This is a genomic window from Stenotrophomonas sp. KH_052 (genome assembly GCF_057838755.1).
Map to the genome: position 1 here is coordinate 1,153,972 of NZ_CM174475.1, position 55,331 is coordinate 1,209,302.

Annotated in this window: 53 protein-coding genes (2 of these 53 only partly in view); 26 read left to right on the top strand and 27 right to left on the bottom strand. The window is 66.4% G+C overall.

The window, feature by feature from the left end:
* Nucleotides 1-489, bottom strand: the 5' end (the start) of a protein-coding gene (locus tag AC3ITW_RS05240) for an ABC transporter permease/M1 family aminopeptidase (protein ID WP_489390122.1). The gene continues 3,096 nt to the left of window position 1, outside the view; the window shows 489 of its 3,585 coding nt (coding positions 1-489); the start codon lies at nt 487-489; the stop codon falls past the left edge of the window.
* Between the two features lie 12 nt (nt 490-501).
* The gene (locus tag AC3ITW_RS05245) at nt 502-1,404 is read right to left on the bottom strand and encodes an ABC transporter ATP-binding protein (protein ID WP_100434194.1); all 903 of its coding nucleotides are present in this window, start codon (nt 1,402-1,404) and stop codon (nt 502-504) included.
* Between the two features lie 273 nt (nt 1,405-1,677).
* On the opposite strand from AC3ITW_RS05245, the gene AC3ITW_RS05250 reads away from it, so the two are divergent.
* Complete coding sequence (locus AC3ITW_RS05250; protein WP_004147724.1) at nt 1,678-3,174, top strand: ATPase domain-containing protein; 1,497 nt, start codon at nt 1,678-1,680, stop codon at nt 3,172-3,174.
* Nucleotides 3,164-5,233 carry a PAS domain-containing protein gene (locus AC3ITW_RS05255; protein ID WP_489390123.1) on the top strand — a complete coding sequence of 690 codons (2,070 nt, stop codon included), beginning with the start codon at nt 3,164-3,166 and terminating at the stop codon, nt 5,231-5,233. Before AC3ITW_RS05250 ends, AC3ITW_RS05255 begins: the two co-directional genes overlap by 11 nt.
* 96 nt (nt 5,234-5,329) lie before the next feature.
* Here the strand turns inward: AC3ITW_RS05255 and AC3ITW_RS05260 are convergent, their stop codons facing one another.
* On the bottom strand, nt 5,330-6,361 hold the full coding sequence (locus AC3ITW_RS05260) for a LacI family DNA-binding transcriptional regulator (RefSeq protein ID WP_100434195.1): 1,032 nt from the start codon (nt 6,359-6,361) through the stop codon (nt 5,330-5,332).
* Between the two features lie 294 nt (nt 6,362-6,655).
* Here AC3ITW_RS05260 and ssb point away from each other — a divergent pair, with 294 nt between their 5' ends.
* The 5 genes from ssb to AC3ITW_RS05285 all read left to right on the top strand — a co-directional run bounded on the left by ssb (nt 6,656) and on the right by AC3ITW_RS05285 (nt 11,392).
* Entirely contained in the window at nt 6,656-7,252 is a 597-nt protein-coding gene (ssb, locus tag AC3ITW_RS05265) for a single-stranded DNA-binding protein (RefSeq protein ID WP_489390124.1), read from the top strand.
* 197 nt (nt 7,253-7,449) lie between these two features.
* Nucleotides 7,450-8,346, top strand: a complete 897-nt coding sequence (locus AC3ITW_RS05270) for a hydroxypyruvate isomerase family protein (RefSeq protein ID WP_202908173.1) — start codon at nt 7,450-7,452, stop codon at nt 8,344-8,346.
* A 27-nt stretch (nt 8,347-8,373) separates the two neighbouring features.
* Entirely contained in the window at nt 8,374-10,059 is a 1,686-nt protein-coding gene (locus AC3ITW_RS05275; protein ID WP_100434197.1) for a GMC oxidoreductase, read from the top strand.
* Nucleotides 10,059-10,634: a gluconate 2-dehydrogenase subunit 3 family protein gene (locus AC3ITW_RS05280; RefSeq protein WP_065722523.1), complete on the top strand. Its 576-nt coding sequence runs from the start codon at nt 10,059-10,061 to the stop codon at nt 10,632-10,634. Before AC3ITW_RS05275 ends, AC3ITW_RS05280 begins: the two co-directional genes overlap by 1 nt.
* 14 nt (nt 10,635-10,648) lie before the next feature.
* Complete coding sequence (locus AC3ITW_RS05285; RefSeq protein ID WP_238378219.1) at nt 10,649-11,392, top strand: 3-keto-disaccharide hydrolase; 744 nt, start codon at nt 10,649-10,651, stop codon at nt 11,390-11,392.
* Nucleotides 11,393-11,422: 30 nt separating this feature from the next.
* On the opposite strand, the gene AC3ITW_RS05290 is transcribed toward AC3ITW_RS05285, so the two are convergent.
* The 5 genes from AC3ITW_RS05290 to AC3ITW_RS05310 are packed head-to-tail and all read right to left on the bottom strand — an operon-like array spanning nt 11,423 to nt 16,056.
* The gene (locus AC3ITW_RS05290; protein ID WP_012510362.1) at nt 11,423-11,719 is read right to left on the bottom strand and encodes a c-type cytochrome; all 297 of its coding nucleotides are present in this window, start codon (nt 11,717-11,719) and stop codon (nt 11,423-11,425) included.
* An 18-nt stretch (nt 11,720-11,737) separates the two neighbouring features.
* Complete coding sequence (locus AC3ITW_RS05295; RefSeq protein ID WP_100467955.1) at nt 11,738-12,601, bottom strand: sugar phosphate isomerase/epimerase family protein; 864 nt, start codon at nt 12,599-12,601, stop codon at nt 11,738-11,740.
* A gap of 20 nt (nt 12,602-12,621) precedes the next feature.
* Nucleotides 12,622-13,746 carry a Gfo/Idh/MocA family protein gene (locus AC3ITW_RS05300; RefSeq protein WP_100467956.1) on the bottom strand — a complete coding sequence of 375 codons (1,125 nt, stop codon included), beginning with the start codon at nt 13,744-13,746 and terminating at the stop codon, nt 12,622-12,624.
* 12 nt (nt 13,747-13,758) lie between these two features.
* Complete coding sequence (locus AC3ITW_RS05305; RefSeq protein WP_100467957.1) at nt 13,759-14,976, bottom strand: nucleoside permease; 1,218 nt, start codon at nt 14,974-14,976, stop codon at nt 13,759-13,761.
* A gap of 27 nt (nt 14,977-15,003) precedes the next feature.
* The gene (locus AC3ITW_RS05310; protein ID WP_100434201.1) at nt 15,004-16,056 is read right to left on the bottom strand and encodes a sugar phosphate isomerase/epimerase family protein; all 1,053 of its coding nucleotides are present in this window, start codon (nt 16,054-16,056) and stop codon (nt 15,004-15,006) included.
* 94 nt (nt 16,057-16,150) lie between these two features.
* Here AC3ITW_RS05310 and AC3ITW_RS05315 point away from each other — a divergent pair, with 94 nt between their 5' ends.
* Together AC3ITW_RS05315 and AC3ITW_RS05320 are read left to right on the top strand one after the other, a co-directional pair.
* Nucleotides 16,151-17,158 carry a LacI family DNA-binding transcriptional regulator gene (locus AC3ITW_RS05315; protein ID WP_100467958.1) on the top strand — a complete coding sequence of 336 codons (1,008 nt, stop codon included), beginning with the start codon at nt 16,151-16,153 and terminating at the stop codon, nt 17,156-17,158.
* A gap of 153 nt (nt 17,159-17,311) precedes the next feature.
* Entirely contained in the window at nt 17,312-18,364 is a 1,053-nt protein-coding gene (locus AC3ITW_RS05320; RefSeq protein ID WP_004147793.1) for a sensor domain-containing diguanylate cyclase, read from the top strand.
* A gap of 36 nt (nt 18,365-18,400) precedes the next feature.
* On the opposite strand, the gene AC3ITW_RS05325 is transcribed toward AC3ITW_RS05320, so the two are convergent.
* Together AC3ITW_RS05325 and AC3ITW_RS05330 are read right to left on the bottom strand one after the other, a co-directional pair.
* Nucleotides 18,401-19,315, bottom strand: coding sequence for a bifunctional helix-turn-helix transcriptional regulator/GNAT family N-acetyltransferase (locus tag AC3ITW_RS05325; RefSeq protein WP_012510368.1), 915 nt, complete (start codon nt 19,313-19,315; stop codon nt 18,401-18,403).
* Between the two features lie 59 nt (nt 19,316-19,374).
* Complete coding sequence (locus AC3ITW_RS05330) at nt 19,375-20,307, bottom strand: LysR family transcriptional regulator (RefSeq protein ID WP_012510369.1); 933 nt, start codon at nt 20,305-20,307, stop codon at nt 19,375-19,377.
* 108 nt (nt 20,308-20,415) lie between these two features.
* On the opposite strand from AC3ITW_RS05330, the gene AC3ITW_RS05335 reads away from it, so the two are divergent.
* From AC3ITW_RS05335 to AC3ITW_RS05355, 5 genes are all read left to right on the top strand, one after another.
* Nucleotides 20,416-21,264 carry an isocitrate lyase/PEP mutase family protein gene (locus tag AC3ITW_RS05335; RefSeq protein ID WP_012510370.1) on the top strand — a complete coding sequence of 283 codons (849 nt, stop codon included), beginning with the start codon at nt 20,416-20,418 and terminating at the stop codon, nt 21,262-21,264.
* Between the two features lie 125 nt (nt 21,265-21,389).
* The gene (locus tag AC3ITW_RS05340; RefSeq protein ID WP_012510371.1) at nt 21,390-22,415 is read left to right on the top strand and encodes an AI-2E family transporter; all 1,026 of its coding nucleotides are present in this window, start codon (nt 21,390-21,392) and stop codon (nt 22,413-22,415) included.
* Between the two features lie 162 nt (nt 22,416-22,577).
* Nucleotides 22,578-24,320: a GGDEF domain-containing protein gene (locus AC3ITW_RS05345; protein ID WP_012510372.1), complete on the top strand. Its 1,743-nt coding sequence runs from the start codon at nt 22,578-22,580 to the stop codon at nt 24,318-24,320.
* A gap of 71 nt (nt 24,321-24,391) precedes the next feature.
* Nucleotides 24,392-24,829, top strand: coding sequence for a hypothetical protein (locus AC3ITW_RS05350; RefSeq protein ID WP_012510373.1), 438 nt, complete (start codon nt 24,392-24,394; stop codon nt 24,827-24,829).
* A gap of 14 nt (nt 24,830-24,843) precedes the next feature.
* The gene (locus AC3ITW_RS05355; protein WP_012510374.1) at nt 24,844-25,344 is read left to right on the top strand and encodes a GNAT family N-acetyltransferase; all 501 of its coding nucleotides are present in this window, start codon (nt 24,844-24,846) and stop codon (nt 25,342-25,344) included.
* Between the two features lie 3 nt (nt 25,345-25,347).
* Here the strand turns inward: AC3ITW_RS05355 and AC3ITW_RS05360 are convergent, their stop codons facing one another.
* Nucleotides 25,348-26,322 carry a LysR family transcriptional regulator gene (locus AC3ITW_RS05360; protein ID WP_100467959.1) on the bottom strand — a complete coding sequence of 325 codons (975 nt, stop codon included), beginning with the start codon at nt 26,320-26,322 and terminating at the stop codon, nt 25,348-25,350.
* Between the two features lie 138 nt (nt 26,323-26,460).
* Between AC3ITW_RS05360 and AC3ITW_RS05365 the strand changes: the two genes are divergently transcribed.
* On the top strand, nt 26,461-27,387 hold the full coding sequence (locus tag AC3ITW_RS05365) for an alpha/beta hydrolase (protein ID WP_012510376.1): 927 nt from the start codon (nt 26,461-26,463) through the stop codon (nt 27,385-27,387).
* Between the two features lie 42 nt (nt 27,388-27,429).
* On the opposite strand, the gene AC3ITW_RS05370 is transcribed toward AC3ITW_RS05365, so the two are convergent.
* Both AC3ITW_RS05370 and AC3ITW_RS05375 read right to left on the bottom strand, forming a co-directional pair.
* Nucleotides 27,430-28,824 (bottom strand): DUF2867 domain-containing protein, encoded by a 1,395-nt coding sequence (locus tag AC3ITW_RS05370; protein WP_100467960.1) that lies wholly within the window; start codon nt 28,822-28,824, stop codon nt 27,430-27,432.
* 24 nt (nt 28,825-28,848) lie between these two features.
* The gene (locus AC3ITW_RS05375; RefSeq protein ID WP_004147836.1) at nt 28,849-29,160 is read right to left on the bottom strand and encodes a metalloregulator ArsR/SmtB family transcription factor; all 312 of its coding nucleotides are present in this window, start codon (nt 29,158-29,160) and stop codon (nt 28,849-28,851) included.
* 128 nt (nt 29,161-29,288) lie between these two features.
* Between AC3ITW_RS05375 and AC3ITW_RS05380 the strand changes: the two genes are divergently transcribed.
* The 8 genes from AC3ITW_RS05380 (at nt 29,289) to AC3ITW_RS05415 (ending at nt 36,545) form a co-directional block, all read left to right on the top strand.
* Nucleotides 29,289-29,870 carry an NMCC_0638 family (lipo)protein gene (locus AC3ITW_RS05380; protein WP_012510378.1) on the top strand — a complete coding sequence of 194 codons (582 nt, stop codon included), beginning with the start codon at nt 29,289-29,291 and terminating at the stop codon, nt 29,868-29,870.
* Nucleotides 29,871-30,080: 210 nt separating this feature from the next.
* Nucleotides 30,081-30,548 carry a DUF2975 domain-containing protein gene (locus AC3ITW_RS05385; RefSeq protein ID WP_012510379.1) on the top strand — a complete coding sequence of 156 codons (468 nt, stop codon included), beginning with the start codon at nt 30,081-30,083 and terminating at the stop codon, nt 30,546-30,548.
* Nucleotides 30,548-30,772, top strand: a complete 225-nt coding sequence (locus AC3ITW_RS05390; RefSeq protein ID WP_012510380.1) for a helix-turn-helix domain-containing protein — start codon at nt 30,548-30,550, stop codon at nt 30,770-30,772. The genes AC3ITW_RS05385 and AC3ITW_RS05390 overlap by 1 nt, the downstream gene beginning before the upstream one ends.
* A gap of 43 nt (nt 30,773-30,815) precedes the next feature.
* Nucleotides 30,816-32,357, top strand: coding sequence for a TerC family protein (locus AC3ITW_RS05395; protein WP_012510381.1), 1,542 nt, complete (start codon nt 30,816-30,818; stop codon nt 32,355-32,357).
* Between the two features lie 120 nt (nt 32,358-32,477).
* On the top strand, nt 32,478-33,614 hold the full coding sequence (locus AC3ITW_RS05400; protein ID WP_489390125.1) for a metallophosphoesterase: 1,137 nt from the start codon (nt 32,478-32,480) through the stop codon (nt 33,612-33,614).
* A gap of 72 nt (nt 33,615-33,686) precedes the next feature.
* Nucleotides 33,687-34,097 carry a hypothetical protein gene (locus AC3ITW_RS05405; RefSeq protein WP_012510383.1) on the top strand — a complete coding sequence of 137 codons (411 nt, stop codon included), beginning with the start codon at nt 33,687-33,689 and terminating at the stop codon, nt 34,095-34,097.
* A gap of 97 nt (nt 34,098-34,194) precedes the next feature.
* Nucleotides 34,195-35,208 (top strand): hypothetical protein, encoded by a 1,014-nt coding sequence (locus AC3ITW_RS05410; RefSeq protein ID WP_012510384.1) that lies wholly within the window; start codon nt 34,195-34,197, stop codon nt 35,206-35,208.
* A gap of 77 nt (nt 35,209-35,285) precedes the next feature.
* Nucleotides 35,286-36,545 (top strand): MFS transporter, encoded by a 1,260-nt coding sequence (locus AC3ITW_RS05415; protein ID WP_489390126.1) that lies wholly within the window; start codon nt 35,286-35,288, stop codon nt 36,543-36,545.
* A gap of 4 nt (nt 36,546-36,549) precedes the next feature.
* Here AC3ITW_RS05415 and AC3ITW_RS05420 read toward each other — a convergent pair whose 3' ends face one another.
* On the bottom strand, nt 36,550-37,497 hold the full coding sequence (locus tag AC3ITW_RS05420) for a nucleoside hydrolase (protein ID WP_012510386.1): 948 nt from the start codon (nt 37,495-37,497) through the stop codon (nt 36,550-36,552).
* Nucleotides 37,498-37,648: 151 nt separating this feature from the next.
* On the opposite strand from AC3ITW_RS05420, the gene AC3ITW_RS05425 reads away from it, so the two are divergent.
* Entirely contained in the window at nt 37,649-37,975 is a 327-nt protein-coding gene (locus tag AC3ITW_RS05425; protein WP_041864487.1) for a hypothetical protein, read from the top strand.
* A gap of 71 nt (nt 37,976-38,046) precedes the next feature.
* Here the strand turns inward: AC3ITW_RS05425 and AC3ITW_RS05430 are convergent, their stop codons facing one another.
* The 13 genes from AC3ITW_RS05430 to AC3ITW_RS05490 form a co-directional block, all read right to left on the bottom strand.
* The gene (locus tag AC3ITW_RS05430; protein WP_012510388.1) at nt 38,047-38,766 is read right to left on the bottom strand and encodes a GntR family transcriptional regulator; all 720 of its coding nucleotides are present in this window, start codon (nt 38,764-38,766) and stop codon (nt 38,047-38,049) included.
* A gap of 106 nt (nt 38,767-38,872) precedes the next feature.
* Complete coding sequence (locus AC3ITW_RS05435) at nt 38,873-40,240, bottom strand: SLC13 family permease (protein ID WP_004147906.1); 1,368 nt, start codon at nt 40,238-40,240, stop codon at nt 38,873-38,875.
* A gap of 104 nt (nt 40,241-40,344) precedes the next feature.
* The gene (mdcH, locus tag AC3ITW_RS05440) at nt 40,345-41,265 is read right to left on the bottom strand and encodes a malonate decarboxylase subunit epsilon (RefSeq protein ID WP_180889624.1); all 921 of its coding nucleotides are present in this window, start codon (nt 41,263-41,265) and stop codon (nt 40,345-40,347) included.
* Entirely contained in the window at nt 41,262-42,119 is an 858-nt protein-coding gene (gene mdcB, locus AC3ITW_RS05445) for a triphosphoribosyl-dephospho-CoA synthase MdcB (protein ID WP_004147910.1), read from the bottom strand. Before mdcB ends, mdcH begins: the two co-directional genes overlap by 4 nt.
* On the bottom strand, nt 42,116-42,757 hold the full coding sequence (mdcG, locus tag AC3ITW_RS05450) for a malonate decarboxylase holo-[acyl-carrier-protein] synthase (protein WP_489390127.1): 642 nt from the start codon (nt 42,755-42,757) through the stop codon (nt 42,116-42,118). Before mdcG ends, mdcB begins: the two co-directional genes overlap by 4 nt.
* Nucleotides 42,750-43,454: a biotin-independent malonate decarboxylase subunit gamma gene (mdcE, locus tag AC3ITW_RS05455; protein WP_153676220.1), complete on the bottom strand. Its 705-nt coding sequence runs from the start codon at nt 43,452-43,454 to the stop codon at nt 42,750-42,752. Before mdcE ends, mdcG begins: the two co-directional genes overlap by 8 nt.
* 2 nt (nt 43,455-43,456) lie before the next feature.
* Entirely contained in the window at nt 43,457-44,365 is a 909-nt protein-coding gene (locus AC3ITW_RS05460) for a biotin-independent malonate decarboxylase subunit beta (protein WP_065722505.1), read from the bottom strand.
* Entirely contained in the window at nt 44,362-44,682 is a 321-nt protein-coding gene (gene mdcC / locus AC3ITW_RS05465) for a malonate decarboxylase acyl carrier protein (RefSeq protein ID WP_065722504.1), read from the bottom strand. Before mdcC ends, AC3ITW_RS05460 begins: the two co-directional genes overlap by 4 nt.
* Before the next feature lie 10 nt (nt 44,683-44,692).
* Entirely contained in the window at nt 44,693-46,336 is a 1,644-nt protein-coding gene (mdcA, locus tag AC3ITW_RS05470) for a malonate decarboxylase subunit alpha (protein ID WP_125893753.1), read from the bottom strand.
* 221 nt (nt 46,337-46,557) lie between these two features.
* A complete protein-coding gene (locus AC3ITW_RS05475) occupies nt 46,558-48,750 on the bottom strand; it encodes a TonB-dependent siderophore receptor (RefSeq protein ID WP_489390128.1) in 2,193 nt (730 codons plus the stop codon).
* A 324-nt stretch (nt 48,751-49,074) separates the two neighbouring features.
* Nucleotides 49,075-50,775, bottom strand: a complete 1,701-nt coding sequence (mqo, locus tag AC3ITW_RS05480) for a malate dehydrogenase (quinone) (RefSeq protein WP_100467963.1) — start codon at nt 50,773-50,775, stop codon at nt 49,075-49,077.
* Nucleotides 50,776-50,970: 195 nt separating this feature from the next.
* Nucleotides 50,971-51,411: a GNAT family N-acetyltransferase gene (locus tag AC3ITW_RS05485; RefSeq protein WP_489390129.1), complete on the bottom strand. Its 441-nt coding sequence runs from the start codon at nt 51,409-51,411 to the stop codon at nt 50,971-50,973.
* Between the two features lie 183 nt (nt 51,412-51,594).
* Nucleotides 51,595-52,500, bottom strand: a complete 906-nt coding sequence (locus AC3ITW_RS05490; RefSeq protein WP_012510394.1) for a LysR family transcriptional regulator ArgP — start codon at nt 52,498-52,500, stop codon at nt 51,595-51,597.
* A 137-nt stretch (nt 52,501-52,637) separates the two neighbouring features.
* On the opposite strand from AC3ITW_RS05490, the gene AC3ITW_RS05495 reads away from it, so the two are divergent.
* Nucleotides 52,638-53,273 (top strand): LysE/ArgO family amino acid transporter, encoded by a 636-nt coding sequence (locus tag AC3ITW_RS05495; protein WP_005408523.1) that lies wholly within the window; start codon nt 52,638-52,640, stop codon nt 53,271-53,273.
* A 165-nt stretch (nt 53,274-53,438) separates the two neighbouring features.
* A protein-coding gene (locus tag AC3ITW_RS05500) for an alpha/beta hydrolase family protein (protein ID WP_489390130.1) crosses the window boundary here: on the top strand, nt 53,439-55,331 show its 5' portion. The gene runs 60 nt beyond the window's last position; only the first 1,893 of its 1,953 coding nucleotides appear in the window; it begins with the start codon at nt 53,439-53,441; its stop codon lies beyond the right edge, outside the window.

Consider the following 55,331-nt stretch of genomic DNA (forward strand, 5'->3'; position numbering starts at 1 on the left):
CGCAGTGGTGAACAACAGGTTCGGAATGACGATGACCGCGAACGTCCAGGCATAGCCCTGCCAGCTGATCGGGCCCATGCGTTCGGGATCGACCCACGGCATGAACGGCGCCAGCCACAGGCCCAATGCAATCACCATGTAGACCAGCAAGCCGGCGGCCAGGGCGGCAGCGATGCGCCCTGCCAGGTAGTCGCGGCGCTTCACCGGGCTGGCGAAGATCAGCTCGGCGGTGCCCAGTTCGAAGTCACGCAGCAGCGCGTTGCTGACGAACAGGGCGCTGACCAGCATGCCGAGCAGGGTGAAGATGCCCAGCATCTGCGCGATCACGGTGGGCGCGTTGCTGTGCACGTTGCCGCTGCCACCACCGATCTGTACCGCATCGCTGGAGGCGGCCGCGAAGGCAAGCAGGGCGAACAGCGCGGCCAGCAGCCACAGCAGTGGAGAACGCAGCTGCTCGCGCAGCTCGAAGCGGAAGAAGTTGAGAATCATGGCGTGCTCCGCTCAGGCTGCCGCGCGGGCACGGGCCTGCAGGCGCAGGCGCTGGAAGTAGACGTCCTCGAGGTCGGGAGCCACCGCTGCGAAGCCGTCGCCGGGATCGTTGGCACTGTGCACGTGGATCACCGGGCGGCCTCCGACCAGACGGGTCGACAGCACCACGTAGCGCGCCTCGTGGTCGGCCAGTTCCGAAGGGTCGACCTGCTTGCGCCAGACCTGCTGCTGCAGGGCATCGATGGCTTCGGCGGGGCGGCCGGTCAGCAGCACCTGGCCCTTGTTCATGATCGCCATGGTGGGGCACAGGTCGGTCACGTCTTCGACGATGTGGGTGGACAGGATCACCGCCACGTTCTCGCCGATGGCCGCCAGCAGGTTGAGGAAGCGGTTGCGTTCCTCGGGGTCGAGGCCGGCGGTGGGCTCGTCGACGATCACCAGCCGCGGGTCACCGAGCAGTGCCTGGGCAATGCCGAAGCGCTGGCGCATGCCGCCCGAGTACGTGCCGAGCTTGCGCTTGCGTGCGTCCCACAGGTTCACCTGCTGCAGCAGGCCATCGACCACCTCGCGGCGCTGCGCGCGCTGGGTCAGGCCCTTGAGCACCGCGAAATGCTCCAGCAGGTCCAGTGCGCTGACCTTCGGGTACACGCCGAAATCCTGCGGCAGGTAACCCAGCCGGCGGCGCACCGCGTCCTTGTCGCGCAGCACGTCGATCGGTGCTTCGCCGGGAATGGTGAGGGTCGCCGAACCGCTGTCGGCCTCCTGCAGGGTGGACAGCGTGCGCATCAGCGACGACTTGCCAGCGCCGTTCGGGCCGAGCAGGCCGAACATGCCGCGCGGGATGTCCAGGCTGACATTGTTGAGCGCGTGCACGCCGTTGGCGTACGTCTTGGACAGTGAATCGATCTTCAGCATGCGACGTACACCTTTCCGTGTGTGATCGCGCTGTTTATCACCCGCAACTGGGCTGGCGTCATGCGCCGTTGGTCATGGTGCCGTGCGGGTAGCAGGTGAGGGCGCCCCACCGTTGAAGGCGCGACAGGGGCGGCTTCCAGTGCGTGGGGCTTCGCCAAGGCGGCAGGGGGCCAGCCTGTGAAGTCTTCCTGAATGCGTTGGGAAAGGTCGGCCGGATCACACAGGACGTCGACAGGGGCACCGATAGTCTTTGCGCCTCTCAGGGCCATTGCCATGCAGGCGTACATGCGGACTGTTACCGGAGTAGAGGGACTGGACAGCATTCTTGGTGGCGGACTTCCGCAGGCGCGGCTGTATCTGCTGGAAGGACCACCGGGTTCCGGCAAGACCACGTTGTCGCTTCAGTTCCTGCTGGAAGGCCTGCGGCGGGGCGAACGCTGCCTGTACATCACCTTGTCCGAGACCGCCGAGGAACTGCGCGAAGTCGCCGCTGCCCATGGCTGGTCGCTGGATGGCCTACACCTGTTCGAACTGGGATCGGCTGAAGGCGCAATGGGCAACGGTCGCCTGCAGTCGGTGCTGCATTCGTGGGAAATGGAGCTGGACGAGACGGTCAATCTGATCATGTCCAAGGTGGACAGCATTGGGCCCACCCGCGTGGTGTTCGATTCGTTGTCCGAACTGCGCCTGCTGGCCCAGGACTCTCTGCGCTACCGGCGCCAGATCCTTGCGTTGAAGCAGTTCTTCGCACCCAAGAGCGCTACGGTGATCCTGGTCGATGACCTGACCTCTACCGGCGAAGAGCGCGATGGGCAGTTGCACAGCCTGTGCCACGGCGTGCTGTCGCTGGAACGCCTGACCCTGGATTTTGGTCCGGCCCGGCGCCGCATGCAGGTGCAGAAGCTGCGCGGTGTGGATTTCATTGCGGGCTACCACGATATGGTGATCCGTCGTGGTGGGCTCGAGATTTTTCCCCGCTTGATCGCCTCCGAGCACCACGACCGGTTCGTGGGTTCGCCGGTGAGCAGTGGCGTCGACGAGATCGATCGCCTGCTGGGCGGGGGCCCCCTGCGCGGGACCTCGACCCTGTTGACCGGTCCCGCTGGCAGCGGCAAGACCAACGTCGCCCTGCAATACGTGTGGGCGGCCTGCGAACGTGGCGAACGCTGCTGCATCTTCGAGTTCGACGAGCGCATCGGCACCTTGCTGGCGCGTGCATCTGCGCTGGACATCGACCTTGACAAGCATCTGCACTCGGGCCTGCTGGAGATCCTGCAGATGGATCCGGCCGAGGTGTCGCCGGGTGAGTTCTCCTGGAACCTGCGCAAGGCGGTAGAGCAGCGCAACTGCAGTGTGCTGGTGATCGACAGCCTGAACGGCTATGTCACGGCAATGCCACAGGAAAAGCAGCTGATGCTGCAGCTGCACGAGATGTTGTCCTACCTCAACCAGAAGGGTGTAGCGACGTTCCTGATCAATCCGCAGCATGGCCTGGTGGGCACCATGTCCACTGGCAGTCTCAATGTGTCCTATATCGCCGATGCGGTGGTGCTGTTCCGGTTCTTCGAGGCCAAGGGGCGCATCCGCAAAGCCATTTCGGTGATCAAGAACCGCGGCGGTGCGCACGAGGACACCATCCGTGAGTTGAAGATCGACGGGCGTGGCATCACCGTCAGTGCGCCGTTGGCAGACTTCCAGGGCATCCTGACCGGAACACCCGAATTCGTGGGTGACAGCGCGGCGCTGCTGGGCCAGTCCGATGTCCGATAGCGGTGAGAGCCGCAAGGTTGTCCGCATCGTGGCGCCGTTTGGACGCGATGCCGACAGCATTGCGGCGGTACTGGAGGGGGCAGGGCTGGCAACGCGCATCGCGGGTAACCTGGAGGAACTGGCCGAGCATCTGGATGATCGCACCGGCCTGGTGGTGGTGACCCAGGAAGCGTTGGTGCGCGGCACCGATGGCATGCTGCCTGCCTTGCAGCAGCAACCGGCCTGGTCGGATATCCCGTTCATCCTGCTGCGCTCGGCGCGGTCGTACCGCCGTTCCACCCGTGAGGAACTGTTGCCAGTTGCGATCAACGTGGTGGAGATGGACCGGCCGCTTGGCAGCATGTCCCTGATCAGTGCTGTCCAGGGCGCACTGCGGGCCCGTGACAAGCAGTTCCTCGTGCGCGATCAGATGGCGGCATTGGCGGACGGGCGGGCCGCACTGGCCCGCAGTGAAACCGAGTTGCGCCTGATCGCCGATGCGATGCCGGTGCTGATCGCCTTCGTCGATCGTTCGATGTGCTTCCGTTTCGCCAACCGGGCCTATGAGTCCTGGTTCGATCTCGCCACCGGTGAGGTGATCGGCAGGCACGTTCGCGAAGTGATCGGCGAATCCGTATGGCAGCAGCGCAGGGCGGCGATGGAGCGCGCGCTGGATGGCCAAGCGGTGCTCTTCGAGATCACCTGGCCGCATCCACTACGCGGCCGGCGCGACTGCGAAGTGCGTTACTCGCCGCGCACCGACACCGACGGCCGGGTCGACGGATTCCACGTCTTCGTTACCGATATCACCGCCGCCAAGCTGGCCCTGAGCAACAGCCAGCAGCACGCACATGCACTGGAGGCCATGGTGGCCGAGCGCACGCGTGAGCTGGAAGCGCAGATGGCTGCACGCGAGGCCAGCGAGGCCGCCCTGCGGCAGTCGCAGAAGATGGAAGCGATCGGCCAGTTGACCGGTGGCATCGCGCACGATTTCAACAACATGCTGACTGGCATCCTGTCCGCGCTGGACATCGTGCGCCTGCGCCTGGAGATGGGCCGGGTGGATGATCTGGAGCGTTTCCTGGATACGGCCACCACCTCGGCGCAGCGTGCCGCCGCATTGACCCAGCGCCTGCTCGCGTTCTCGCGCAGGCAGTCGCTGGACGCGCGGCCGGTGGAGATCAACACGTTGCTGGTATCGGTGCAGCACCTGTTGCACAGCACGATCGGGGAGACGGTGCGGCTGCGTACCGAGACCTGTCCGGTGCCGCTGCACGCCACGCTGGATGCCAACCAGTTCGAAAGTGCGGTGCTGAACCTGGCCATCAATGCTCGCGACGCGATGCCTGATGGCGGCGAGCTGATCCTGCGCACTGCGGAAGCAGATGTGCATGCAGGCCAGTATCCGGCAGTGCCGGCAGGGCACTATGCGGTGGTGGCAGTCGCCGACACGGGCGCCGGCATGGCGCCGGAAGTCGTCGAGCGCGCATTCGAGCCTTTCTTCACCACCAAGCCCATCGGCAAGGGAACCGGGCTGGGCATGTCGATGGTGTATGGCTTCATGCAGCAGTCCGGTGGTCACATCGCGATCGAATCGCGCCTGGGTGAGGGCACCACCATTTCCCTGTTCATTCCACTGGTGGAGGCCGCGGCCAGCGAAACGGCGGCCGCTCCGGCCAAAGCCATCCGGCTCGGCGCTGGCCAGTCGATCCTGGTGGTCGAGGATGATGAGCAGGTACGCATGCTGGTCACGGTGGTGCTCGAGGACCTGGGGTACCAGGCCCAGGTGGTGGGCGATGCGGACGCCGCGCTTCCGATCCTGACTTCGGACCAGTGCATCGATCTGTTGATTACCGACGTCGGCCTGCCTGGGCTCAATGGCCGCCAGCTCGCCGAGATAGCCCGTCACTCGCGGCCGACTTTGCCAGTACTGTTCATGACCGGCTACGCGGAGAAGGCGCAGGAGCGCTCGTCCTTCCTCGATGCGGGCATGGCGATGATCGCCAAGCCGTTCCTGCTTGACGAGTTCAGTGCAGCGGTTCGCACCGCGATGCCTGAAACGGCAGGTGGCAATCCGTAGAGTCGGGCCTGCTCGACTGTTTTTGTGCAGAGCCGATCCATACTCGGCTGATCTTTCCCGATTGGAGTTGCATCCGCTGGTCGAGCAAGCTCGACACTACCCGCGCAGCGACGATTCCCGCACCACCAGCTTTACCGGGATGCTCTGGCTGTCCACAGCCTGCCGGCCGATCAGCGCCAGCAGGCGCTCCACCAGCAGCTGGCCGGCCTGCTTGGTGTCCTGCTGCACGGTGGTCAGCGCCGGGGATACCGACGCTGCCAGGGGGATGTCGTCGAAGCCGGTCACCGCCACGTCCTGCGGCACCCGCAGACCCGCTTCGCGCAGGGCCCGCATTGCGCCGATGGCGATCAAGTCGCTGGCCGCGCAGATCGCATCGACCGGCGCGTTGCGAGCCAGCAGCGCCTGGCAGGCTTCCTGGCCGGAGGCTTCGGTGGTGATCGCATCGTGCTGCAGCGCCGCCTCGGCAGCCAGGCCGTGTTCCCGCAGAGCCGCGACATGGCCACGGTAGCGTTCCTGGAATTCCGGGTAATGGCTGGAGGCATGGCCGAGGAAGGCGATGCGGCGGCAGCCCTGTTGCAGCAGGTGGGTGGTGATGTCATGCCCGCCCTGGAAGTTGTCGCTGCCGATCGACACGCCGGGCTGGCCGGGCAGGGCGGCGCCCCAGCGCACGAAGTGCGTGCCCTGTTCGACCAGCCGCTGCAGGCGGTCGCGCGATTCGTGGTAGTCGCCGTAGCCGAGCAGGATGATGCCGTCGGCCTTGTTGCTGTCCTCGTAATCGGCCTGCCAGTCGGTGGACAGCTGCTGGAACGAGACCAGCAGGTCCTGCCCATGCAGGGCGCAGGCGCGGGTGATCGAGCCCAGCATCGAATGGAAGAACGGGTTGATCAGCGAGTCGTCGTTGGTCGGGTCTTCGAAGAACAGCAGGGCCAGGGTTCCGGCGTTGCGCAGGCGCAGGCTGGAGGCGTTCTTGTCGACCTTGTAGTTCAGCTCGCGGGCGATGCGCAGGATGCGCTCCCGGGTCTCGGCGTTGACCATCGGGCTGCCTCGCAGGGCCCGCGACACGGTGGGCTGGGAGACCCCGGCCAGGTGGGCGATGTCCAGGGAGGTGGCTTTGCCTTTGATCGTCATGGGCACGCGGAAGGGGGCTGGGGAGAAGGTGCCCGGGCATGATGCCATGGGCAGGCGCGAATGCCTCTCCGGGCGACCGTCGGGGCTAAGGTAAGTCATTGCCGGACAAAGAAATCAGCTCAATCCTCCGGCGCGGCCGGGGTCTTCTGACCGGGCGGATGGCGGCGGCAATGCTAAGATGCATCGTTCTCGCATTCCCCCAAATTTCAACAGGGGCGGCCCAGCCTACTGCACCCCTGCCCGGGGCTGTGCTATCACTGGCGGTCTGCCCTTGGACAACGGACGAAGGTACCTATGGCGCGCGGCATCAACAAAGTCATCCTGGTCGGCAATCTCGGCAACGACCCGGACGTGAAGTACACCCAGGGTGGCATGGCGATCACCCGCATCAGCCTGGCCACCACCAGCGTCCGCAAGGACAAGGATGGCAACCAGCAGGAACGTACCGAATGGCACCGCGTGGTGTTCTTCGGCAAGCTCGGCGAAATCGCCGGCGAGTACCTGCGCAAGGGCAGCTCGGTGTATGTCGAAGGCAGCCTGCGCTACGACAAGTACACCGGTCAGGATGGCGTGGAGAAGTACTCCACCGACATCGTTGCCGATGAAATGCAGATGCTGGGCGGCCGTGGTGAAGGCGGCGGTGGTGGTGGTGGTGGTGGTGGCAATTACGGCGGCGGTGAGCGCCCGCAGCGCCAGCAGGCGCCGCGTCAGGAGTACGGCGGTGGCGGCGGTGGCGGTGGCGGTGGCCAGCGCGGCGGCCAGGGTGGTGGCTATGGCAACCAGGGCGGCAACCAGGGTGGCGGCTACGGCAACCAGGGCGGCAACCAGCGTCCGCAGCCGCAGCAGGCGCCGCCGATGGACGACTTCGCTGACGACGATATTCCGTTCTAGACCGGTCGCCTGCAGCAGAAAAGAAAGCCCCGCGATGCGGGGCTTTTCTTTTTTTGGAATCCCTTCGGAGTTGTGCTCCGCAGCATTGATTTTCGTGCACCGCGACTTGCAAACAGACAATTTCCTCCCCTATGGTGCAATCGATTGCATTGCTGTGAATCGTTGCGTTTGATACCGGTTGGGAGGCCGGCAGGTGGATGTCCATCCATTCGATCAGACCGGCCCCGGCGACGGGCCTCACGCGGCGCGATGCGCTGCGTCTCGCGATTGCCGGTGGCATTGGCCTGGGGGCTGCGGGCGTGCTTCCTGCATTCGCCGCCACTGCACCGCTCAAGGGCAACATGAAGCACTCTGTCGCCCGCTGGACCTTCCCGCAGCTGTCGGTCGCCCAGCTCTGCACGACGGCGAAGGACATCGGTTTTGCCGCGATCGACCTGGTCGGTCCGGAAGACTGGCCCACGCTGAAGGCGAATGGCGTATACAGCTCGATGTGCAACGGCGCGGAGCTCGGCCTCACCAAGGGCTTTGCCGGCCGTGAGTTCCACGATCAGCTGGTGGAGCGCTACACGCGGCACATCGATCTGGTCGCCGATGCCGGCTATCGCAACCTGATCTGCTTCTCCGGCAACCGCAACGGGATGGACCCGAAGGAAGGCCTGGCCAATGCCGAGGCCGGCCTCAAGCGCATCCTCGGGCACGCCGAGAAGCGCGGTGTGGTGCTGGTGATGGAGCTGTTGAACTCCAAGGTCGATCATCGTGACTACCTGTGCGATCACTCCGCATGGGGCGTGGAGCTGTGCCAGCGGCTCGGCTCGGACAACTTCGGCCTGCTCTACGACATCTACCACATGCAGATCATGGAGGGCGACATCATCGCCACCATCGGCAAGCATCACGCCTGCTTCAAGCATTACCACACCGCAGGCGTGCCCGGCCGGAACGAGATCGGAGACCAGCAGGAGCTCCACTATCCGGCCATCTGCCGCGCGATCCGCGACACCGGTTTCAAGGGATATCTGGCGCAGGAATTCATGCCTGCAGCGCCCGATCCCGTTGGCTCATTGCGCGAGGCAATCCGCCTCTGCGACGTCTGAAACGATATCCACCCAGGTGAGAAACCCATGGCAGATAATCACTACGACGCCATTGTTGTTGGCTCGGGAATCAGTGGCGGTTGGGCAGCGAAGGAGCTGACCGAAAAGGGCCTGAAGGTCCTGATGCTGGAACGCGGACGCAACATCGAGCACGTCAAGGACTACGTCAACGCGATGAAGGAGGCGTGGGACTTCCCGCATCGCAACCGCCCCACCCAGGCAATGAAGGCCGACTTCCCGGTGCTGATGCGCGACTATGGCCTGGCCGAGAACCTGGAAGGGATGTGGGTCAACGAACAGGACTCGCCCTACGTCGAGACCAAGCGCTTCGATTGGTTCCGCGGCTATCACGTCGGCGGCCGCTCATTGTTGTGGGGCCGGCAGAGCTATCGCTTCTCCGACCTGGACTTCGAGGCGAATCTCAAGGACGGCATCGCAGCCGATTGGCCCATCCGCTACGCCGATATCGCGCCGTGGTACGACCATGTGGAGAAATTCGCAGGTATCGCTGGTACGCGCGAAGGGCTGGACGTGTTGCCGGATGGTGAGTTCCTGCCGCCTATCCCATTGAACATCGTCGAGAAGGACGTGGCCGCACGGATCAAAAAGGCGTTCGGCGGCACCCGGCACATGATCCACTCGCGCACCGCCAACATCACAAAGCCCATGCCCGAACAGGGCCGCGTCAACTGCCAGTACCGCAACAAGTGCATCCTGGGTTGCCCCTTCGGCGCTTATTTTTCCACCCAGGCAGCGACACTGCCGGCGGCGATGAAGACAGGCAACCTGACCTTGCGGCCGTTCTCGATCGTCAAGGAAGTGCTCTACGACAAGGACCGCAAGCGTGCCCGCGGCGTGGAGGTGATCGACGCCGAGACCGGCCAGACCTACCAGTACACGGCCAAGGTCATCTTCCTCAACGCATCGTCGTTCAACTCGACGTGGCTGTTGATGAACTCGGCCACCGATGTCTGGGACGGCGGGCTGGGCTCCTCGTCGGGCGAGTTGGGGCACAACGTGATGGACCATCATTTCGGTGCGGGTGCCTCCGGCCGCGTCGAGGGCTACGAAGACAAGTATTACTTCGGGCGTCGCCCCTGCGGCTTCTACATTCCGCGGTTCCGCAACGTCGCGGCTGACAAACGCGGTTACCTGCGCGGGTTCGGCTACCAGGGCGGCGCAAGCCGCACCGGCTGGTCGCGCGAGATCGCCGAGCTCAACATCGGTGCCGACCTGAAGGAGGCGCTGACCGTGCCGGGCGACTGGCGTATCGGCATGACCGGCTTCGGTGAAATGCTGCCGCACCACGACAATACGATCCGCCTGGACCACGACCGCAAGGACAAGTGGGGGTTGCCGGTGCTGGCGATGGACGTTGCCATGCGCGCCAACGAACTGGCGATGCGCAAGGACATGGCCGCCGATGCCGCAGAGATGCTGGAGGCGGCCGGCGTCAAGGACGTGAAGATGCACGACAACGACTATGCCCCGGGCAAGGGCATCCACGAGATGGGGACCGCGCGCATGGGACGTGATCGGAAAAGTTCGGTGCTGAACCAGCACAACCAGGTATGGGATGCGCCCAACGTGTATGTCACCGACGGTGCCTGCATGACCTCCAGCGCCTGCGTGAATCCTTCGCTGACCTACATGGCGCTGACGGCCCGGGCCGCCGACCATGCGGTGCGCGAACTGAAAGCGGGGAACCTCTGATGGATCGCCGCGAACTGCTGAAAATGATCGTCGCCGCCACGGGGGCGGCCATGGTCGGCCTGCCTGCGCTCGTGCAAGGGCAGGCGCCGGCCGCCGCTGCAAAGCTCCATTTCTCCGACGCCGATGTCGGAACGCTGGACGAGATCGCCGAGACCATCCTGCCGCGGACCCGGACACCAGGCGCAAAGGATGCCGGCGCCGGCCTGTTCATGGCGACGTTCGTCAGCGACTGCTATACCGCTCGGCAGCAGGCGACGTTCCGCGCCGGCCTGGCCGACATCGACAAACGCGCCGGTGGCCGCTTCGTGTCGCTCACACCGGAAGCCCGCACCGAATTGCTGCGCACGCTCGATGCAGAGGCCAAGGCACGTCATGCCGATGTGACCGAAACCGGTACGCCTGAAGAGGGCGAGGCAATGCCACACTACTTCACGATGCTCAAGCAGCTGGCCATCTTCGGCTTCTTCACCTCCAAAGTCGGCGCGACCGGGGTGCTGCAGTACGTTGCCGTGCCGGGGCGCTACGACGGCGATCTCGCCTATGTTCCCGGCACGCCCGCGTGGGGGACCAGCTGATGGAGCGCAACAGGATGATCAAGCCTCTGCTGATCGCGGCTGCCGTGCTGGTTGCCGCACCTGCGTTCGCGCAGGCCGCTGCCGACCCTGCACGCGATCCGAAGAAGACCGAGGTGTGGACGCCGGTGCCCGCGACCGTGGCCACGCCGCCAGGCAAGGCACCGTCCGATGCAATCGTGCTGTTCGATGGCAAGGATGTCTCCGCGTGGGAGTCGGAGCAGGGCGGACGCGTGCCCTGGAAGATTGCCGATGGCGCCATGACCGTCGTGCCGGGCAGCAAAGGCATCCGCACCAGGCAACGCTTCTGCGACGTCCAGCTGCATGTCGAGTGGCGCACACCCACCGACACCAAGGGCTTCGAGGGCCAGAACCGGGGCAACAGCGGCATCTTCCTGCAGGAACTGTATGAGCTGCAGGTGCTCGACAGTTACAACAACCCGACCTATGCCAATGGCCAGGCGGGTTCCATCTACAAACAGGCGATGCCGTTGGTGAACGCCGCGCGCGCACCGGGCGAGTGGCAGGCCTACGACATCCTCTGGAAGGCACCGCGCTTCTCGCAGGGCGGTGGGCTTGTGTCGCCCGCGCGCATCACGGTGCTGCACAACGGCGTGCTGGTGCAGGACGACACTGTGCTGGCCGGCAAGACCGAATACATCGGTGCGCCTTCCTACGCGCCCCATGGGTGTGCGCCGCTCTACCTGCAGGAGCACGACTCCAAGGTCAGCTACCGCAACATCTGGGTGCGCGAGCTGTAGTGGCACACGGCCGGCGTGGTCGCCGGCCGCTTACTTCGCCAGATAACTGGCGATGTCATCGATTTCCTGCTGCGACAGCTGGGAGAAGGGTGGCATCAAGCCTCCGCCCTTCCTGATCTTGTCCTTGATCTGCGCAGGTTGCAGTCGCTTGCTGAGATCGGTGAGCGCCGGAAACGCGCCCGGCATGCCCGCACGATCCGCACCATGGCAGGCCACGCAGTTCGCGGTGTAGAGCTTTGCACCGGCGGCCGGGTCGTCCTTGCACCATGCTGCTGTCGCAACGCTCATGCCGCCCAGGGCCACGGCCATTGCCAGGATCATTTTCATGTGGGGCTCCTTGATGCGTCAGCGCTGCGCACGGACGGGCACGTTGGCGGGCAGGTGTTCACGCAGGTAATCCGCGCCGGTCTGGATGACCTTGGCCGGATCGCGTGGCTGGTCGTGCTCGATGATGTACCAGTGCACGCCAGCGGCCGCAGCAGCAGGCAGGATCGCGTTCCAGTCCTGCACGCCCTGGCCCACCGCAGCGAATCCACCTTCGTCTTCGGCCTGGCCCTTTGGCGCATTGTCCTTGGCATGCACGGCGAACATGTGGCCGCGGAATTTCCCCAGCATCAGTGCCGGGTCCAGGCCCGCACGCACGACCCAGGCCAGGTCCAGCTCGGTCTGCAGGTCGGGGCCGGCGGCGGCGAACAGCAGTTCCAGGCCCGTCCTGCCGTTGAAGTCGACCAGCTCGAAGTCGTGGTTGTGGTAGGCCAGGCGCATGCCCTTGGCCCGCACCTGCCTGGCGATGCTGCCCAGTTCCTGGCCCAGCGCGGTCCAGCCTGCGGCGTCGGTCGGGCGATCCTTCTTGTCCAGGTACGGCACCACCAGCGTCGTGTTGTCGATTGATCGGTTGAAGGCGACCACACCGTCCAGGTTGCTGCGCAAGTCGGCCAATGGCACGTGCGATGAGATCGCCTTGATCGAATATCGGTCCAGCAGCTGCTTGAGTTCCGTCGCGCTGGTGTTCTGGGTGCCGACCGTTTCCACCGCGTGCACGCCCGCGTCGTGGACGATCTTCAACTGCTGGTCGAGTGAGCCGGCGTTGCGCAGGGTGTACATCTGCACCGCGATCGGTTTCTGCGTGCTGGCGGCGTCGCCTGCGAAGGCGGGCAGGGCAGTGAGCAGCAGGACGAGACTTGCAGTTCTACGGACAAGGGTTTTCATCTACAGATCCTCCCGGGTTTTCAACCGATGGCAGTCCAGGCGCGCGACCTGGCCGATGCAATGACACGATCGACGATCTGCGCCGAGCGCAGCCCATCTTCGAAGGTCGGCAGTCCCTGCGGGCGCTCGCCGTTGATGGCGCGATAGGTGTCGGCAACAAATGCTTCGAAACACTGCGCGTAGCCCTGCGCGTGACCGGCGGGCAACACCGACAGCCGGCGTTGCTCGGCACTGCCGGCACCGGGGCCACGCACGAAGATTTCCTCGCGCTGGTCGGGCAGGCCGATCCACAGCCGCTCGGCGTCTTCCTGGTTGAAGGCCACGCTGGCGTTGGCGCCATCGATCTCGAACCAGAGGCGATTGCGGCGTCCCGCCGAGACCTGGCTGACCGTCAGCGACGCCAACGTACCGGCGCCGGTTCTGAACATTGCCAGCGCCACGTCCTCGCTCGTCACCGCCTGCATCGCGCTGCCTGCCGTCGGCGTGCTGAAGCTTTGACCGGTGTCGGTGCCGCGTTCGGCGATCACGGTATCGAACGCCGCGCTGACTTCGGTGAAGCGCTCGCCGCTGACCCATTCCGCCAGGTCGCACCAGTGCGAGCCGATGTCGGCGAACACGCGCGAAGCGCCTCCCAGCGCGGGGTCCACGCGCCAGTTGTTGCTGGCCGGATCCAGCAGCCAGTCCTGCAGATAGCTGCCGTGAATCAGGTGCAGCGGTCCCAGTTCGCCCTGCGCGATGCGTGCGCGCGCCTCGCGCACCACCGGGTGGTAGCGGTAGACGAAGGGCACCGTAGCAACCAGTCCGGTCGACGCGGCCAAACCTGCCAGCGCCTGCGCATCTTCCAACGTGGTGGCCAGCGGCTTCTCGCAGATCACGTGCTTGCCGGCATCCAGCGCAGCCTGCGCCATCGAGCGGTGCAGATGGTTGGGTGTGCAGACATGCACGACCTGTACCTGCGGATCGGCGATGAGCTCCTCGATGTCCCGGTAGGCGCGCGGGACATTCCACGACTGCGCTGCCTCACGCGCGCGCTGCGGTGACGAGGCCGCCACGCCGCGTACCTCGGCACCCGCCAGCAATGCCGCACGGCGATGCACGGTACCGATCATGCCGGCGCCGATGATGGCGATTCCAAGCTTTGGCATCGGCTGTGGTCCTCAGAGCGTGGAAGGCGCGGCCGCGGCTACCGGCCGCTCGCGGAACAGCAACAGGAAGGCGATCAGCACGAGCAGTGCGACGCCGGCCGGGAACAACCAGATCTTCTGCCAGTCCGGGCCCGCTGTCGTGGTGTAGTGCTCCACCACCGCGCCGGACAGGAAGGTGCCGATCAGCATGCCCACGCCGTAGGTGGCCAGGGTGATGAACCCCTGCGCGCTGCTGCGCGCGGCGGGGCCGGCATGCGCATCGGTGTAGATCTGCCCGGTGACGAAGAAGAAGTCGTAGCAGATGCCGTGCAGCACGATACCGATCACCAGCAGCGAGAAGCCGCCGCCCGCATCGCCGAAGGCGAACATGGCATAGCGCACCACCCAGGCCGCCATGCCCACCGCCAGCATCGTCTTGACGCCAAGGCGAACGAACAGGAACGGCATGGCCAGCATCAGCAGGACTTCGGAAACCTGGCCCAGCGATTGCAGGCCGGCCGCGCCGCGCACGCCGAGATCGTTGAGATATGGGTTGGTGAAGTTGTAGTAGAACGACAGCGGGATGCAGATGGCGATGGAGGCCAGGAAGAACACCAGGTAGGAGCGCGACTTCAGCAGCCGCAGCGAGTCCAGCCCCAGGATCTGCCCCAGCCCAGCGTCGCGCTGCTGTGCCAGTGGCGGCGTGTGCGGCAGGGTGAAGGCATACAGGCCCAGCGCCAGCGAGGCCACCGCCGCCATCTGGAAGGTCAGCTCCAGACGATGCGCCTGTTCCCAGCCCAGCCAGCCGATCAGCACGCCCGCTACGATCCAGCCGATGCTGCCCGCCACGCGCACCAGCGGGAACTGCTTCTCGGGCGATTGCATGTGCCGCATCGCCACACTGTTGGCCAGCGCCAGCGTGGGCATGAACAGCAGCATGTAGCCCATCACGTAGGCCGAGAACATGCTGAAGCTGGTCGCCGTGGACGCCAGCCACATCAGCACCGCGCCGGCCAGGTGCAGCACCGCGAGGATGCGCTGCGCGGCGAAGTAGCGATCGGCGATCAGGCCGACCAGGAAGGGCGCGACGATGGCGCCGATGGACTGGCTGAGGAAGGCCGTTGCCACCTGGCTGGCGCTGGCCTGCAGCGGGCCCTGCACCAGGTAGGTTCCGAGGGTGACGAACCATGCCCCCCAGATGAAGAACTGCAGAAACATCATCGCGCCCAAGCGCGACATGGCGTGCGTCATGGCTTGCCCTCCCGGGGCGGTAATGGCTCAGATTCCCAGCATGCGGCGCAGTGATTGCGGGTCCGTGCCGCTGTCGGCGAAATCATCGAAGGCACGCTCGGTCACCCGGATGATGTGGTCGCGGATGAACGCGGCACCTTCGCGTGCGCCGTCCTCGGGGTGCTTCAGGCAGCACTCCCACTCCAGCACCGCCCAGCCCGGGAAGTCGTACTGCGCGAATTTCGAGAAGATCGCCTTGAAGTCGACCTGGCCGTCGCCGAGCGAACGGAACCGCCCCGGACGATCGATCCAGTCCTGGTAGCCGCCATAGACACCACTGCGCGCGCTTGCGTGATACTCCGCGTCCTTGACGTGGAAGATGCCGATGCGATCGTGATAGCGGTCAATGAAACCCAGGTAGTCCATCTGCTGCAGCAGCAGGTGGCTGGGGTCGTACAGGATCTTCGCGCGGGGGTGCTGATCCACCACATCGAGGAAGCGCTCGAAGGTCGCGCCGTCGTGCAGGTCCTCGCCCGGATGGATCTCGAAGCACAGGTCCACGCCGCAGGCGTCGAAGGCATCCAGGATCGGGCGCCAGCGGCGGCCGAGTTCGGCGAAGGCTTCTTCCACCAGACCCGGTGGACGCTGCGGCCAGGGATAGAAGTAAGGCCAGGCCAATGCGCCGGAGAACGTGGCATGCGCGGTCAGCCCCAGGCGCTGGCTGGCCTTGGCGGCCAGCAGCAGCTGCTGCACCGCCCAGGCCTGGCGTGCAGCCGGATCACCGCGCTTGTCGGCCGGCGCGAAACCGTCGAACAGGCTGTCGTAGGCGGGGTGGACGGCAACCAGCTGCCCTTGCAGATGGGTGGACAGCTCGGTGATCTGCAGGCCATGTCCGCCCAGCATGCCAGCGAGGTCGTCGCAGTACGCCTGGCTGCGCGCGGCCTCGGCCAGATCGAACAGGTGGGGCGCGCTGGACGGTACTTGTAGGCCAGAATAGCCCAGACCTGCGGCCCATCCGGCCAAGGTGTCCAGTCGATCAAAAGGAGGTGTGTCACCGATGAACTGCGCCAGGAACAGCGCTGGACCCTTGAGCGTTTTCAAGCGGATTCGCCTCGATGCAATCGATTGCATTACCCTAGCATGGGCCTCCCGCAGAGCCGTTGTGCACTGCACAGCGGCAGGAACGACGTAACCCATGGCCACCATCTACGACATCGCGAAGCACGTCGGCGTCTCCGCAGGCACGGTGTCGCGGGCGCTTTCGCGGCCGGACAAGGTGCTGCCGGCCACCCGCACGCGCATCGAACAGGCGGCCGCTGCCCTGGGCTATGTGCCCAACACGGTCGCCCGGACGCTGAAGACCCAGCGCAGCGGCAAGATCCTGGTCACCGTCCCGGACATCGCCAATCCATTCTTCGCGCAGATCCTGCAGGGCGCGGAGGACGCGGCGCAGGCGGTCGGCTACGCCGTGCTGCTGGGCGATACCCAGAATCTGCCCGAGCGCGAGGAGCGCTACGCGCAGATGCTCCGGCGCAACGAGGCCGACGGGCTGATCGTGCTGGGGCACCGCCTGCCGCCGACGGCGCGCGAGATCGTCCAGCAGCGGGGCACCGCTGCACCGGTGGTCAATGGCTGCGAATTCGATCCCGCGCTGGGCATCCCCAGCGTCCACATCGACAACGCGGCCGCCGCGCGCGCGGTGATGGACCATCTGTATGGGCTGGGACACGAGCGCATCGCCGTGGTCGGCGGGCCGCCCGACAATCCGCTGCACCAGCAACGGATGGAAGGGGTCCGGGCCGCCGCCAAGGCGCGCGGCCGCCTGCGCCAGCTGGGCATCGTGCCGGGCGACTTTTCCCTGCAGTCCGGCCATGCGGCCGCGCAGGCGCTGCTGGCCTCGGCCGCCGCGCCGACGGCGATCTTCTGCTTCAGCGACCAGATGGCGCTGGGTGCCCTGGCGACCTGCCGGGATCTGGGCATCCGCGTGCCGGAGGACCTGTCCATCGTCGGCTTTGACGATCTGGCATCGTCGCGTTACCTGACGCCGCCGTTGACCACCATCCGGCAGCCCATGCGCGAGATCGGTGAGCGCGCGGTCAACCTGCTGCTCGCCATCATCGAGCAGGTCGATGTGCCGCTGCAGCAGACGCTGGATTTCAGCCTGATGCTGCGCGGCTCGACGGCTGCGCCCAGCAGCGGCTGAGGGCCGTGCGGAGCAGTTGGCCTGCAGCCGCCGGCCGGCACGGTTGCAGCCAGCAACCCTTGATCCGGAATTGACGCGAAGCTGTCAGACTCGGCACAGGCAGCCCGCCAGGCTGCCAGGGGGGGAACGTGCGATCGCTCAAGGGGGTCGGCCATGCCGTTCTTGATTGACGCGACGGAAGTCGCAGTCGAGGGCATCGGCGCGGCGCGGCGCATCGGCTGGATGCGCTTCGTCGGCAATGGGCTGGGGGCGATCCCGATCGCTTCGATCATTCTCGAACGCCAGGATGGCGCCTGGGCGTGGGTACTGTTGCTGCTCAACGCGTTGGCGTGGCCGGCGCTTGCACTGCTGCTGACCCACCGATCCCGCCAGCCCGCGGTGGTGCAGTTCCGCTGCATGGTGGCCGACTCCTTCTTCGGCGGTGGCTGGATCGCCTTCATGGCGCTGAGCGCGGTCCCCAGTGCGTTGTTCGCCGCGCTGCTGGTCGCCGACAAGATCGCTGCCGGTGGCGTGCGGTTGGCGATGCGGGCGACGCTGGCACTGGTGCTGGGCTTTCTGCTCAGCTGGTGGGCGCTTGGATTTCCCTACCAGCCCATCTCCTCGCAGCGCACGATCGTGCTGAGCGTGCCGTTCCTGTTCGTGTATGGCATCGGGCTGAGCATCCTGAGCTGGCAACTGGCACGCCGGGTCAAATCACAGAACCGCCAGCTGCAGCGGCTGAGCCGGATGGATCCATTGGTGGAGCTGGCCAATCGTGGCTTCCTGATCCTCCGCGCGCAGCAGGTGCTGGACAAGGCGCAGGGACAGGGGGGCTTCGCCTGCCTGCTGATGCTCGACGTCGACGACTTCAAGCGCATCAACGATTCACATGGGCATCGGGCCGGGGACGAGGTGTTGCGGCAGATCGCCGCCACCTTGCGCGAGTTCGCACGCCCGGGCGACATACCGGCACGGTTGGGTGGCGACGAATTCGTGGTGCTGCTGCGTGACTGCACGACGCGTGATGCGATGCATGTGGCCGAGCGGATCCGGCTGCATCTGCTCGAAGCGGCAAGGCAGGTGGCACCGGGCGTGGAGTTCAGTGTCAGCATCGGTATCGCGGCGACGCCGGGCCAGGGCACCGTGGAAGACTGGCTGGCCACGGCCGACAAGGCCCTCTATCACGCCAAGCGCCAGGGCAAGAATACGGCCAGCTGGGCGGACTGATTTACGGCACCGCACGCCGTGCGCATGCGGTGGGTATCAGAGCGTCCGTTCCCAGACCTGGCCGAGCAGATCGTGGCCAAAGCTGTGGTGGGGCTCTTCCTGTACCAGCTGGAAGCCCGCGCGTTCGTACAGGCGCCGGGCATCGGCCAGTACGCTGTTGGTCCAGAGCGTCATCCGCGTATAGCCGGCGGACGCCGCAAACGCGATGCACTCTTCCACCAGCCGGGCGCCGATGCCCATGCCGCGCGCGGTGGCATCCACATAGAGCAGGCGCAGCTTGGCTGTGCTGTCGTTCTGCCTGACCACGAACACCGAGCCCACCATGTCGCCGTCCTTCTCGGCGATCCAGCAGCGTTCACGCGCCGGGTCCAGCTCGCGCAGGTACTTGGCAACGATCTCCGACACCAGCGCTTCGTACTCCGCATTCCAGCCGAATTCGCGGGCATACAGCGCGGACTGCCGCGAGACCACCAGCCCCATGTCGCCCGGCCGCGGATCCCGCAGCAGGTACGAGGGAGACCTGTCGCCCAGCACGCTTTCGATCTGGCCCATGGCCGAAAGCAGCGTCAGCTGTGCCGTCTCGGGCAGCGTCGCCAGCAGCTCGGTCATTTCCCGCCGCGAGGTTTCTTCCAGTGGCGCGAACACGCTGTGCCCAAGTGCCGTCAGGGTCAGAACGACCACGCGCGCATCCTCGGCCGAGCGGTCCTTGATGAGATAGCCCTGCCGTTCGAACCTGGCGGTGACCCGGCTCACATAGCCGGCATCCAGGCCCAGCTCACGGCACAGGTCCGAGGGCGACAACGGTGCGTGGTGGGCCAGTTCGTACAGGATGCGGACTTCGGTGAGCGACAGGCCACTGCGCAGCAGCGATTCCTGTAGTACCCCGATCTGCCGGGTATAGAAGCGGTTGAAGCGCCGCACTGCATCGGCGCGTTCGGAAAGCGTGCCCATTGCCTTGGCCGATCCATGTATTTGACTTGGTCAAATAATTACTTGCCTAAGTCAAATAATCAAGGGGTACGCAGCTCTGTACTGCGGGCATCGTCCGGCGCCGTCGGCGGGTGTGCGCTGCTGCATGCACAGCGCAGCAGCGCGGCGGCCAGTGCAGGATGCTGGCCGCGCATGGCCAGCTGCAGGGCGGTGATCGGCATGCCCAGTTCCAGCGCGACGAAGGCCAGGCCCGGCCGATGCAGGGTCTGCATCGAGGCCGGCACGATAGCGATGCCCAGGCCCGCTGCAGCCAGGTTGATGGCCGAGGCCACCTGTGGCGCTTCCTGCTGGATGGTGGGGGTGAAGCCCTGGCTGCGGCAGGCAGCGACGACATCGGCGCTCAGGCCATAGCCGGATTTCCGCGAGAACAGGATGAAGCGCTCATCGCGCAGCTCGGTCAGTGCGATGCCCGCCCGGCCGGCCAGCGGGTGTTCGGCCGGCAGTACCGCCACCAGTGGTTCGGCGCTGAGCTGCTGGATCACCAGCTCGCCAGGATGCGAATACGGTGGGCGCACGATCACCGCGTCCAGTTCGCCGTCGTCCAGGCGCCGGATCAGGGATTCACTGCCGTCTTCGACCAGTTGCAGCTGCACCGCCGGATGCGCCTGCCGGAACCTGCGCAGCAGTGCGGTCACCGCGTCGTTGTATGAGGCCGATTCGGTCAGCCCCAGCGTGAGCGTGCCGACCTCGCCGCGTGCAGCGCTCAGCGCCTGCTCCTTGGCGTGGTCGACGCGCGCGAGGATGTCCACGGCTGCTGCCCAGAACACGCGGCCCGCGTCACTGAGCACGATGCCGCGTCCCTGGCGATGGAACAGCGGCGTGCCGATCTCTTCCTCCAGCGCGCGGATCTGCTGCCCGAGCGGTGGCTGGGCGATATGCAGGGCCTCGGCGGCCTTGGTGAAGCTCTGCAGTTGGGCGGTCATGACGAAGTAGCGCAGGTGGCGCAGTTCCATTGGAACCTCAGGCGTTCTGGTGCTGTACGAACACGGTATTGGACGGTCGCCGGTGGCGGCAACATCATCGGTATCCCACGGCAGATGTCCAACTACAAGGGAGACCACATGAAGAAGACACGTCGGCTGCGCGATCTGCTTCGGCAGGGCAGCGTGATAGCACCGGGCGTATTCGATGGCTTGTCGGCACGCCTGGTGGAGCTGGCCGGCTTCGATGCGGTATATGCCAGCGGCGGGGCCATCGCACGTTCGGCCGGCGTACCGGACATCGGCCTGCTCGGTCTCAGCGAAGTGCTTGTGCAGGTTGAACGGATCGTCGATGCCTGCGATCTGCCGGTGATCGCCGACGCTGACACCGGCTTCGGCGGCACCGCGAATGTTGAACGCACGGTGCGCGCGTTGGAAAGGGCAGGGGTTGCCGCCCTGCATATCGAGGACCAGGCCTTCCCCAAGCGCTGTGGTCACCTGGATGACAAGACGCTGGTTGACGCGGGCGAGATGTGCACGAAGATCCGCGTCGCCTGCCAGTCGCGGATCGATCCGGAGCTGATGATCATCGCGCGTACCGACGCCATCGCCTGCGAGGGCCTGGATGCGGCGATCGAACGCGCGCGTGCGTATGTGGAGGCGGGCGCGGACATGATCTTCGTCGAGGCCCCGGAAACGCTGGAGCAGATCGAGGTGATTTCGCAGCGTGTTCCCGGGCCGAAGCTGATCAACATGTTCCACAGCGGCAAGACGCCGCTGGTGCCGGTGCAGCGGCTTGCCGAACTCGATTACCGGCTGGTGATCATTCCCTCGGACCTGCAACGGGCTGCGATCCGGGCCATGCAGCGCACCCTGCAGGAGATTGCAGCGACCGGTGACAGCGGGCGTGTCGCCAATGCGCTGGCCAGCTTCAGCGAGCGCGAGGAGATCGTGCGTACCGGTCGTTATCTGGCGCTGGATCGCGCCTGAGTCGAGGAAGCCTGCCGGGAGCGGGGCGGCGGCCTGTGCAATCGTGGCGTAACGGCCATTCATCCTGCACGCGGCATCGCCACGGCAATCCTCTACCATGGGCCACCCCGCCCGGACCTGCCCTGATGCAAGACGCCCTTGTTGCCCAGCCCAAGCCCCCCGTCCCGAGGATCGCGGCCTGGCTGATGATGCTGCTGGGCATGTGGCTGGCGTTGAAGCTGGGCCTGGTGGTGACCCTGCTGTCGGGTCTGCTGGTGTTCCAGCTGACCCACCTGCTGGCCTCCACCGTGGAGGGCAAGCTGCCGCCAGGTCGGGCGCGGGCCATCGCGGTGATCGTGCTGTCAGCGGTGATCATCAGCGCGCTGGTGCTGGCCGGAATCGGCGTGGCGTCATTTTTCCGCAACGAGACCGGTGGGCCGGACGCGCTGCTGGCACGGCTGATGGAGATCCTCAATTCGTCGCGGCACCAGGTGCCGGCGCTGCTGCAGCCGTACATCCCCGAGGACATGCCGGCACTGCGCACGGCGCTGAACGACTGGGCCGCCGAACATCAGCGCCAGCTGGGCGTGGCCGGTACCTCGGTGGTGCAGGTGGGTGTACGCGTACTGATCGGTATGGTGCTGGGCGCGATGATTGCGTTGTACGACGAACTGCCGCTGCCGAAGATGGGCCCGCTGGCGCAGGAGCTGATCGGCCGCACCAGCCGCCTGGCCACCGCGTTCCGCCAGGTGGTGTTCGCGCAGGTGAAGATCTCGCTGCTCAATACCGTGTTCACCGCCATCTTCCTGCTGGGCGTACTGCCGTTGTTCGGCGTGCACCTGCCACTGTCCAAGACCCTGGTGCTGATCACCTTCATCGCCGGCCTGCTGCCGGTGGTGGGCAACATCATCTCCAACACCATCATCACCATCGTCGCGCTGTCGGTTTCGTTCTACGTGGCCGTGGCCGCGCTGCTGTACCTGATCGTGATCCACAAGCTGGAGTACTTCCTCAATGCGCGCATCGTTGGCGGCGAAATCCAGGCCCGTGCCTGGGAGCTGCTGCTGGCGATGCTGGTGATGGAAGCGGCGTTCGGCCTGCCGGGCCTGGTCGCCGCGCCGGTGTTCTACGCCTATGTGAAGCGCGAACTGGTCGACCAGCGCTGGATCTAGTACGGCAGGGTGTGACGCATTCGGCCCGCCCAGGCGCTTGGTAAGACCTTGCCGGCGCGTTCGCGGTAGCTGCGGTATACCCGTGGTCACGGTTCGCGCGGCACTGGCTTGGCGCTGCCGGGACCGGCGGCTACAGTGATCCGCACTTCAGGGGAAATTTGCATGGCCGGCAAGGCATCGCCCATCGGGTTGCGGACCTGGGTCTGGATCCTGGCGGGGTTGTTCGTGGTCTGTACGCTGCCGTTGATGGCCATCGCGCTGGTCCAGGGCACGCTGCGCTACAGCGCCGCCGAAGACAACCTGGTCAGCCTGCGCCAGCTGCGGCAGACCTTCGACCTGGCCAACCTGGTCTCCGCCGAACGCGGCCCGGCCAACAGCCTGCTCGGCGCCGACCCGGCCGATGCCGCCGAACACGCGCGGCTGGCTGCGCAGCTGGCGATGGCGCGCAGGCGGGTGGATATCTCGATGCAGCAGCTGGACAGCGTGTTCAGGGCCGCTCCCGGTGTGGTGGACGAGCAGGGCCTGCTGGCCGATGCGCAGCGTCGGCTGAAATCGGCGCGTGCGGCGGTCGACCGCGTCACCGCGCAGCCGCAGGAGGCGCGCCGGGTGGAGGAAGTGGAGCGGGCGATCAACAGCATGTTCGCAGTCGTCGACCGGCTGCATCTGCTGACCTCGGCGCAGATCAATCTGCTGGTCAGCGTCGACCGTGAGGCAGCCATTCCGGCGATGCAGGGCCAGGTGCTGATCGATCTGCGCGAGCATGGCGGCCGCCTGGCGTCCAACGTGATGGCGCCGGTCGCGGTGCCGGGCGCCTGGCGCGACGAGCAGGTACGCGCTGCACTGCAGACCGAGGGCCGCCTGCTGGAACTGTGGCGGCTGGCCGGCAGCCACCAGTCGGTGTTCCGCAGTGACCCGGAGCTGTCCTGGCACTGGGACATGGCCCGTCGGCAGTTCTTTGGCGAGTCGCTGCCGATGATCGAGCAGCTGATCGAGGACGGTCGCCGCGGCGTGCCGCCACCATGGACCGCGGCCGAGTTCACCGCGCGCTACGTGCCGACGCTGCAGTCACTGGAAGCGCTGCGTGATGGCTACCTGAGCGTGTCCATCGCCCGTTTCGAGCGCACCCGCAACCGTGAGGCGACACGGCTGGCAGTGTTGGTGGCGACTGCGCTGGGCACGCTGGTGGTGCTTGGCGTGGCCCTGCGCATTGCCCATCTGCAGATCCTGCGGCCGTTGCTGCTGGCGCAGCGGCAGGTGATCCAGATCGCCTCCGATGCACCCGGCCCGGAGCAGCACGTCACCCATCCGCTGGCGGAAATGCAGCGCCTGTTCGATGCCATCGAAGTGCTGCGCGAGAAGTCGCGGGAACGCTTGGCGTTGACCAGCGAGCTGCGCCAGCTGGCCGGTACCGACGAACTGACCGGCCTGCTGAACCGACGCGCGCTGGAGGAAGTGGTGCAGCAGCGGCATGCCGAGGGCGAGGCCAGTGCGGTGGTGATCCTGCTGGACGTCGACCGCTTCAAGGCGATCAACGATGGCCATGGCCACGATGCCGGTGACCAGGTGCTGGAGCAGGTGGCACAGCTGCTGCAGCGCCACCTGCGCCGCAGTGACAGCATTGCCCGCTACGGTGGCGAGGAATTCCTGGTGCTGTTGGCCGACGGTGATCTCGCGGGTGGCCGCCGCCTGGCGGAGTCGCTGCGCCTGGCGCTGCAGCAGTTGGACATCGTAATCGCGGGTGGCATCGAACTGCGGGTGACCGCCAGTTTCGGCGTGGCCCAGGGAGGTACCGATGCACTGGGCTGGCGCACGCTGCTGCGTGCCGCCGATGCCGCCATGTACCAGGCCAAGGCGCAGGGCCGTGATCGCGTGCGGGTGGCCGGTGGCGGGCGCGTTCCGCGCTGAAACGCCACGTTCATCGCTGGCGCACGCAGTGCCGCCTAGACTGGCCCTCCGATCGCTTGGAAGGAGCCATCATGACCGCTCGCCCCGTTGTCGCCGCAGTGCTGCTGGCCGGGTTGTTGGCCGGCTGTACCTCCACCGCTTCGCAGACCGCTGCGGATGCGCCGCGCCATCCCTCCATCGCCGCCGACCTGAGCCCGGTGCCGGCCTTCACCGGCGGCGGCGCGGGTTGGAGCATCGAGATCGCCTCCACCGGCAAGGGCAACCACGATGCCAGCCTCAGCGTTGACGGCCGCATCCACAAGGGCACGCTGCGCTATCTGGGGCAGCCGGCGGATGCGCCCAGCTCGCTGATCGTGCTCAACGGTGAACTTGGCAGGCAGCCGGCTGTCGTCGAGATCAAGCGCGAGTCGTGCCGCACTGCCGAAGGCGTCGACACCCTGGCCAGCGTACAGGTGACGATGGAAGGGCAGCCACAGCGCCGCGGTTGTGGCCATCTGGCGGTGTATTGAGGTCGCGCGACGGCATGCTCGAGATTCCCACGCTTTACACCGAACGCTTGCGGCTGCGCCCGCAACGGCTCGATGACTTCGAGGTCTACGCCGCATTCCTGGCGTCGCCGCGTGCGTGCGGCATGGGCGGTCCGTTTGGTGAGGTCGCCGCGTGGGGGCAGTTCTGCCACGACCTGGCCAGCTGGCAGCTGTTCGGCCACGGTGCGCTGATGATCGAGCGCGGCGACAGTGGTGCCTGCATCGGCCAGGTCGGTATCAACCACGGTCCGTTGTTCCCGGAAAAGGAACTGGGCTGGCTGCTGTACGACGGCCATGAGGGGCAGGGGTTCGCCACCGAGGCGGCCGGCGCGCTGCGCGACTGGGCCTTCGTGGTGGCGCAGCTGCCGACCCTGGTCAGCTACATGGCGCCGGACAATATGGCATCACAGGCCGTTGCGCAGCGGCTGGGCGGCGTGCTCGATGCGCAGGCCGTGCGCAGCGATGCGGATGATCTGGTGTACCGCTACCCGCGTTGAGGCCTAGCCGCGGGTGGCGGGGGCCTGCACCGTGCGGCCGAGCGCCTTGGCGACGCCTTCGCGCTTCTCGATCAGGAACTCCATCAGTGCACGCACGCGAGGTGGCATCTGCTCGCGCGAAGGCACATACAGGTAGAAGCCGGGGAACGGCGTGGACCACTCCGGCATCAAGCGGACCAGGCGTCCATCGGCCAGCATCGGCTGCAAGGAGAGGTCGATGTGCTGCATCACGCCCAGTCCCTGCAGCGCCGCCCGGATCATCCCTTCGTCGTCGTTGCTGACATAGCGACCGCGTGGTTCCACCTCAAAGTCATGGCCGGGTTGGCCGGGCGTGCTGAACTCCCAGGCATAGATGTTGCCGCTGCCGGTCTGTCGGTAGCCCAGGCATTCGTGCGAGGCCAGTTCGGCCGGCGTTGTTGGCGTGCCATGCCGGGCCAGGTAGTGGGGCGAGGCGGCGACCACCATTTCCAGCATCGGCGTGACCGGAACCGCGATCATGCCCTCGGCCAGGCGTTCACCGAGGCGGATGCCGGCGTCGCAGCCGTCGGCGACGATGCTGGACAGGCCATCATCCATCACCAGTTCGATGCGCAGCTCGGGAAAGCGCGCGAAGAATTCCGGCAGGTGCGGTTCGATCAGGGTCTTGGCGGTCAGGCGCGCGGTGTTGATGCGCAGCAGGCCCGACGGTGCATCGTGGTTGGCGCGCAGGCCGCGTACCGCGGCTTCGATGGTGCCCAGCGACGGCCGTAGTGCGTCGAACAGGCGCTGTCCTTCCTCGGTCAGCGACATCTCACGGGTGGTCCGGTGCAGCAGACGCACGCCCAGCTGCCTCTCCAGCGTCTTCAGGTTCTGCGACAGCGCCGGACGCGAGATGCCCATCTCGTCGGCTGCCTTGGTGAAGCTGCGGTGGTGGGCAATGTGGGCGAAGCCGGCCAGATGCGGCAGCAGGGCGGGGCTGAATGGGGTAGATGGATTCATCGGCGGGCCGTCGCGGACTGGTAACTCCAGCTTACTACTGTGGTCAGCATTGTCGGCTTTTTCGAGTCCAATACCAGGCCTATCGTGTTGGCAACGGCGACACCCCGGTCGCCCCTTCGCCCCACAGAGGAAACGCCCATGGAAACCGTCAGCATCCAGAATCCGGACATGGCCTGGCAGATTGCCGCCGACCTGTATTTCCCGCCGGGTTTTGACCGCCAGCGCAGTTACCCGGCCATCATCAGCATGCACCCGATCGGCAGCTGCAAGGAGCAGACCTCGGGCAATGTCTATGGCGAGGCCCTGGCCCGCGAGGGCTTCGTGGTCATTGCCTTCGACGCCAGCTTCCAGGGCGCCAGTGGTGGCGAACCGCGCTGGATCGAAGACCCGACACAGCGGGTGGAGGATGTTCGCCACGTGGTCGACTACCTGGTCACCTTGCCGTATGTGGATGCCGGACGCATCGGCGTGCTTGGCATCTGTGGCGGAGGCGGTTACGCGATCAACGCCAGCATGACCGAACGCCGCATCAAGGCCATCACCAGCATCACCGGGGTCAACTTCGGCCGCCTCAGCCGTGAAGCCTTCGGTGGCTTCGATCCCATTGGCACGCTGGAGGCGATTGCCACCCAGCGCACTGCGGAAATGCGTGGCGGCGAGGCACGCGTGGACATGTTCCTGCCGATGTCGGTGGAGGAGGGGCGTGCGGCCGGCATCACCGATATCGATGTGCTGGAAGCCACCGAGTACTACCGCACTGCGCGTGGCCAGAAGCCCAACGGTGCCTCGCGTGCGCTGTTCTCGCACCGCGCTGCGGCGATCGGTTGGGATGCGTTCCACCTGGCCGAGGTACTGCTGACCCAGCCGCTGCTGGTGGTGATCGGCGACAAGCCGGGCGGCTTCGGTGCCTACCGTGATGGCCTGGAGATCCATGGCCGCGCAGCGTCCAGGCACAAGCAGGTTGCGATGATCGAAGGCTGGTCGCACTACGATCTGTACGACAAGCCGGAGCCGGTGGCGCAGGCGCTGGCGGCGGTGATCCCGTTCTTCAGGCAGCATCTGTGAGGTGATGCTGCCAAGAGGGTACCGGCTGCTGGTTGTCTGGCATTACCTGGGCGCGGGGTGTCCCGCCCAGTCACCGATGCCGTCCAGTTCCGGTGCAAGTGCGTGTTCGGCCGCACGCCGCAGCAGTGCCGGTGCGACGTAGTGGCGATGCGTGCTGTCGATCAGCGCCATGTAGATGCGACCGAACGCATTGTGGGTCTGCACGCGCGAACCGAGACTGATCTCGACGCCACCATCCGCACGCAGCTGCACCCGCACGCTGCTGCGGAAACGCAGATGGCGGTCGTCGGCACCGAGCAGGACTTCCGCGCAGTGGTCATCTGCATCGACCCGCGAATCCAGCACTGGATAACGGTCAGCAAACAACCGGCTGCGGTCATTGGACAGCAGCGACGATACCGGGCAGCCCAGCGGTGAGGTGCGCAGCCGCAGCGGCGCAACCAGGCGGTTGCGCAGCGCCATCAACCGGTCCACGCCGCTGGGAGGATTGCGCAGGAAGCCTTCCAGTACCTCGGCCAGCAGTGCCGACGCGGAACGCTGCCGCAGCTGTGTGCTGTCCAGCTGCAGCGTGGTCAGGTCCTGGTAGTGGCTGAGCGGCAGCGCAGCGGCCAGCAGGCCGTCGCTGTGTGGCGCCTGCGACTGGATGGGATAGGCCGGCGTAGCGCGTTCGACAAACCCACGCAGCGGTTGCAATGTGATCCGCCGCAGCGGGCCGAACCATGCACGGGTGCGCGCACACAGCCGGGCACGCAGGCTGGGGGGCGCAGCCTGCAGTGACAGCTGCATCAGCGGCGTGGCCGCCAGAGCGGCTGCCGTCGGCCAGCAGGCTTCCGGCAGTACGTCAGTGAGGCTGGGAATGTCGGCGGCATTGCGCTGTACCTGCGCACGGGTGTGCTCGCTCATCGCACCGGCCAGTTCATTGCTGTGGCACGACAGCGCGAACAGCGCCGGATGGTTGCGGTGGTTCGATGCGAACTGGTGCCAGGTGCCGCCACCGAAGCGCACGGTGAACAGGCAGTCCGGCGGGATGCGGACGCGCCGCAGCGTGCGCGCGAAGACGCCGGGATCGCTCGCCAGCTCCGCGTCGGAAACGCTGGCGAAGCGCAGCTCGGCGCCGGCGCTGCCGGCGACGGCCGTGAACATGCGTGGACCGGCATGGCGATGGAACGGATGGCCACCGGCACCAACAGAGAAACTGTACAGCGAGGACGGATCACCCTGCTGCAGATGCATGCCGCCCAGCCGTGCCGAGGGCTCATCCAGCGCATCGATGAAGGCCGGATGGTGGCGCTGGCGCTGGTTGGCGTCGATGATCAGTGCATCACCGGCACCGATGCCCAATTGCGCGATCAGCGTGACTTCGGTCGGGCTGGCTCCTTCCCGGGCGGGAAGCTGGACGGCTGGAAACGAACGGCGGTCGCGGGTCGGTCCAGGCATGGTCGCGCTCCTTGGCAGGGATGCTCAGCGGGCAGGGGACTTGCGGCGGGCGCGGGCTTCGCGCTTGAGCGGGCCACCGACCGGACAGACTTCAGCGGCCCAGGAGAACAGCGTATTGGCCAGGCGGTCCGGCACCTGCCGGAAGTACACGAACTGGCCACGCTTCTCGCGTTCGATCAGCCCGGCTTCCTCAAGGATGCGCAGATGGCTGGACAGCGCGGGCTTGCTGAAATCGAAGCGCTCGGCCAGTTCACCCGCGCTGAGCTCACCGGCGCTGAGGTAGGCCAGGATCTGCCGGCGCGCGGTGGAGGCAAGGGCTTCGAAGATGCGGTCCATGGCGAGCTAATTAACTAATTCGTTAATTGATAGTCCTCCCGCTGCAGCCGGCTGTCAAGCGTCGGCCAGTTGCACGGCCCGCATGCCCTTTGCCATCCTCCCCGCTGCTTTCCGTCTTTGGAGTTTCGATGCGCGCTGCGTTCTGGCTGGTCCTGGCCCTGCTGCCCACCCTGGCTGTGGCGCAGCCCGCGCGAGCGGCCAAGGACAATGCCTCCGCGCAGGACCCCTTCAGCGAACTGTTCGATACCGCCTGCATGCAGCACATCGGTGCCCCGGCGCGGCTGCAGTCGTTGATGGAATCCAATGGACTGTCGCCGTTGCAGCCTGCCGAAGCGGCCACGCTGCTGCAGGGCCAGCCAGGCGTGGCCTGGATGGTGCCGCTGGCCAGTGGCCGCTATGCGGTGAGCTGGGCCGACGATGGCACCTGCACGGTGTATGCGGAGAAGGCCGATGTGGCGGTGGTGCAGAAGGGCTTCGCACGGTTGATGCTGGCCGCACCGAAGCCGTTGCAGGCACGTTCGCTGCCGGGGCGCGGGCCGCTTTCGGCCGATCAGGTCGCCATCCAGTACGGCTGGGCCGCGCCCGGCCAGAGCAGGCTGCAGGTCCGTTTCCGCCTGGTCACGCGGCAGGCACCGGAGGCCGGCGTGCAGGCGATGGCGTCGGCGACCCCGGGCGAGGCGATGCTGGAACAGGCTGCGCCCGGACGCTAGCGCCGGGCCTGGCGCGGCGGCCGATGCAGGGGCCACGCTCGCGATTCAGTTTTTCACCGGGGATGTGGTATATCGTTTATCGATAAATCCACCCCGGGGCGGCGAAGCCACCCCAACACCGGAGGCCGCTTGACCGCTCGTCCCGCCCGCGCCAGACCCGCGCGAGGCTTGTTCACCCTGGCCCAGGCCGCCGTACAGGCCGTCCGGGCGATGTGCTGGCTGGGCATCCTGGCCGCACTGCTGGCCGTGCCGCTGGTCGCCCACGACCGTCGCTGGCTGCTCGACAGCGTCCACGACGCCAATGCCGCCGCCGCGCATGGCAATGACCTGTTCCTGCATTTCTGCCTGGGCCTGGGCGCGATCGTCGCGCTGCTGGTGCTGTGCCTGGTGTTCCTGCGCCACCTGCTGCGGCTGCTGGCATCGGCGGCACGCGAGCGGCCGTTCACCCATGCCAATGCGCAGCGCCTGCAGCGCATGGCGTGGTTGATGCTGGCGATGGAACTGCTGTCGATCCTGATCGGCGCCTACGCCGCATGGATGGGCCCGGACTTCACCTGGATGGAAGTCGGTGGCGGCATGTCGATCACCGGCCTGGTCGCGGTGCTGATGCTGTTCGTGCTGGCACGCGTGTTTGCCGTGGGTGCGGCGATGCGCGATGACCTCGACGGTGTCATCTGATGGCGATTGTCATCACCCTGGACCGCATGCTGCAGCAGCGGGGAATGACCCTGTCCGAGCTGGCCGGGCGCATCGACATCACCCTGGCCAACCTGTCGATCCTCAAAACCGGCAAGGCGCGCGCCATCCGCTTTTCCACACTTGATGCGATCTGCCGTGAGCTGCAGTGCACGCCCGGTGACCTGCTCGGGCATGACCCGGCGCAGGCGCAGGAGGCTGACTGAGTGTTTCCCCTTTTCCCTTACCTACTGACGAAACGGACCTGAAATGGAATGGTTGGCTGACCCCTCGATATGGATGGGCCTTGCAACCCTGGTCGTGCTGGAGATCGTTCTCGGCATCGACAACCTGGTGTTCATCGCGATCCTTGCCGACAAACTACCGCCGCACCAGCGTGACCGCGCGCGGGTGATCGGCCTGGCGCTGGCGCTGCTGATGCGGCTGGTGCTGCTGGCCGCGCTGGCATGGATCATGAAGTTGACCGAGCCGCTGCTCACGCTGTTCGACCACAGCTTCTCCGGGCGTGACCTGATCCTGCTGGGCGGTGGCTTGTTCCTGTTGTTCAAGGGCACGATGGAACTGCACGAGCGCCTGGAGGGCCGCGAACACCACGAAGATGGCAAGAAGGTCTACGCCAGCTTCGCGATGGTGGTGGCTCAGATTGTGGTGCTCGACGCGGTGTTCTCGCTGGACTCGGTGATCACCGCAGTGGGCATGGTCGACAACCTGGGCGTGATGTATGCCGCGGTGACCATCGCGATGGTGCTGATGCTGGTGGCCAGCAAGCCGCTGACCCGCTTCGTCAACAAGCATCCCACGGTGGTGGTGCTGTGCCTGGGCTTCCTGCTGATGATCGGTTTCAGCCTGGTGGCCGAAGGCCTGGGCTACAAGATTCCGAAGGGCTATCTGTACGCGGCCATCGCCTTCTCGATCCTGGTCGAAGCCTTCAACCAGTGGGTGCGTTTCAACCGTGAGCGCAACGAGCGCCGCCAGCCGTTCCGTCAGCGCACCGCCGACGCCGTGCTGCGCATGCTCGGCGCGCGCCCGGCCAATGGTCATCACGACGAAGAAGCCAGCGAGCAGGTGGACGCCGAAGAGCGCCTGCAGCCGGCCGAGCACGAGATGATCCGCAGCGTGCTGGGCCTGGCCGATCGCCCGGTGTCGAGCGTGATGACCGTGCGTGCCGACGTGCAGTGGATCGACATGGCGCGTGGGCCGGAGGATGTGGTGGCACGCCTGGTGGCGTCGCCGCACACTCGCTTGCTGGTGGGCGATGGCGATCTGGACAGCCTGCGCGGCGTGGTACAGAGCCGCGACCTGCTGGCCGACCTGCTGCAGGGCAGGCCGCTGCAGCTGGAAGCCAACCTGCGCGAGCCGCAGTACGTGCTGTCGAGTGCCAGCGCATTGCAGGCGCTGGAACTGATCCGCCAGCACCCGGTACCGCTGGCGGTGGCGGTGGACGAGTACGGCAGCGTGGAAGGCCTGGTGACCGCCAACGACCTGCTGGCGGCCATTGCCGGTGACCTGGTCGACACCCAGGACGAGCGCTATGGCGTGGTCGCGCAGGGCGAAGATTGCTGGGAGGCCGATGGTGCGCTGACCCTGGACGATCTGCAGCGCCTGGCCGGTGTGTCGCTGCCGCGCAGTGCCGACTACATGACCATCTCCGGGCTGGTGCTGGAACAGCTGGGCCGCCTGCCGGACGTCGGCGATGCGGTGGAGGTGACCAGTGTACGTGTCACCGTGCTGGCGATGGAGAAGCGCCGCATCACGCGCCTGCGGGTGGAACGCATCGACGGACTGGCTTGACCAACGCCTTGTTGTAGAGTCGAGCCATGCTCGACTGCCTCCTGAGCAGCCGGGTACGGGCTCGGCTCTACACAACACTGCCGGCAACCGTCACCATGGCGGGCCCGTTTTCCTTCCCGGATGGTTGCAGTGCTGAGTACGATCGGTTTGTTGATGGGCCTGTATGTGGCCTGGCGCCTGTTCTGGCCACTGCGCATGCCCATCTGGATGAAGGTCGTGCTGTCGCTGCTGCTGGTGGCCGTGGCCGTGCAACTGCGCATCGTGGCCGCCTTCTGGGGCTCGATGGCGTCGCCGGAAATCCCGAAGCTGGCCATCGCCTCGTTGGCCACGGGTTCGACTGCCGTACTGCTGCTGGCGCTGGTCCTGCTGGTGCTGGACGTGGGCCTGCTGGTGTCGCGCATCCTGCGCAGGCCACGTGCTGTATCGGCGTTGCGCGCGCCGAAGCTGCGCCCGGTGGCGGGTGTACTGGCGCTGCTGGTCAGCGCCTATGGCGTCAGCCAGGGAATGGCGGTGCCCAAGCCCCGGCAGATCGAGGTGAGCATCGCCGGGTTGCCGGCCGGGTTCGACGGGTATCGCGTGCTGCAGCTGACCGACATCCATGCCAGTCGCCTGCTGACCGGCGACTGGGTGCGCAGGGTGGTGGAGGAGAGCAATGCGCTGAAGCCGGACCTGATCGTGATTACCGGCGATCTGATCGATGGCAGCGTCGAGGCCCGCCGCGACGACGCGCGGCCACTGGCCGACCTGCATGCACCGGATGGTGTCATCGCCATCACCGGCAACCACGAGTACTACGCGCAGTACCAGGAGTGGATGCAGGCGTTTCGCGCGCTGCACATGCAGGTGCTGGAGAACAGCCACCTGCAGGTACGACGGGGCGATGCGGCGCTGACCATTGCCGGCGTCACCGACCCGGTGGCGGCGCGCTATGGCCTGCCTCTGCCGGATCTGGAGGCCGCGCTTGCCGGTGCTGATCCGGGCGCGCCGGTGATCCTGCTCGACCATCGCCCGCGCAATGCGCGCGAGGCTGCCGCACGCGGGGTGAAGCTGCAGCTGTCCGGGCATACACATGGCGGCCAGATCATTGGCATGGACCAGCTGGTGAAGCGCGCCAATGGCGGTTATGTGTCCGGGCGTTACGAGGTGGATGGCATGACACTGTACGTGAGCAATGGTGCTGGCCTCTGGGCCGGATTTCCGGCACGCATCGGTGTGCCGTCTGAGATCACCTTGATCACCCTGCGCCGCGCCCCGTGACCTGAAGTGGGGTCAGATTCCTTTCCCTGCGGGAAAGGGATCTGACCCCTGACAGACCACATGGAAGGAACCATGTCCCATCGCCGCGCACCCATGGAACGCCTGATCCGGGCCAATGCGGACGAGATCAATCGGCTGCGCCAAGCCATCCGCGAGGCCGCTGGCACGCGCTGGCGTGGCCCGGAAGAAATGCAGCGGCATGCGGCAGCCTGCGCGGAATACAACCAGCGCTATGAACAGCTTGCTTTCCCGGGTGGCTACGCCAACGCGCTGAAGCAACTTGCCGAACGCGATCCAGATACGGTGGATGTCGTGCTGACCTTCCTTGAGGTGCGCCCGTACTTCTTCCGTTCCGGATATATGTGGAAGACGCTGCTGAAGCGTGTGCCACGGGCACCGATGGGTGTGAAGCAGCAGGCCCGGATGCAGAAGATCCTCGATGCCTACGCTGCTTACCGGGCGGGAAGCAGGCACTCCCAGTAGCTCCACGCCATGCGTGGAGGTCGCGCCGCACCCAGCATCCCAGTCGGCCGCGGATCGGCGATCATGTGCACTGGGTCCTGAAACCAGGAAAGACGCAATGCAGGGAACGCATCCTTCAACCGGGCGCCGACGACACGCTGTGCTGCTGATCGCCGCATTGCTGCCGGTGGCCTGCCAGCGCACGCCTGACGCATCGGATGAGGCGCCGAGTGCAGACACGCCGGTTGTCGCGCCAGCGGCCGCCACTGATCTCTCCCCGCTGCTGGATGCCCTGCCGACCTGTGCGCTGGACGGCTGGTACATCGATCAGCAAACCGACCGCCCGGCCCACCCCTGGCTGGCCGCGAATGCGCCACGACCCTGCAAGAAGGACGAGGAGAACGAGATCGCCACGTTCTGCGTGCAGGGGCAGTGGAAGGGACTGCCGGTGGAGGAGGTGATCCTGCCGACGATGACCTTCGTTTCGTTCCGTGGTGCGAAGATCGGTCTGCCGTTGGAGAAGGCGCGTCCGATCGTCCGCGAACGCTTCGGACAGGCTTTCCCGGGTGGTGCGCCTTACGAAGCGGGTCGCGAGCCGAAGCTGATGGCCGATCCCGAGGATGCGCAGCGTTCGTGGCTGCTGTGCAGCACGCCCGAGCCGGGGGGCGATGTGGGCAGCCAGGCAGGCGTCAGCTACTCGGGCATGAACCTGCCCTACGACCACGACGGCTGCAGCTACCGCTACAGCCCGGTCGACTTCTGCGATGCGCGGCACCGCGCAGCCATCGAAGATGCGCTCCAGCACCAGAAACCCAATTTCAACCAGCACTATCTGCTGGTGCAGGTCGATGATCGTCCCGAGTACTTCCAGCGCACGCTGGTGCTGGTCGATACCCGCACGGGCAGGGTGACGCCACTGCCGTTCGATGCCTTCACCGGACCAGCAGGGAGAGGCGGAGATGCCACCGGCTACGGGACACTGGAAACGGGCGTGGACCAGCCGCAGTTCTGCCTCGACGGCGCGTTGCTGGTCTACCGTGTGTTCGAGGAAGGTCGCTTCTGCTTCGGCTTTGACGGTGAGCGATTCACCGGCCATGAAACCCAGTACATGCAGGCGACGGACAGCCGATGACCGGTATTTCACCCCGGCCATGACATCCTCCTCGAACCTGCACAATCGGGATCGAGGCTGTTGAAGGCGAACACGCAATGACTGCCGCGCGGCAGCGCTCGATGTGGGTGGCCGGCCTGTCCACGGTGGTGGAGTGGTACGACTTCACCTTGTATCTGTACTTCGCCACGGTGCTGTCGCGGGTGTTCTTCGGCGGCGGCAAGGAGGCGATGCTGGTGACCCTGGCCGGGTTCGCGGTGTCCTATCTGATGCGTCCACTGGGTGCGCTGTGCTTCGGCCACCTGGGTGACCGGCTGGGCCGGCGCTGGATGCTGCTGGCGTCGATGGCCTTGATGGCAGCGGCGATGCTGGCCACCGCACTGTTGCCGACCGCTGCCACGGCAGGTACCACGGCGGGCGTGCTGCTGCTGGTGCTGCGCTGCGTGATGGCGTTCTCGGTAGGCGGCGAATACACCGGCGTGGTGGCGTACCTGCTGGAAAGTGCGCCGGTGCGGCGACGCGGGCTGGTGACCTCGCTCGCTTCGGCGGCCAGTGAAGTGGGGGCGCTGCTGGCAGTGGCGATCTCCGCGCTTACGGTTGCGCTGCTGCCCACCGCGCAGCTGGACAGCTGGGGCTGGCGCATTCCCTTCTTCGTCGGCGCGGCGTTGGCGGTTGTGATCCTGGTCGCGCGCTCGGGCATGCACGAATCGCTGGAGTTCGAGCGCCAGCGTAGCGAGGGCAGTATTCCGGCTACGCCGCTTCGCCACGTATTGCGTAACCACCCACTGGCGGTGGCACGCACCTTTGCGATCTCGGCGCTGGGCTCGATCACCTACTACGTGGGCATCACCTATGTGCCGGCGTTCCTGCATGCACAGGGTCACGACGAGGGCGATGCATTATGGCTGTCGACGATTGCGGCAGTCGCGGTCATCGCGATCACGCCGTTGTGTGGCGCATTGTCCGACCGCGTCGGGCGACGCCCGATGCTGCTGGGTCTGACCCTGCTGGCGGCGCTGCTGCCACTGTCCCTGTTCGCGTGGATGGCACAGGCGACGGCGCTGGGCATCGCGCTGGCGGCGGTGCTGCTGGCCTGTGTAGCCGGTGGTGTGAGCGCGGTGGCGGCCCCGGCTACGGCCGAGCAGTTCCCGGGCGAGGGCCGGGTCAGCGGGCTGGCACTGGGGGTGACCATGGCCACCGCATTCTTCGGCGGAGCAACACCCTGGCTGGCGCAATGGTGGGTGGAGCGCAGCGGCTGGGCGGCCGCGCCGGGCGCGATGATCGCGCTGGTGGCGGTGCTGGTGTTGCCAGTGCTGTGGACCCTGCCCGAGACGGTCCCGGGCAGGGCCAAGCGCTAGCCGATCAGACCTTCAGGGTCTGCTCGATGTCGGCCAGTACGGCGGCCGCATCCACGCCGATGGCAATCGACTGCAGTACATGGCCGTCCCACACGCTGGGACCAAAGCCCATGCCTTCCGGCTTGGGAATGGTCATGCCGCGGGCAACGCCATCGGTGGCCACGCGCACGCTGGCACGTTCGAACTGGAACAGCTCCGGGCGGGTCAGCGCGATGCAGGCGCAGCAGTCATGCACGACCATGCCCTTGTGGCCGGCCTGCAGGTAGAAGTCGACGTAGTCCTGCGACAGCGCACGGACCAGCTCGGCGTCGGCACCGCCGATGGCGGCCAGCTTGTCCAGGCCGTCGCGGTTCATTTCCACGCGGGTGGTGACATCCAGCCCGATCGCCGTGACCGGCCACTGCGCGGTGAACACAATGTCGGCTGCTTCGGCGTCGCCCCAGATGTTGGCCTCGGCGGCCGGGGTGATGTTGCCGTTGACGTGGAAGGCGCCGCCCATCAGCACCACGCCGCGCACCAGGCCGGCGATGTCCGGAGCCTGCTGCAGGGCAAGGGCCAGGTTGGTCATGCGGCCGACCGCGACCAGGGTCACTTCGCCCGGATGGGCGCGGACCAGATCGATGATCAGCTGGGCCGCCGGGCGCGCATCGACGGCCACGTCCAGGCTGGCCGGCACCGGGTGGTTGCCCAGGCCGTTGTGGCCGTGGATGTGCACCGGCCAGGCTTCCGGGGTAGCTTCGGGCTGCAGCGGGCCACCGGCACCGCGCGCGACCGGGGCGGCAAAGCCCCAGGCCTGCTTCAGGTACAGCGCATTGTGCGTGGTCGACTCCACCGAGGCGTTGCCGAAGGTGGTGGTGACGCCGATCAGGTCGATCTGCGGGTGCTTGTGCAGGTACAGCAGGGCCAGGGCGTCGTCGACGCCCGGGTCGGTATCGAAAATGACTTTCAGCATGTTGTTGTTCTTCTTCTTCCGTGTGGTGCAGGGGGGCCGGCGGCCTTGCGGGCAGGCCGGCGCGCCCTACATTGTCCCATCTTCATGACAGGCAGGGCCATTGCCGGGGTGGCAGGCCATAATGCCCCCAGTCCAGGCACGGAGCCGCCGAATGCTGATCGTTGCCCTTCTGCTGGTCCTGCTGGTGCTGGGCCTGAACGTGGTGGCCACCGTGGTGATCGCGCAGCGTGACGGCCTGACGGCGGGCGGCCGGACGGTGCAGTTGCTGCTGGTCTGGCTGCTGCCGCTGGTCGGCGCGATCCTGTGCATGGCAGTAGCCACGGCCGATGGCTCGGGCAGCCGGGCGGATGGCGGCGCAAGCTACGACAGCTCAGGTGGCTATTCCGGTGACAACCACAGCCATCACAGCCACAGCAGTTCCGACTGCAGCAGTGATGGTGGTGGGGGTGACGGCGGCAGCTGCGGTGGCGGCGATTGATGAGACGTCCCAGGGTGCCGGCCAAGGTCACGTCCTGGTAGTGCCGGCCGCTGGCCGGCAACCCTGTGCGCTCAGCCGCCGCCTTCGGTCGGCAACGGCGCCGGCACGTTCAACAGCCCGCCCGCCGCCACATAGGCGGCCAGTGCCTGGCCCTGGCTCAGCAGATGGCGTTCCATGGTGCGTTCGGCGGCCTGCGCATCGCGGCGGCGGAAGCATTCCATCAACTCGCGGTGTTCGGCCAGCGACTGCGCGGTGCGCCCGGGGGTCAGCAGCTGGCGGCCGCGATGCATCTTCAGGATGCGGTGCAGATCGTGGGTGATGCGGATCAACCAGGGGTTGCCCGCGTAGTGCTGCACGGTTTCGTGGATCAGGTAGTTGTTGCGGTAGTACTCGGCGATGTTGCCTTCGGCCGCCGCCGCTTCCATTGCCGCATGCAGGTCTTCGAGCTGCTGCACGCCGGCGTCGTCGATGTGCTTCACCGCCTCATGCGCGCAGCGGCCTTCCAGCATCGCCATCACCGGGAACAGCTGGTTGAGGTCTTCCAGCGTCAAACGGGTGACCCGGCTGCCACGACCGGCATCGATCTGCACCAGGCCTTCGGCGGCCAGCAGCTTCAGCGCCTCGCGCAGGGGTGTGCGGCTGATGCCCAGTTCTTCGCACAGCGCGGGCTCGTCGATCCACTCGCCCGGCGGCAGCCGGTAATCGTAGATGCGCTCGCGCACGTGTTCGGCCACCTCTTCATACAGAGGCGCGCGCTTCTTCGGTGAACGTGGGGCAGGGGCAATAGCCATGGAGGAAGTGTACCGCCAGGTAGTGCCGGCCGCTGGCCGGCAACCCATGATCGCTGGATGGCTTCATGAGATTGCCGGCCAGCGGCTGGCACCACCGTTGGGATGATTACATCCAGCCCGGCACCACGAATACCAGCCAGGCCAGCAGCGGCCCCAGCGCCACCACCAGTCCGCTGTAGACCAGGAAGCGGCGGAACAGCGTCTCGCGCTCTTCCTTGGCGGCCGAGGCCACCACCAATGCGCCATTGGTCGAGAACGGGCTGACATCGACGATGGTGGATGACACCGCCAGCGCACAGATCACGCCGGCCGCGCTGAGGTGGCCCTGCATCAGGAACGGCACCGCCAATGGAATCGTCGCGCCGAGTACCGCCGCCGATGAGGCGAATGCGGAGACGATGCCGCCGACGTAGCAGACCAGCAGCGCACCGAGCAGCGGGATGCCGATGTCGGAGACACCGTTGCCGATGAAGTCCACCGCACCGGCATGTTCCAGCACACCGATGTAGGTCACCACGCCGCAGATCAGCAGCACGGTGGACCAGCTGATGCCATCGACCGCGCCTTTCTGGCTCTGCGGCGAAAGCAGTGCCAGCACCACCGCCACAGTGATCGACACCAGACCTACGTTGAGGTTGTAGATCAGCGCGGCCACGCCCAGGCCAAGCAGGCCGACCAGGGTGAACAACCGCTCGCGGGTCAGGCTCACCGCATCCAGTGCCACCGGATCATTGGACAGGGTGCCACCACCGGCGGCCACCAGCGCGCCGTGGCCTTCGATCGCGAACTGGCGCGACGATGCCTGCGGGCCACCGGCCATCGCCAGTTCCGCGTTGCCGACCATTCCCGCCGCGGTGATCGAGCCACGACGCAGCAGGGCGATGCCACCGAAGGCGAAGAAGCAGATCGTCGCCATCATGAAGTTGAAGCCCAGGCTGGTCAGGAACACCGCCATCTCGGTCACTTCCAGCCCGGCCTTCTGCACCACGCCGTTGGTGATGCTGCCGTACACGCTGATCGGCGAGAAGCCGCCCGCCTGTGCGCCATGGATGACCAGCAGGCCCATCATCAACGGGTTGATGTTGTACTGCTTGGCAAAGCGCAGCGCGACCGGACCGATGATGGCCACCGCTGCCGGGCCCAGCGCACCGAAGGCGGTCAGCACTGCGGTGATCACGAACATCACCCACGGAATGGCCACGATATGGCCGCGCACCGCTTTCACTGCCCAGTGCACCAGCAGGTCGATGGTGCCGTTCTTCTGCGCGATGGCGAACAGATAGGTGATGCCGACCAGGGTCAGGAACAGATCGCCGGGGAAGCCGGCCAGCACCTCTTTGCCCCCCATGTCGACCCACAGCCCGCCGATGATGAAGGCCAGCGCGAAGGCGACGGCGCCCATGTTGATCGGCATCGCGGTGGCAACGATGAACATGATCACCAGACCGATGATCGTTGCGATTTGTGGACTCATGCGCCCTCCCAGACACGTGACTCACGTACAGCGCGGATGGAGACCCGCCATCCCGGGGTAAGGCGACGTACTGCGTGTTGCGTGATACGTACTGCTCGAACCCGTTACTGCAGCCGCTCCAGCGCACTGCGAACCCATGCCGCCGCGCCTTCAAGGCTTTGGAACTCTTCCACCGCGCGTACCTCGCAGCACGGATAGGCCGGCGCGACCATGCGCGCCAATGCGTTGCCCGGGCCCAGCTGCAGGAACACCCGCGCGCCACGCTCGAAGGCCTGGCGCATCACCTGCGCCCATTCGATGGTCTGCGCGAGCTGCGCCGACAGCGTGTGGACCGCCGTTGCGCGATCCCGCACCGGTCGCGCATCGATGCCGGCCAGAAGGGGCAGGCGTGGCGCCTGCAGTGACACTGCTTCCAGTGCGGCGGCAAACGGTGCCACTGCGCCGGCCAGCAGCGGCGTGTGCGCGGGCACATGGACCGGCAGCGGGCGGATCTCCGCACCGCGCAACTGCGCGTCCATCGCCAATGCGTGCAGCGACCGCCATGCGCCGCCCACGATGAAGTGGTCGTGGCCATTGGCGATCGCGATGAAGGCGCCATGCACATCGCACAACTGCTGCGTGGCAACGCGGTCCAGTCCCAGTACTGCCTGGAGCCCGGCGTCATCGGGGCTGGCGGCATCCATCAGGCGCGCGCGCTGCGCGGACAGTGCCAGGCAGGTGGTGGTGTCGAAGCTGCCGGCGATGGCATGTGCGGCGAGCTCGCCGATGCTGTAGCCCGCGATCACCGTCGGCGTTGGCAACACCTCGCGCAGGCCCTGCCAGTGCGCCAGGCTTGCCGCGCACAGCAGGGGCTGGGCCTGCACATTGTCGAAGCGGTCGTCGGCCGCCGCGGCGGCGAATACATCGCGGCCCAGCAGTTCGCTCGTGGCATCGAGTACCGGCCGTGCGGCAGCAAGGTCGCGCACGCGATCGAACATCGCCGGATGCTGTGCACCTTGTCCGGGGCAGAGCAGGGTAAGGCTCATGCGCGCTCCTGGCGCAGCAGGAACACGCTGCATGCCAACAGATCGGCGCTGCCGCCAGGGCTCAGCCGACGGGCGACGAAGGCGTCAGCGACGAGCTTCAGGCGTGCGCGCCAGGCCGGTGCAAAGGCACCGCCGGTAGCAAGGAAATCCTGCGCCTGCTGCCGCGCCCAGCGCAGGCCATCGGCCCCGCCACGATGCAGCAGGTTGAGGTCGTCGGTGTGGGCGACCAGCTGCATCAACGTGTGGCACATCGCGGCCTCGCGCGTCAGCCCATTGGCCAGCGCATCGCGCAGGCTGGGCAGCGCCACCGCGCGCAGCAGCGGGTAACCGGCGGCGGCCTGTTCGCGCACGCCCGGCACCTTGTGCAGGGCGCGCGCACGCTGGCCCGGGCTGGCTGCATCCAGCGGGGCGTTTGCGAAATCCGCAGCCCAACGGCGTACCTCCAGGCAGACCTGTTCGCCGGTGGCGGCATGGCCCAGGCGGGAGCGGCAGGCAGCGGCGGCCGCCACCAGCAGGCCGAGGCTGAAGATCGCGCCGCGATGGGTGTTGATGCCCGAGGTGGCACGCAGCATCGCCGCTTCGGCCGCGATGCCACGCTGGCGCAGCGCATCGAACGGCGCTGCCGTAGCGCCGGCGCGGGCCACGGCGGTGAAATAGTGGCGCAGCGCAAACAGGCTGCGCAGGAACGTGCCGGCATCCATGTCGTGGTGGCTGCCGCGGTCAAACGGTGTGACCAGCCCCGGTTTGGGGGCCAGGGCCAGCTCGGCATGCAGGCTGGCGACGGCCACGCGGCCCAGGCGTGCGCAGTCCACCGCCGAACCGGGTTGGGCAGCGCTGTGCGCGACAGCGTTCATGCGGCTATCCCGGCGGAACTGAACAACGCCTCGCGCAGTTCCAGTGCAGCGCCGTCGGCGCGCTTGACCAGCACCTCGCGACTGCGTCCGGCATACTCGCGCCAGTTCACGGCACCGCCGTCAGCCAGGCACAGTTCGCCATCGACGCGACGGCCGTACTCGGTTTCCCATGCCTGCAGGCTCGCGATCAACCTGTCGGCCTGCGCTGCGCTGCCGGCCTGCCACAGCAGGTCGATGTCCGAGCGCGCATGCACGTAAGGCAGATGGCTGAGCAGCTGCCAGGCAAACGCACCGAATACACGTGCCGGGGCGATGGCCTGCAGTGCCTGCAGTGGGTGTTGCCATACCACTGGCAGGTTGCCTTCAAGCACCGCCTGCAGCGTTGGCGGCGCCTCGGTCCGCAGTACGTCCTGCAGCGGTACGCGCAGGGCGAGGCGCAGCTTGCCCTCCATCGGGGGCAGCGGCACGCCGAGGCGCAGGCGTGGATCGGCATCGTCCGCGGCACGACGCGCAACGATGGCCGGCAGACCCTGCGCAAACCATTCGGCCAGGCGCGGCTCGTGCGCGGCGATGTCCGCCTGCCAGCCGGCGTGCACCGACAACCAGACCAGCGTATGGCGGGGCAGCCGCTCAGGCATCGCCCTGGCTCACGGCTGCAGCCACGCTTGCGGATAGTGTGCGCCCGCCACGCTCGGCACCCTGGGCGGCGCGGCGGTCGCCTTCGGCGGGCGTGCGCAGGGCCTGCAGCAGGCGCATGGCCAGATCGCCATCCCATAGCGATTCCACCGCACCCATTGCCACGTAGTTCTCCACGCCCGGCGCGAACACCGGCGAGGCCTGGCTGAGTGCCTGCAGTTTCTCCAGCGGCTGCTTGGTCACCCTTGCCATCGCGCGCAGGTCCATTACCCGCACCTGCGCATCGGGCAGGGCGTGGATGTGGTCGGCCATCAGGCCGAATGAGAGGAAGCCGCCGCTGACCGACTCGCCATAGACCAGGGCCACCAGCCGCGCACCGCGTCGGCGTGCCAGATCCAGCGTCTGCGCCAAGTGAGCGAAGTAGCCGTTGATGCCAAGCAGTTCGTCACGGCGTGCCAGGCGTTGGCCGGCGGTGTCGACCAGCATCACGATCGGTCGTTGCGGATGCGCGGCGGTGCTGGCCAGCACGGTTTCGGCCAGTGCCAATGCGTGGTCCACGCCCACTTCAAGCTTGTCGGCGGTACCGATCACGGTCACCTCGCCATCCTCGGTGGTGGCGCTGCCGGTCAGCACCGAATCGTTCACCGCAATGACGTGGCCGCGCGGGAACAGGGCATCAAGCAGCGCGTGCAGCGGCAGGCTCATGGCAGGCTCCGGTCGGCGGTGGCGACGAGGAAGTCGTTGGTGTCCAGCAGCGGCAGCCGCTCGGGTTCGGCGATGCCCTGGAGGGACCAGATCTCAAGACCATCGCGGCATCCGCCCCAGGCCTGCACGCGTGCCTTCAACGCGGCATGGTGGGCCTGCAGCGCACTCAATGCCGCATCGGCATCGGTGCTGGCCGTGTCCGGCTGCAGTGCATCGAACGCTGCCTGCGCGAACGTCTCGATGGCATCGGGCACCAGTACCTGCGCCTGGTCGATCAGGTAGCGGTGCTTGCCACCGGTCACCCGCCAGACCAGCGCGCGGTCGCGGGAATCGAATTCCTCCACGCCGCGAACGGTTTCGATCACTTCCGGTCCGGACAGCGACAGCCGGCCTTCCTCGGACATGATCACGGTGCTGCAGCAGCGGGCGACGATGCCCATGCCACCGAACGCGCCATTGCCGCTGCCGATCAGTGCCACCACCGGCACGCCTGCAGCGCGCGCATCCAGCGTGGCGCGCATGATCTCGGAAATGGCAATCAATCCCGCGTTGGCCTCGTGCAGGCGCACGCCGCCGGTATCGAGCAGCAGCAACACGCCGTCGGGCCGGGTCGCCGCCGCACGGCGCAGCAGGCCGGTCAGCTTTGCACCGTGCACTTCGCCGACGCCGCCGCCCATGAATTCACCCTGCTGCGCGGCCAGCAGCACGCGCTTGCCGCGCAGCGTGGCTTCACCGACGACGATGCCGTCGTCGAACGCTGCTGGCTGGTCCAGCTGCGCCAGATGCGGGCTCATCATCCGTCGCGCAGGGCCCAGGAATTCCTGGAACGAACCGGCATCGACCAGGCCGGCGATACGCTCGCGTGCGTCGGCTTCGTAGTAGCTGTGGCGCTGTACGCGGTTCATGGCGTGCCTCCGCCCAGCAGCGTTTCCACTGCCTGGTCAAGGCGCAGGCTGACCACCGCCGGGGTTGCGCCGGCATCGTTGATCGAGATGCGCACATCGCGCAGCGGATGGCGTCGTGCGAAGTCGGTGATCACCGCTTGCCACACGCTGCCGAAGCCCTGCGCGGCCGTGATGATGCGCACCGTCATCGCGCCGTCCAGCGCGGCCGGCTCCAGCAGGATTTCCAGGTTGCCCGATGCGAGCACGCCTACCAGCACCGCATTGGTGGGGAAGTGCACAGGCGTCGTGCCGTCGAATCGATAGTCGAGGGTTTCCATGCTCTGTCCCTTACCAGTTGCGGAAGCGCTTGGGCGGGTCGTACAGTCCGCCGGACCAGCGCACCAGGTCCTTCACCGAGCGCGCGGCCAGCAGATCGCGGCTGGCATCGCGCACGGAGATGCCGAGGTCATCGGGACGGCGGATGACGCCACGGTCGCGAAGGTTTTCCACCATCGCGCGGTCGCGGCCCATGCCCACGGCGGTATAGCCGGACACGCCGCGGATCGCCTGTTCGCGCTCTTCAGGGGTGCGGCACAGCAGCAGGTTGGCGATGCCTTCTTCGGTCAGTACATGGCTGACGTCGTCGCCATAGATCATCACCGGTGGCAGCGGCATGTCCGCGCGCTCGGCCAGCTCCCAGGCGTCCAGCCGATCGACGAAGGCCGGTGCCATGTGTTCGCGGAAGGTTTCCACCATCTGCACCACCAGCTTGCGGCCACGCGGCATCTCACCGGGGCGTGCGGCCTGCTGGCCGGCCTTGATCCAGGCCTCGCTGGCATGGCGGCGGCCACGTGCATCGGAGCCCATGTTCGGTGCGCCACCGAAGCCGGCGATGCGGTCGCGGGTGGCAGTGGAGCTGTTGCCCTGCAGGTCGATCTGCAGGGTGGAACCGATGAACATGTCGCAGGCATACAGGCCGGCTGTCTGCGAGAACGCGCGGTTGGAGCGCATCGAGCCATCGGCGCCGGTGAAGAACACATCGCTTCGTGCGGCGATGTACTTCTCCATGCCCAGTTCGGAGCCGAACGAATGCACCGACTTGACGAAGCCCGATTCGATCGCCGGAATCAGCGCCGGGTGTGGGTTCAACGCCCAGTGCTGGCAGATTTTTCCCTTCAAGCCGAGCGATTCGGCGTAGGTCGGCAGCAGCAGCTCGATGGCGGCGGTGTCGAAGCCGATGCCATGGTTGAGGCGGTTCACGCCGTACTCGGCGTAGATGCCCTTGATGGCCATCATCGCCATCAGCACCTGGATCTCGGAGATCTGTGCCGGATCGCGGGTGAACAGCGGTTCGATGTGGTTCGGCTTCGGCGCCTGCACCACGAAGTTGACCCAGTCAGCGGGAATGTCGACGCGGGGGAGGGTGTCGACGATCTCGTTGACCTGGGCAATGACGATGCCGCCACCGAACGCGGTGGCCTCGACGATCACCGGGGTGTCTTCGGTGTTCGGGCCGGTATAGAGATTGCCGTGGCGGTCGGCGGCCTGCGCGGCGACCAGCGCCACGCGGGGGGTCAGGTCGATGAAGTAGCGGCCGAACAGTTCCAGGTAGGTGTGGATGGCACCGATCTGGATGCGCCCTTCGGCCACCAGGTTGGCCAGCCGGACCGATTGCGGGCCGGAGAAGGAGAAATCCAGCTTCGAGGCGATGCCGCGTTCGAATACATCCAGGTGCGAGGGCAGCGACAGCACCGACTGCACCATGTGCAGGTCGTGCACCCGGGCCGGGTCAAGGTCGGCCAGGGCCTGGGCGAGGAAATCGGCCTGTTTCTGGTTGTTGCCCTCCAGGCAGACCTTGTCGCCTGGCTCCAGCAGTGCGTGCAGCAGCTCGCCCACGTCGGTGGCGGCGACCTCACGTCCCCGGGCCCACGGCGCGGCCCGTTCCAGGCGGGCCTGGCGGCTGCGTTCCAACGTATCCCAGCTCGGGTTCATCGACCGGCTTCCGATTTGCGTTGAAATAATTACGGCATAATTATGATGGGCGTGCAACCCGCGCTGCAGCAAAAAGAAGGGCCCGCGCGAAGGCGGGCCCATTCAGATTGAAATGGAGGATGACCCGCATCGATCGGGGTAGTGCCGGCCGCTGGCCGGCTCCGCGTCATTGATGCATCGCTTGGAGCCGGCCAGCGGCCGGCACTACCGTTTCTGGTGGCTCAGAACTTCCAGCGCAGGCTGGCCGACACGAAGCGCGGTTCGCCGTAGTTGTTGTAGTCCAGATTCGCCCAGTAGGTCTTGTCCAGTGCGTTGCGCACGCTCAGGGTTGCCGTCCAGTTGTCGCTGATGCGGTAGTTGGCGTTGAACTGGACCAGCATGTAGGCCGGCTGGTTCACCGTCACCGTGCCGCCCGGCGGGTAGGCGATGTTGTAGCCCTGCACCCTGCTCTGCCACTGCACGCCACCGCCAACGCTCAGGCGCTCCAGCGCGCCACGCAGCTGCAGCTGGGTGTTGAGCTGCAGCAGGTCCTTGGGCGGGTTGGCGTACAGCAGATCGGTGGCGGCGCGGGTGACCTTGACGTGGGTGTAGCCGGCATTGACCGTCCAGCCCGGCAGGATCTCGCCATTGACGTCCATTTCCCAACCGCGCGCCTTGGTGCCGTTGACGCCGACGTAGGCGGAGGTGCCATCGCTCAGCGAACCCTCCGGCACGCCCATGTCACGCACCGCGTAGTTGTCCTGCTTGGCTTCGAACACGGCGGCATTGGCGGTGAGGCGGCCATCGAACCACTGCGTCTTGATGCCCGCTTCCAGGTTCGAGCCCTGTACTGGCGCCAGCAGGTTCTCGTTGCGGTCCTTGAAGTTCTGCGGGTTGAAGATCTCGGTGTAGCTGGCGTACGCCGAGACGTTCGGCGTGATGTCGTAGACCAGGCCCACGTACGGGGTGACTTCATCACTCACCTTGTATGCACCGCTGGTGCCGGTGTAGGCGCCTGCGGCGTTGTAGGAGCGGCTGAGGGTTTCCCAGCGGCTCAGGCGTGCGCCGGCAATCAGCGACAGCGGATCGGCCAGGCGCAGGCGGGTGGCCAGATAGATGCCACTCTGTGTGGTCTTGGCCACGCGGCGCGCGCCGGTACGGCGGTAGGTCACCTCGGAGATGTCGCCGTTCCAGCTGTACACGTTGGGGATGTAGTAGCAGCGCTCGCTGCCGCAGCGCGCCCAGTCGGTCGGGAAGTTCAGTGCGAGCGTGTTGGTGGTGCCTTCAAGATCCGACCACTGCGCACCGAGGGTGACATCGTGGTCGCGGCCGAACAGCGGGAAACTGCCGGTCAGGTAGGCATCGACATTGCGCCGGGTGTCTTTTGAATCACCGGCGGCGGCACGCAGGTAGATGCCCGAGCCGGTCACCGGGTCCGGGTTGCCGGTGCCGTACAGGCGTACGTTCTGCACGTTACCGCGGGTGTAGGCGGTGTTGATCTTCAACAGCCAGTTGTCGCCGAAACGCTGTTCCAGGTTGGCGAAGGCGGTGTTGCTCTCGCGCTTCCAGTAGCTCCACTTCGGCGACAGGTTGGTCGAGCGCGGCAGGTGCGCGAAATTGCCCTGGTTGTCGAAGAACGGCACGGTGCCCCAGGTTGAACCGGTGGGGTTGTTGTCCTGGCTCTGGTAACCCAGGGTGATCGTGGTGCTGTCGGTGACGTCGCCTTCCAGCACCGCCATGCCGGCCATCTTGTTTTCGTCGTAGCGGTCGTAGTACAGGCCACGATCGGTATAGGCGGCGACCACGCGGCTGCGGAAGCGGCCGTCGGCGGTCAGCGGCGCGGTCACGTCGGCTTCCATGCGGCGGTAGTCCCAGCTGCCGGCGCTGACCGAGAACGAGGCGTCGAACTCCTTGCCCGGGCGCTTGCGCAGCAGGTTGACCGTGGCCGACGGGACACCGGCACCGCTGAGCAGGCCGTTGGCGCCGCGGATCACTTCGATGCGGTCGTAGAAGGCGGTGTCGTATTCCTGGTTGGTCGAACCGCTGTAGGTGGGAATGCCATCGACCTGGAAGTCGGTGATGGCGAAGCCACGCGCGTAGTACAGCGGGCGCTGGGTGTCATAGAAGGACACGCTGACGCCGGTGACGTTGCGCATCACATCGTTGATGCTGAACAGCGATTCGTCCTGCAGGCGCTTCAGACTGATCGCGGTGGCCGACTGCGGGGTTTCCTGCAGGGTGATCGGCAGGCGGGTGGTGCTGGCCGGCGGCGCGGATTTTTCGGCGCGCACGCTGACCCGGTCCAGGGTCTTGGCATCGGATGCATCGGCGGCGGTCTCGGCGAATGCCGGGGACGCGACCAGTGCGAGCGAGGACAGCAGGGCAGCCGGCAGCAGCGCACGGCGGGGCAGGCGGTTACGGAACGTCAGGGACATGGCGGGTTCGAAGCTCGGAGACGGGAAGGGGCGGCAGCAGTCGTCCAGCACCCGGGGCGGCGGCTTCGGGCACGGCAGGTCCATCTGGGAGAGGCGCGGTCACTGCGCAGGACGCAAATGTAAATAATTCTTAACAACATTACAATTCTCGTCATTGCGCAGAGGCTTCCCGGCGCCGGGCATCGCTTTCTGTAGAGCCGAGCCATGCTCGGCTGCTTTTTGCCGGAGCCGAGCATGGGCTCGGCTCTACAGCAGGGAGCGGCCCAAACGCGAACGGCCACCCGAAGGTGGCCGTCCGTGTCTGCAGCAGGGAGTCTGCCAGGCTTACAGCGCCTGCAGCTCCTCGTTGGCGTTGCGCTTTTCCTTGGCCGGTGCCGGAGCCGCTGCAGGAACCGCTGCCGGCACCGGCGCCGCCGCGTTCGCGTCCACCGGCACCTCCAGGTACGGCAGGTGCAGGCTCTGGCTGGTCAGCGTGCGGATCTCATTGACCAGTGCCGCGCTGTCGTTGAGCTTGCGCCCGTACGACGGCACGATCTCGCGCAGGCGGCTTTCCCAGCCGGCCTTCATCTGGTCCGGGAAGGCCTTGGCCATCAGGTCCAGCATGATCGGCGGCGAGGTCGACGCACCCGGCGAAGCGCCGAGCAGGGCGGCGATGGTGTGGTCCTTGTCGGTCACGATCTCGGTACCGAACTGCAGCACCGGGCCCTTCAACGGATCGCGCTTGATGATCTGCACGCGCTGGCCGGCGGTCACCAGCTTCCAGTCGCCCGGCTTGGCATTGGGGAAGTACTTGACCAGTTCGGCCTGGCGATCAGCATCGTTCAAGCGTGCCTGGGCCATCAGGTACTGCACCAGGTCCAGGTTGTCCTTGCCCACTTCCAGCATCGGGCCGACGTTGTTGTGGTTGACCGACGAGTACAGGTCCCACCACGAGCCGTGCTTGAGGAACTTGGTGCTGTACAGCGCGAACGGCCCGAACAGGACCACCGGCTTGCCATCCAGCTTGCGCGCATCCAGGTGCGGCACCGACATCGGCGGCGAACCGGTTTCGGCCATGCCGTAGGCCTTCACGCCGTGGCGCGAGGTCACGTCCTGGCCCTGGAAGGCGAGGAACTGGCCACCGACCGGGAAGCCGGCGTAGTCCTTCGATTCCGGAATGCCGGACATCTGCAGCAGCTTCAGCGCGGCGCCACCGGCACCGATGAACACGAAGCGGGCGTGGGTGGTGGACTCGGTGCCGGCCTTGAGGTCCTTCACCGTCACGTTCCAGCTCTTGTCAGCGTTCTGCCGCAGCGCGCTCACTTCGTGGTTGAGGTGCAGGCTGAAGTTCGGGCTGCGCTGCAGGCCGGTGGTCAGCTGGCGGGTGATGACACCGAAGTTGACGTCGGTGCCCAGCGGCATCCAGGTCGCGGCGACCTTCTGCTTCGGATCACGGCCTTCCATCAGCAGCGGTGCCCACTGCTTGATCTGTGCCGGATCCTCGGAATACTGCATGCCGTAGAACAGCGGATTCTTCACCAGGGCCTGCTGGCGCTTGTGCAGGTAGGCGATGTTGTCATCGCCCCAGACGAAGCTCATGTGCGGGGTCGGGTTGATGAAGTCGCTGGGCTGGCTCAACCGGCCTTCCTTCACCTGGTGCGACCAGAACTGGCGCGAGACCTCGAACGATTCGGCAATGCTGACCGCACGCTTGGTCTCGATGCTGCCGTCGGGCAGTTCCGGGGTGTAGTTCAGTTCGGCGAAGGCCGAGTGGCCGGTACCGGCGTTGTTCCAGCCATCGGAGCTTTCACCGGCGACGCCGTCGAGGCGTTCGTAGACCTGGATGTTCCAGTCCGGCTGCAGTTCCTGCAGATAGGTGGCCAGGGTGATGCTCATGATGCCGGCGCCGACCAGTACAACGTCGACGGGCTTGTCGTTGCTGGCGGCGGGCACCGAGCGCTTGGTCAGCGGCCAGTACAGGAACAGCGCGGCGGCCAGCAACAGCAGCACGAGCAGGGCGAGCAGAACCTTGCCAAATTTCTTCATGGGGGCGGGATCGTTGGCGGAGGGGAGGGGGTCAGGATGCGCGTGGGAACGCGAAAGGGCGTGAAGAAACAAGGCGTTGCGCCATCCATTCGCGGATTTTAACCGCTTCTGGTCTCTTTTTGATGCAACGCAGCATCCGGCGTTTCGCGTCACCCTCACCCGGTAGCGCCAGGCCATGCCTGGCGACGCCTTCAATCAAACCAGCTCCAGAATCTCGTCACCGGCCTCATCAATCTCACCGGTCGGGCGCCAGCCCAGGCGCCGGTAGAAGCCATGCGAGCGCGAGCGCGGGTCTGCCGAACAGGCCAGGAACAGTCGCTGGTGGCCGGCGTCGCGGGTCAGGCTGACCACCTCCTGCAGCAGCTGCCGGCCGATGCCACGGCCTTCGTAGTCCGGCAGCAGGGCCAGCACCAGCACCTCGCCGCTGTCGGCGAAGCAGTAACCGGCCATGCGCTGCCCTTCCCAGGCAACGCGGCCGATCGAATCGCCCTGGGCGATGCCGGCCGCCCAACTCTCCGGCGTGATGCCCAGCTCCGCCAACTGCGCGGCACTGAAGGCGTTCTCGCGGGTGCGCCCGCGCAGGTCGATGCAGGCGGCGGCATCGTCGGGGTGGGCATCGCGCACGGAGACGAGCATGCAGGACATCCTTGTAGTGATTGGCCGATCAGTATCCGCATCGCGCATGGACCGGGTGTGGAGGTTTCGTGGAGATCCGATGGAGCAAAAAAGGGGACGGAGGGGATTAAGTCGTCTTTGCCCCGGATGTCGTTTGGGTCTTAAACGACTTAATCCCCTCCGTCCCCTTTTTGCGGGGCTCCGTCAGCGTTTGCGTCGCACCAGCGCCGACGACGCCTCCAGCACGGCGCGGGTCAGCAGGGCCATGGTCTGCACGTCACCCTTCCAGTGCTGCCAGTACAGCGGCACGTCTTCCCACGCGCGCTGGCGTACGTAGACCAGGCGGCCGGCGTCCAGATGCCGCTTGACCAAGGGCAGGGGATTCATGGTCCAGCCCATGCCGCCCAGGTTGGCCTGCACGAACGCGCGGGTGGAGGGAATCCACCAGGTTGGCGCGGTGCTGGGCAGGTCGTCGCCGGCCATGCGCCGGGCAAAGCGCGACTGCATCTCATCCTTGCGGTTGAACACCAGCACCGGTGCCGTGGCCAGGGCCTGGGCGGTCACGCCCTTGGCAAAATGGCGCTCGCGGAACTCCGGGGTGCAGGTCGCCGCGTAGCGGATGCTGCCCAGCGCATGGATCTGGCAGCCCTGCACCGGCTCGTCCAGAGTGGTCACCGCGCCCAGCACGGTGCCCTGGCGCAGCAGTTCGACGGTGTGATCCTGGTCTTCCACGCGCAGGTCCAGGGTGGTGCCGGTGCTCTGCGCGAACTGGAAGGCAGCCTGCGGGAACCAGGTTTCCAGGCTGTCGTGGTTCACCGCCACCGGAATGCTTGCCTGCGGCAGGTCTTCGTCGGCCAGGCCCATCCGGTGCAGGGCATCGTGTTCGAGCAGGGCGGTCTGCTCGGCCAGCTGCACCAGCACCTGGCCCTCGGCGGTGGCGGTGGCCGGGGTGCCGCGCTTGACCAGCAGGCGGCCAACCCGATCCTCCAGTGCCTTGACCCGCTGCGAGATGGCCGACGGCGTGACATTCAGCGACTGTGCCGCGCGGTCGAAGCTGCCTTCGCGGATCACTGCAGCCAAGGCGCGCAGCTGGGCATGGTCGATACGCATCGAATTAAGCTCCGCTAATGTTGGATTAGTAAGTTTAGCTCGTCTTTTTAATGTTGCGGCGCGACAATGGCGCCAGTTCCGGTGCTGTCCGCCTTCGCGAGGCACCGTCCCCCAAGCAAGTAAAGGCAGTGAATCCCATGTTCTCGGTCATCTCCGCCAGCACCGGCCTCGGTGCCTGGTTCTCTGGTGCAGCCACCGGCATCGGCCTGTTCGCCGTGGTCGGGGCCCAGAGCGCCTTCATCCTGCGCCAGGGCATCCTGCGCAAGCACATCGTGCCGGTGGTCGCCACCTGCGCGGCCATCGATGCGATCTTCATCTTCGCCAGCGTGGCCGGCCTGCGCACGCTCACTTCGGCGCTGCCGTGGCTGACCACCGCCGTGCTGTGGACCGGTGTTGCGTTCCTGGCTTGGTACGCCATGAAGTCGGCACGCCGCGCGATCGCCGGTGGCGGCGGCATGGGCGAGGCTGACAGCGACGACGGCAGCCGCCGCGCGGTGCTGATGGCTGCGGTCGGCTTCTCGCTGATCAACCCGCACTTCTGGCTGGACATGATGGTGATCGGCTCGATCGCCGAGAACTTCGGCAATGCCCGCATGGCCTTCGCGGCCGGTGTGGTCACCGCCAGCTGCCTGTGGCTGACCGCGCAGGGTCTCGGCGCACGCCTGCTCGCACCGCTGTTCACCAAGCCCAGCACCTGGCGCGTGCTCGACGGCACCATCGCCGTGATCCTCAGCATCCTGGCCCTCACATTGGCGGTGCGCGGGGTCCATTGACCCGGCGCACGCCCCCCGAACCCACGTCCTGACTCTCTCTCCAAGGTAGTGGTAACGACGGCACCGGCAACGGTGCCGTCGTTTTTTGTGGGCCACTGGTGATTCGGGCGCCGGCCTGCCTAGAATCGGCCAGCCGGGACAAGGGGTCCAGGCAGGGGGGAAAGGATGGACAAGCGCTGGCTGGCCGCCATCATCGTGGCGGGACTGTGGTGCGGAACCGCTGCTGCGATCGATCTGGGCGCCTACGTGCGCGCGGACAAGTTCGGCGATGTCATGCTGTCCCCCGGGGGAGACTACCTGGCCGCGACCGTGCCTGCGGACGGCTTTACTGCTGTGATCATCCTGCGCACAGGAGACAACACACCGGTGGGCAACCTGCGGCCACCACTCAATTCGCATGTCATCGATATGCACTGGGTCAACAACGATCAGGTGATGTTCGGTCTGGCGCAGAAGTTCGGCAGCCGCGATGCGCCGTGGGCCACCGGCGAGCTGCTGACATTGGACGCGCGCACGGGCCGCCCGGAATTGCTGGTGGGCTACCGCGATCTTGGCCTGCGCGTGCGGCCCAAGTACCGGACGTCCGCTGCGGCGTTCCTCAGCGACACCTTGCCGGGTGACGATGCCCATGTGGTCATCGCCGTTGGTGGATCACGGCTGGATGCCAATGGCTATGCAGCCCAGCTCGAACTGGCAAGTGGCAAGCAGCGGCTGCTGGCCCGCGCGCCGATGCCGGATGCGTCCTATGTGGTGGATGCACAGGGCGACGTGCGTTTCGTCCAGGGCGCCGGTACCGTCTACTACCGCAACGGTGGCGATTGGGTGCTGGTCAACGATGAGAAACGCAGTGGTCGCGGCGAAGCGGCGCTGGGCTTTTCCGCCGATGGCCAGCTGGCCTACCTGCTCAGCGATCAGCCCAGCGGCCCCGATGCCATCGTCAGCGTGAACGTGGCCACGCAGGAGCGCAAGGTCGTGCTGCGCGACGAGGTGGTCGATCCCACGCGGCTGATCCATCGCCCAGGCAGCACCGTGCCGGTCGGCGCGCTGTTCCTGGGAACTACGCCGCATACCCGGTTCTTCGACGAAAGTTCGGACGAGGCGCGGTTGTACCGGAGCCTGGAAGCGGCTTTTCCAGGGCGTGCAGTGTTCATCACTTCCAGTACCCGCGACGGCCGCCGCCTGCTGGTGGAGACCTGGTCCGGTTCCAATCCTGGCGAGTTCTACCTCTACGACCGCGACCGCAACCTGGCGCGCTTCCTGATGGCGCGCAGCGAATGGTTTGACCCGGACACCACCGCTTCGGTGCGACCGATTGTGCTGAAGGCGCGCGACGGGTTGGACCTTCATGGATTCCTGACATTGCCGCATGGAAGTGCCGGCCGTGGCCTACCGATGGTGGTGGTGCCGCACGGCGGGCCGATCGGGGTGTTCGACGACGGCAGTTTCGATCGCGAGAATCAGTTGCTGGCCGCTGCTGGCTATGCCGTGCTTCAGATCAACTTCCGCGGCTCGGGCAACTACGGACGGGCCCACAGCCGGGCAGCATTGAAGCAATGGGGTGGCACGATGCAGGATGACGTCACCGACGCCACCCGCTGGGCCATCAGCGAAGGCATCGCCGATGGCCGTCGCATCTGCATCTACGGCGCCAGCTACGGCGCTTACTCGGCGATGATGGGTGCCGCCCGCGAGCCAGGCTTGTACCAGTGCGCGGCGGGCTATGTCGGCGTCTACGACCTGCCGTTGATGTACACCCATGGCGACATCCAGGATCGCGGCTCGGGCGTGACCTACCTGCGCGAATGGCTGGGGGATCCGGCACAGCTCGGTACCATCTCGCCAGTCAATCTTGCGGAACGGATCAAGGTACCGGTGTTCCTCGCAGCGGGTGGCGAAGACAAGCGCGCGCCGATCCAGCACACCGAGCGCATGGAAGCAGCGCTCAAGCGCGCTGGTACCCCGGTGGAAAGCCTGTACTACAAGACCGAGGGCCACGGTTTCTACACCGAGGCCCACCGCAGCGAGTACTACGGCAAGCTGCTGGCCTTCCTGTCGCGC

What these genes read in the sequence shown, in the direction of transcription:
- ssb (WP_489390124.1), top strand. Translation starts at nt 6,656, where the DNA reads ATGGCGCGCGGCATCAACAAAGTCATCCTGGTCGGCAATCTCGGCAAC.
- AC3ITW_RS05345 (WP_012510372.1), top strand. Translation starts at nt 22,578, where the DNA reads ATGGCCGGCAAGGCATCGCCCATCGGGTTGCGGACCTGGGTCTGGATC.
- AC3ITW_RS05275 (WP_100434197.1), top strand. Translation starts at nt 8,374, where the DNA reads ATGGCAGATAATCACTACGACGCCATTGTTGTTGGCTCGGGAATCAGT.
- AC3ITW_RS05350 (WP_012510373.1), top strand. Translation starts at nt 24,392, where the DNA reads ATGACCGCTCGCCCCGTTGTCGCCGCAGTGCTGCTGGCCGGGTTGTTG.
- mdcA (WP_125893753.1), bottom strand. Translation starts at nt 46,336, where the DNA reads ATGAACCCGAGCTGGGATACGTTGGAACGCAGCCGCCAGGCCCGCCTG.
- AC3ITW_RS05295 (WP_100467955.1), bottom strand. Translation starts at nt 12,601, where the DNA reads ATGAAAACCCTTGTCCGTAGAACTGCAAGTCTCGTCCTGCTGCTCACT.
- AC3ITW_RS05280 (WP_065722523.1), top strand. Translation starts at nt 10,059, where the DNA reads ATGGATCGCCGCGAACTGCTGAAAATGATCGTCGCCGCCACGGGGGCG.
- mdcG (WP_489390127.1), bottom strand. Translation starts at nt 42,757, where the DNA reads ATGCCTGAGCGGCTGCCCCGCCATACGCTGGTCTGGTTGTCGGTGCAC.
- mqo (WP_100467963.1), bottom strand. Translation starts at nt 50,775, where the DNA reads ATGAAGAAATTTGGCAAGGTTCTGCTCGCCCTGCTCGTGCTGCTGTTG.
- AC3ITW_RS05385 (WP_012510379.1), top strand. Translation starts at nt 30,081, where the DNA reads ATGTGCTGGCTGGGCATCCTGGCCGCACTGCTGGCCGTGCCGCTGGTC.
- AC3ITW_RS05375 (WP_004147836.1), bottom strand. Translation starts at nt 29,160, where the DNA reads ATGGACCGCATCTTCGAAGCCCTTGCCTCCACCGCGCGCCGGCAGATC.
- AC3ITW_RS05380 (WP_012510378.1), top strand. Translation starts at nt 29,289, where the DNA reads ATGCGCGCTGCGTTCTGGCTGGTCCTGGCCCTGCTGCCCACCCTGGCT.
- AC3ITW_RS05370 (WP_100467960.1), bottom strand. Translation starts at nt 28,824, where the DNA reads ATGCCTGGACCGACCCGCGACCGCCGTTCGTTTCCAGCCGTCCAGCTT.
- AC3ITW_RS05305 (WP_100467957.1), bottom strand. Translation starts at nt 14,976, where the DNA reads ATGACGCACGCCATGTCGCGCTTGGGCGCGATGATGTTTCTGCAGTTC.
- AC3ITW_RS05425 (WP_041864487.1), top strand. Translation starts at nt 37,649, where the DNA reads ATGCTGATCGTTGCCCTTCTGCTGGTCCTGCTGGTGCTGGGCCTGAAC.
- AC3ITW_RS05325 (WP_012510368.1), bottom strand. Translation starts at nt 19,315, where the DNA reads ATGGGCACGCTTTCCGAACGCGCCGATGCAGTGCGGCGCTTCAACCGC.
- AC3ITW_RS05420 (WP_012510386.1), bottom strand. Translation starts at nt 37,497, where the DNA reads ATGCTGAAAGTCATTTTCGATACCGACCCGGGCGTCGACGACGCCCTG.
- AC3ITW_RS05490 (WP_012510394.1), bottom strand. Translation starts at nt 52,500, where the DNA reads ATGCGTATCGACCATGCCCAGCTGCGCGCCTTGGCTGCAGTGATCCGC.
- mdcH (WP_180889624.1), bottom strand. Translation starts at nt 41,265, where the DNA reads ATGAGCCTTACCCTGCTCTGCCCCGGACAAGGTGCACAGCATCCGGCG.
- AC3ITW_RS05335 (WP_012510370.1), top strand. Translation starts at nt 20,416, where the DNA reads ATGAAGAAGACACGTCGGCTGCGCGATCTGCTTCGGCAGGGCAGCGTG.
- AC3ITW_RS05245 (WP_100434194.1), bottom strand. Translation starts at nt 1,404, where the DNA reads ATGCTGAAGATCGATTCACTGTCCAAGACGTACGCCAACGGCGTGCAC.
- AC3ITW_RS05475 (WP_489390128.1), bottom strand. Translation starts at nt 48,750, where the DNA reads ATGTCCCTGACGTTCCGTAACCGCCTGCCCCGCCGTGCGCTGCTGCCG.
- AC3ITW_RS05260 (WP_100434195.1), bottom strand. Translation starts at nt 6,361, where the DNA reads ATGACGATCAAAGGCAAAGCCACCTCCCTGGACATCGCCCACCTGGCC.
- AC3ITW_RS05405 (WP_012510383.1), top strand. Translation starts at nt 33,687, where the DNA reads ATGTCCCATCGCCGCGCACCCATGGAACGCCTGATCCGGGCCAATGCG.
- AC3ITW_RS05485 (WP_489390129.1), bottom strand. Translation starts at nt 51,411, where the DNA reads ATGCTCGTCTCCGTGCGCGATGCCCACCCCGACGATGCCGCCGCCTGC.
- AC3ITW_RS05460 (WP_065722505.1), bottom strand. Translation starts at nt 44,365, where the DNA reads ATGAACCGCGTACAGCGCCACAGCTACTACGAAGCCGACGCACGCGAG.
- AC3ITW_RS05355 (WP_012510374.1), top strand. Translation starts at nt 24,844, where the DNA reads ATGCTCGAGATTCCCACGCTTTACACCGAACGCTTGCGGCTGCGCCCG.
- AC3ITW_RS05400 (WP_489390125.1), top strand. Translation starts at nt 32,478, where the DNA reads ATGGTTGCAGTGCTGAGTACGATCGGTTTGTTGATGGGCCTGTATGTG.
- mdcC (WP_065722504.1), bottom strand. Translation starts at nt 44,682, where the DNA reads ATGGAAACCCTCGACTATCGATTCGACGGCACGACGCCTGTGCACTTC.
- mdcB (WP_004147910.1), bottom strand. Translation starts at nt 42,119, where the DNA reads ATGAACGCTGTCGCGCACAGCGCTGCCCAACCCGGTTCGGCGGTGGAC.
- AC3ITW_RS05300 (WP_100467956.1), bottom strand. Translation starts at nt 13,746, where the DNA reads ATGCCAAAGCTTGGAATCGCCATCATCGGCGCCGGCATGATCGGTACC.
- AC3ITW_RS05290 (WP_012510362.1), bottom strand. Translation starts at nt 11,719, where the DNA reads ATGAAAATGATCCTGGCAATGGCCGTGGCCCTGGGCGGCATGAGCGTT.
- AC3ITW_RS05395 (WP_012510381.1), top strand. Translation starts at nt 30,816, where the DNA reads ATGGAATGGTTGGCTGACCCCTCGATATGGATGGGCCTTGCAACCCTG.
- AC3ITW_RS05410 (WP_012510384.1), top strand. Translation starts at nt 34,195, where the DNA reads ATGCAGGGAACGCATCCTTCAACCGGGCGCCGACGACACGCTGTGCTG.
- AC3ITW_RS05415 (WP_489390126.1), top strand. Translation starts at nt 35,286, where the DNA reads ATGACTGCCGCGCGGCAGCGCTCGATGTGGGTGGCCGGCCTGTCCACG.
- AC3ITW_RS05285 (WP_238378219.1), top strand. Translation starts at nt 10,649, where the DNA reads ATGATCAAGCCTCTGCTGATCGCGGCTGCCGTGCTGGTTGCCGCACCT.
- AC3ITW_RS05255 (WP_489390123.1), top strand. Translation starts at nt 3,164, where the DNA reads ATGTCCGATAGCGGTGAGAGCCGCAAGGTTGTCCGCATCGTGGCGCCG.
- AC3ITW_RS05330 (WP_012510369.1), bottom strand. Translation starts at nt 20,307, where the DNA reads ATGGAACTGCGCCACCTGCGCTACTTCGTCATGACCGCCCAACTGCAG.
- AC3ITW_RS05365 (WP_012510376.1), top strand. Translation starts at nt 26,461, where the DNA reads ATGGAAACCGTCAGCATCCAGAATCCGGACATGGCCTGGCAGATTGCC.
- AC3ITW_RS05495 (WP_005408523.1), top strand. Translation starts at nt 52,638, where the DNA reads ATGTTCTCGGTCATCTCCGCCAGCACCGGCCTCGGTGCCTGGTTCTCT.
- AC3ITW_RS05435 (WP_004147906.1), bottom strand. Translation starts at nt 40,240, where the DNA reads ATGAGTCCACAAATCGCAACGATCATCGGTCTGGTGATCATGTTCATC.
- AC3ITW_RS05390 (WP_012510380.1), top strand. Translation starts at nt 30,548, where the DNA reads ATGGCGATTGTCATCACCCTGGACCGCATGCTGCAGCAGCGGGGAATG.
- AC3ITW_RS05320 (WP_004147793.1), top strand. Translation starts at nt 17,312, where the DNA reads ATGCCGTTCTTGATTGACGCGACGGAAGTCGCAGTCGAGGGCATCGGC.
- AC3ITW_RS05360 (WP_100467959.1), bottom strand. Translation starts at nt 26,322, where the DNA reads ATGAATCCATCTACCCCATTCAGCCCCGCCCTGCTGCCGCATCTGGCC.
- AC3ITW_RS05340 (WP_012510371.1), top strand. Translation starts at nt 21,390, where the DNA reads ATGCAAGACGCCCTTGTTGCCCAGCCCAAGCCCCCCGTCCCGAGGATC.
- AC3ITW_RS05430 (WP_012510388.1), bottom strand. Translation starts at nt 38,766, where the DNA reads ATGGCTATTGCCCCTGCCCCACGTTCACCGAAGAAGCGCGCGCCTCTG.
- AC3ITW_RS05250 (WP_004147724.1), top strand. Translation starts at nt 1,678, where the DNA reads ATGCAGGCGTACATGCGGACTGTTACCGGAGTAGAGGGACTGGACAGC.
- AC3ITW_RS05270 (WP_202908173.1), top strand. Translation starts at nt 7,450, where the DNA reads ATGTCCATCCATTCGATCAGACCGGCCCCGGCGACGGGCCTCACGCGG.
- AC3ITW_RS05315 (WP_100467958.1), top strand. Translation starts at nt 16,151, where the DNA reads ATGGCCACCATCTACGACATCGCGAAGCACGTCGGCGTCTCCGCAGGC.